This window comes from Streptomyces sp. S4.7, from assembly GCF_010384365.1.
Taxonomy (GTDB): domain Bacteria; phylum Actinomycetota; class Actinomycetes; order Streptomycetales; family Streptomycetaceae; genus Streptomyces.
Map to the genome: position 1 here is coordinate 3,041,670 of NZ_CP048397.1, position 56,244 is coordinate 3,097,913.

Below are 56,244 nucleotides of genomic sequence, written 5' to 3' on the forward strand. Positions count from 1 at the left end.
TCGCTGGCCGATCCCTACTGCCCCGAAGGGCGCCAGGCGGCGCTCGCCGCGGCGCGCGGCCGCGAGTGGGAGCCGGTGGACGGCGGGACGCTGGTCGTTGTCGAGGGACCGCGCTTCTCGACCCGCGCCGAATCACGGTGGCACGCGTCGATGGGCTGGTCGGTGGTCGGTATGACGGGTCACCCCGAGGCCGTGCTCGCCCGTGAACTGGGGCTCTGCTACACGTCGTTGACGCTCGTGACCGATCTGGACGCCGGGGCCGAGACGGGTGAGGGCGTCTCGCACGAGGAAGTGCTGAAGGTCTTCGCCTCCAATGTCGACCGGCTGCGCACGGTGCTGTTCGACACCGTGGGCGGATTGCAGGCGGGCGAGACTCGGGACTGCCTCTGCTCGCACGCGCTGGACGGCATCGACACGGGGCTTGAACTGCCGTAAACGCCTGGGACGGACCTCGTTCGGGTGAGCGAGATATTCACATCCGGGTAGTTGTCCACAGGCCTCGGCGGGATTCCGGCGGGACGTGGATCGTGAGGGGCGGTCAGCGAGAACTCCTCACGCCAGGTGGTGGTTGCCATGTCCCGTTCCCCTTCGCCCTCCCACGCCCCCTCCCGCTCCCTCTCCACCCGTCCCTCGGACCCGCCGCACTTCCCGCCCGTGCCGGTGCCCGCGTCCGTGGCCGCCGCGCCCGCGCCGTGCGGGGTGCCGGCGTTCGATCCGCTGCGGGTGCGCGGGGGCGGGCACCGGCTGCGCAGGGCCCTGCTCCGGCGGCGCCGGGCGATGGCGGCGGGGCTGGCGGTGACGGCCGCCGCGTTGGCGGCGTCGGGCGCGGGCGGCCCGGGTGTCGCGGCCGGGGCCGAGGAGCGCGCCGCGTCCCGCGCGGCGGCGCGTGGGGGTGGTGGTGCGCCGGGCGCGGGCGCTGCCGCCCAACCGGGCGCGGCCAAGCCCCGGTTGGTGACGGCTCCGGTGCGGATCGCGGATGTGGCGACGGTCCGGCTACTGCGACCGGGCGACCGGGTCGATGTGATCGCCGCCGCCCACTCCCCCGTGGGCGAGGAGTCGGACGCCCGGGTGATCGCGACGGGCGCGCTGGTGGACTCCGTCCCACGGGCTCTGGAGAGCGCGACCGACGGTGGGGCGCTGGTCCTGCTGAGCGTCGCGCGTGATGTCGCGGCGGAGTTGGCGGGCGCGAGCACGAACTCCCGGCTGGCGGTGACGCTGTGCTGAGCCGCCCGGCGCCGGCCTCCGCTTTTCGTCGTCGTACTGATGAGCACACTGGTCACACGAAAGCATGGGCGGATTGGACAGCTGGGGCACGAGTTGCCCAAGGTGTCAGGGCGATCGGCTGTCCCCGTCGCTGTCCCCACGGCAGATACGAAGAAGGGCTCACTGGTGAGCAAGGAGAAGGAGAGCGTGCTGGAGGGCTTCAAGGCCTTCCTGACGCGTGGCAACGTGATCGACCTCGCGGTCGCGGTGGTCATCGGCGCCGCGTTCACCAACGTGGTGAACTCCCTGGTGCAAGGCGTCATCAATCCGGTCGTCGGCGCGTTCGGCACCAAGAACCTGGACCGCTACACCTCGTGTCTGCGGTCCCCCTGCGAGACGAACGCGGCGGGCGAGGTGGTGTCGGGAATCCCGATCATGTGGGGGACGGTGCTGAGCTCGACCCTCAGCTTCCTGATCACCGCCGCCGTCGTGTACTTCCTGATGGTCCTGCCGATGGCCAAGTACCTGGCCAGGCGCGCCCGGCAGCAGGCCGCCAAGGAGCGGGTGGAGGAAGTGCTGGAGTTGACCGAGCTGGAGGTCCTGAAGGAGATCAGGGACGCCCTGGTGGCTCATCAGCGGGGGCCGGGGCCGAGCGCGCCCTAGCGTCGGCCGGGGCTCGGGGCACTCAGATGTGGTGGGGCGGCTTCTCGTCCAGGAAGCGGGCCAGGTCCGCGGCGCTGTCGCCGCTCGTGCCCTGCCGGTCGCCCCAGCCGGTGTCCGTGTCGTCCGCGGACTGGCGGTCCAGCGGGTCGTCGAAGACGAGTGGCGGCTTGGGCGGGCCCGGCTTCGGAGGTGACGGCTTCGGCGGGGCCGGCCGGGGCGGCTCCGTGGCGGCGTCACCGGGTCCGGGAGTGCGTGCGGTGCTCATGTGTCCAGGGTACGGCGGTGGGCGCGGCGGACGGGGGGATCCGCCGTCGACGGGTCTGACCTCGTGGTACGCATGGGGCTCATGGCAATCAATGACGCACTGACGGATGTGGCGGGGATCCGGGTCGGCCACGCGCGGGTGGCCGGGGACCGGGCGCTCAGCGGTACGACGGTCGTCCTCGCGCCCGAGGGCGGGGCGGTCGCCGCCGTGGACGTACGGGGCGGTGGGCCCGGCACCCGGGAGACCGATGCGCTGGATCCGCGCAATCTGGTCCAGCGGGTGGAGGCCCTCGTGCTGACCGGGGGCAGCGCGTTCGGGCTCGACTCCGCGGCCGGGGTGATGGCGTGGCTGGAGGAGCACGGGCGGGGTGTGCGGGTCGGGCCGGATCCGTCCCAGGTGGTGCCGGTCGTCCCGGCCGCCTGCGTCTTCGACCTGGGGCGCGGTGGCGACTGGCGGGCCCGCCCGGACGCCGCCACCGGCCGCGCGGCGGTGGAGGCGGCGGCCCGTACGGAATCGGGGGCGCCGGTCGCCGAGGGGGCGTTCGGGGCCGGGACCGGGGCCGTGGTGGGGCAGCTGAAGGGCGGGGTCGGTACGGCGAGCGCGCGGCTGCCGTCCGGGACCACCGTCGCGGCGCTGGTCGTCGCCAACGCGGCGGGCTCCGCGGTCGATCCGCTGACGGGCGTACTGTACGGGCGGTACTTCCTGGGCCGTCCCGGCTTTCCGCCGGCCGCTGTGCACGAGGCGGCCCTCGCGCGTCTTGCCGGGATCCGCGAGCGCGACGGGCGGCCTCCGCTGAACACCACGCTCGCCGTCGTGGCGACCGACGCCGACCTCTCCAAGGCCCAGGCGCAGAAGCTCGCGGGGACGGCGCACGACGGCATCGCGCGCGCCGTCCGTCCTGTACATCTGCTCAACGACGGCGACACCGTCTTCACGCTCGCCACGGGGGAACGCCCGCTCGAAGCCGGGGATCCGCTGGCGCTCAACGAGCTGCTCGCGGCTGGCGCCGACGCCGTGACCAGGGCGATCGTGCGGGCGATGGTGGCGGCGGAGGGGGTCGACGGACCGGGCGGCACGTTCCCCGCGTACCGCGACCTGTACGGCACGGACTGACCCGCGGCGCAAGGGAGTTGAGGGGGGCGCGAGGGAACTTCTCGCGCGCCCCCAATCGTTTTACCGAACTTGGGACGCAATGTCAGTCCCAGGGGCTACGTTATGCAATCACCAAGTGACATGTGGCGACGGCCTGGAGACCCACCTTGAACGATCCGTATGAGACAAGCGAGACGCATCTTGAGCGTCTTCTGGGTCGGGCACTCAACTCCTTCGATCTGCCCGACGCCGTGATCGAGCGGCTCGACTCCGCTCTGGCACACGCCAGTTCAATGCGGTCCTCGCACCACAGTGCGGGACTGCATCGCGAGACCTACCGGCATACCTACCTGCTTGCCGACAGCACCGCCCTCACCCTCTGGGAGCTGGTCCACAACACCGGGCGCGACGGCGCCGAACAGCACGAGCTCTACACCGACGAGCACGAGGTGCGCCTCGCCGCCTCCCGGTTACGCCGCCCCGGCGGCGCGGTCGGTACGGGCAAGGCCGCCGTTCCCTCCACCGACCCCCTCGATTCCACCGCCGATTCCGATTCGCTCTTCGAGTCCCGTTTCGAGCCCGGTCTCGGCGGAAGTCTCGATCCCAGCTTCGAGTCCGACCTCGCGGCCGATCTCGAACTGCTCAGCGGACTGCTGACAGCGCCGCTGACACCACTGCCCCGGGTGTACCACCCGGACAACTCCGCCGACCACGCACGCCGGGTGCTGCGCCGCGCGGAGAACACGGACCGGCCGGGCGAGGAGATCGCGGGACCGCTGCGGGCCGCCTTCGCCCACCAGATCACCCAGGTCTTCGGCCGGCACGGTCATGTCGAGGGCAAGGACGCCGGATTCACGCTGTACGAGCACGCGTTCCTGCTGCTCGACGGCACGGAGACCAGCCTGTGGGAGGTCGAGCACACGGCGACGCCGGACGGCCGTCACATGTGTGAGGTGTACGCCGCGCAGAGCGCCGCGCGCGAAGCCATGGAGCTCCGCGCGCGGGTCAGATGAGCGGTTGAGGCGGCTCAGACGGACACCGGCACCTTGGGCGCGGTCCCGGACTCCGCGCCCCGGACGCCGTCCCGGCCGAGGTCCTTGCCGCCGCGCCCGCCCATGCCCTTCAACAGGATGACGAGAGCGGCACTGACCGCCGTACCGGCCAGGATCGCGATCAGGTAGAACACCGGATTGCCGATCAGCGGCAGCACGAAGATCCCGCCGTGCGGGGCGCGCAGGGTGCACTCGAACAGCATCGACAGCGCGCCCGTGACCGCGCCGCCCGCCATGGCCGACGGGATGACCCGAAGCGGGTCGCCCGCGGCGAACGGAATCGCGCCCTCGGTGATGAACGAGCCGCCGAGCACCCACGCGGCCTTGCCGTTCTCGCGCTCGGTGCGGGTGAAGAGGGCTCCGCGCACCACGGTGGCCAGCGCCATCGCGAGCGGCGGGACCATACCCGCCGCCATCACGGCCGCCATCACCTTCAGGCTGCCCTCGTTGGGGTTGGCGAGGCCGCCGACCGCGAAGGCGTAGGCGACCTTGTTGAGCGGCCCGCCCAGGTCGAAGCACATCATCAGGCCGAGGACGACGCCGAGGATGATCGCGTTGGCGCCGGAGAGCCCCGAAAGCCAGTCCGTCAGGGCCTTCTGGAGCTCGGCGATCGGCTTGCCGACCACCAGGAACATCAGGGAACCGACGACGGCGGAGGAGATCAGCGGGATGACGACGACCGGCATGATGCCGCGCAGCGCGGCCGGCACCTTGATCCGCTGGATGGCCATGACCGTGCCGCCGGCGATCAGACCGGCGGCCAGACCGCCGAGGAATCCCGCGTTGATGGTGAGCGCGATGGAGCCGCCGACGAAGCCGGGGACCAGACCGGGGCGGTCGGCCATCCCGTACGCGATGTAGCCCGCGAGGACCGGCACCAGGAAGCTGAACGCCAGGCCACCGATCTGGAAGAGCAGCGCCGCCCAGCTGGTGGAGTCCGTCCACACGAAGTGTTCGGCGACGGAGGGCGCCTTGTCGACGGTGTAGCCGCCGATGGCGAAGCCGAGGGCGATGAGGAGTCCACCGGCCGCGACGAACGGGACCATGTAACTGACGCCGGACATCAGCCACTTGCGGAGTTTGGTGCCGTAGCCCTCGCCGGGGTCGCCGGCCTCGTCGACGGGTGAGCCGGTGGCGGCGGCCGTGGTCTCGCCACGGGCGGCCTTGTCGCGGACCTCGGCGATCAGTTCGGCGGGGCGGTTGATGCCCGCCTTGACGCCGGCGTCGACGGTCGGCTTGCCGGCGAAGCGTTCCTTCTCCCGTACCGGCACGTCGTGCGCGAAGATCACGCCGTCCGCGGCGGCGATGACGGCGGGGTCGATCCGGGTGAACCCGGCGGAGCCCTGCGGTTCGACGACGATCTCGACGCCTTCGCTCTGGCCGGCCTGTTCCAGGGCCTCGGCGGCCACATAGGTGTGCGCGATGCCGGTGGGGCAGGAGGTGACGGCGACGACGCGGAAGACGTCGGGCGCGGGGACCGGTTCCGGTTCGGCCGCCGCCTCCGCCGGGGCGGCGGGTGATGTCTCGCCGCTGATCAGGCTCGCGGTCGCCGCCGGGTCCGTCGCCGCGCGCAGCGCCGCCGTGAAGTCCGGGTCCATCAGGCGACGGGCCAGGGCGGACAGGATCGTCAGATGTGCGTCGTCGGCGCCCGCCGGGGCCGCGATCAGGAAGATCAGGTCGGCCGGGCCGTCCGGCGCCCCGAAGTCGATGCCCCCGGCCGGGCGGCCGAAGGCCAGCGTCGGCTCCGTGACGTGCTCGCTGCGGCAGTGCGGTATGCCGATCCCGCCGTCGAGCCCGGTCGGCATCTGCGCCTCGCGGGCGGCCACATCGGCCAGGAAGCCCTCAAGGTCGGTGACACGGCCCAGAGCCACCATGCGTTCGGCCAGCGAGCGGGCCGCGGCTTCCTTCGTCTCTGCGGCCAGGTCGAGGTCGACCAGGTCCGCGGTGATCATGTCGCTCATCGCGGGCTCCTACGTGGGGAACGGTTCGGGGACGTACGGGGAGAGGTCATGAGGCGGGCTCCGAGAGGGGACGGTCCAGGGGGATGTCCGCGGACACGGTGACCGCCCGCGGGTCGAGGTCCGCGGGCGACGGCATGACGCTGCCCGGCAGTTGGACGGCCGCGGCGCCGTGGGCGACGGCCGAGGCCAGCGCGGCCGGTCCGGTGCCGCCCGCCGCGAGGAAGCCGGCGAGCGAGGCGTCACCGGCGCCGACGTTGCTGCGGACGGCCGCGACGGCGGCCGAGCCGAAGTACGCGCCCGCGTCGGACACCAGGAGCTGCCCGTCGGCGCCGAGGCTGGCGAGTACGGACCTGGCACCGTACGTACGCAGTTCCTCCGCCGCCTTCAGCGCGTCGCCGACGGTGGCCAGTGGGCGGCCGACGGCGGTGGCGAGTTCGTCGGCGTTGGGCTTCACGACGTCCGGGCGTTCCTTGAGCGCGGCCAGCAGCGAGGCGCCGGAGGTGTCGAGCGCGATCCGGGCACCGGCGGCGTGCGCGCGGGCGACCAGTTCGGCGTACCACCGGGGGCCGAGCCCGCGCGGCAGGCTGCCGCAGCAGGCGATCCAGTCGCCTTGGGCTCCCACGGCGTGGTCGCCGAGGGCGGACAGCAGGGACTCCGACTCGGCGGGGGTCAGTTCGGGGCCGGGCGCGTTGATCTTCGTCAGTGTGCCGTCGGGTTCCGCGAGGGCGATGTTGGAGCGGGTCGCGCCGGCGATCGGTACGGGGGCGACGTCGATGCCCTGCTCGGCGAGGAGTTGGGCGACGAGCGCGCCGGGCGCGCCGCCGAGGGGCAGCACGGCGACGGTACGGTGCCCGGCCGCGGCGACCGCCCGTGACACGTTGACGCCCTTGCCGCCGGGGTCCATCCGCTCGACGGTCGCGCGCAGGACCGCGCCGCGGTCGAGGGCGGGAATCTCGTACGTACGGTCGAGGCTCGGGTTCGGGGTGACGCTGAGTATCACGCGGGGCCCCTTCGGGTGGTGGCGGGCCGGGCGGGACTTCCGAGACACGGCCTAGACACCGAGCACCTCGGTGCCGGCCGTCTCGATCGCCGCGCGGGCGGCGGGGGCGAGTGCGGTGTCGGTGATCAGCAGGTCGACATCGGCGAGGGCGCCGAAGCGGGCGAAGTGCTCCTGTGCGTGTTTGGCGGAGTCCGCGAGCAGCACGACGCGGCGGGCCGCGGCGACCAGTGCGCGTTTGACGGCTGCCTCGGCGAGGTCGGGGGTGGTGAGGCCGCCGTCCGGGCAGAAGCCGTTGGTGCCGAGGAACACGACGTCGGCCCGGATCTCGCCGTACGCGCGCAGCGCCCACGCGTCGACGGCGGCGCGCGTACGGTGCCGGACCCGGCCGCCGACGAGGTGCAGGTCGATGCCGGGGTGGTCGGCGAGGCGCGCGGCGACGGGCAGCGCGTGGGTGACGACGGTGAGTCCGCTCTCCAGCGGGAGCGCGGCGGCGAGCCGTGCGACGGTCGAGCCCGCGTCGAGGATCACGCTGCCGGTCCGGGGCAGTTCGGCGAGCGCGGCGTGCGCGATGCGGTCCTTCTCGTCCGCGGCGGTGGACTCGCGCTCGGCGAGGTCGGGCTCGAAGTCGAGGCGGCCGGCGGGGATGGCGCCGCCGTGCACCCTGCGGACGAGGCCGGCGCGGTCGAGGGCCTTGAGGTCGCGCCGTACGGTCTCGGCGGTGACCTGGAACTCCTCGGCGAGCGACAGCACGTCGACGCGGCCTCCCTCACGGGCGAGGCGCAGGATCTCTTGCTGCCGCTCCGGTGCGTACATGTGGGTTTATGTCCGTTCGATGTCCGAGTCTGTGGTTTCGGGGTCACGTTACGGTGGGGTTCCCTGGAAGTAAACACATGTGGGCGTGTGGTCGCGTGACGGGACGCGGTGTCCAAGTTTCGGTTGTCGGGTGCCGGTCGGGGTGCGGGGCCTTTGGAGGGGCATGTCCGGACGGCGTGATTTACGGCGCGTGCCCCGTTCGTTGGACCCGCTGACCCATCGTGTCCACGCGCCACAAATCAGCCTGAGTGTCCGGACACACCCCTCCTGCGACCCCGCCCCCTCCTGCCGCCACGTGGCGCTGTTCACACCCCACCGGCCCGCGGGATGGAAGGGGGACGCTCAGGGGTCGGGTCCGGACACTCGGGCTGATTTGTGGCGCGTGAGAATGCCGGTCCCCCTGAGACCAATGAGCCTTGCACGCGCCGTAAATCACGCCGTCCGGGCATGACCCCGCAGCGGCACCCGGCCACCACCGCGACCACCCCGAGCCCGGCCGGCGATTGAGGCCAGAACGGCCCGCACGGCGCGGACCCGGTCAGGCCGCCGGCACCCGCGCCGCCGCCACCTTCCGCTTCGGCAGCGCGAACATCAGCAGGAAGATCCCCGCCAGCACCGCCACCACCCACCACAGCGCGTTCTGGAACCCGGCCTCGAACGCCGACGCCACCTCCGTGGGCGTCGTCGCCCGGTGGTCGTCGACCACCCCGAAGAAGACCACCGACACCAGCCCGAGACCCAGCGCGTTGCCCATCTGCTGCACCGTGTTGATCAGCCCGGACGCCGAGCCCGAGTGCTCGCGCGGTACGTCCGACAGCACCGCGTCCGTCAGCGGCGCCACGATCAGGCCCATCCCCAGGCCCATGACCACCAGCGGCGGCACCATGTGCCAGGAGCTGATGTCCGCCCCGTAACGCCCGGCCTCCCAGAGGTAGAGCAGGACGCCCGCCGCCATCGTCAGCGCACCGGTCTGCAGGACCTTGCGGCCGAACCGCGGCACCAGCTTCTGTACGGAGAGCGCCGCGGCCGTGGAGACCGCGAGCGAGAACGGCAGACCGGTCAGACCCGCGTGCAGCGGGCTCCAGCCGAGGCCGATCTGCATGTAGAGCGTCCAGACCAGGAAGAAGATGCCCAGGCCGACGCCGAAGGTGAGCTGTACGGCGATGCCCGCGGCGAAGCTCTTGACCTTGAACAGGGACAGCTCCACCAGCGGCGACCCGTCCTTGCGGGTCTTCACCTTCTCGTACGCCACGAACGCCGCGAACACCAGCACGCTGCCCGCCGTGCACAGGTGCCCCCAGAGCGGCCAGCCCAGCTCGCGGCCCCTGGTGAGCGGGTAGATCAGCATCAGCAGCGCCCCGGTCACCAGGACGACGCCGACCACGTCGAGCCGCAGGGCCCTCGGCGCCCTGGACTCGGTGATGAACTTGCGGCCGAGGATCACCCCGGCGACACCGACGGGCAGGTTGATCAGGAAGATCGGGCGCCATTCGAGCCCGAAGAGGTTCCACTGGGTGAGCAGCGCGCCGAGCAGCGGCCCCGATACGGCGCCGAGGCCGACGATCGCGCCGAACATGCCGAAGACCTTGCCGCGTTCGTGCGCCGGGAAGGTGACGTGGATGATCGCGAGCACCTGGGGCACCATCAGCGCGGCCATCGCGCCCTGGAGGAGCCGGGAGGCGACGAGCATCTCGGGGTTCACCGCGAAGCCGCAGAGCGCGGAGGCGAGGGTGAAGCCGGTGATTCCGAGGAGGAAGAGCCGCTTGCGGCCGTAGATGTCGCCGAGTCTGCCGCCAGTGATCAGTCCGGCGGCGAAGGCCAGGGCGTATCCGGCGGTGATCCACTGGATGGCGCCGAAGGTCGCCGACAGGTCCCGCTCGATGCTGGGAATGGCGATGTTGACGATGGTGACGTCGACCAGGTCCATGAAGGCAGCGGTCATGACCACGGCCAGCGCGAGCCAGCGCCGGCGGTCGCCGGGTGCTGAGGTCGTGACGGGGCCGGGGGTGGTGTCCGGTACGGCGACCGGTGCTGTGACTGGAGAACTCATGGGAGAAAGCTATGCAGCATGTAGGCCAGTTCATGTCCTAGACGGCTGGCACCCTGGAGCGCATGACGGACACTCCGGCACGACTCCTGAATCTGCTGTCGCTTCTCCAGACGCCGCGCGAGTGGCCGGGCAGCGAGCTGGCGACGCGTCTCGACGTCAGCCCGCGCACGATCCGCCGCGACATCGACCGGCTGCGCGATCTCGGCTATCCGGTCGAGGCCAGCAGGGGCGCGGTCGGTGGGTACCGGCTGGTGGCGGGTGCGGCCATGCCGCCGCTGCTGCTGGACGACGAGGAGGCCGTGGCCATCGCGGTGGGGCTGCGGGCCGGGGCGGGGCATGCCATCGAGGGCGTCGAGGAGGCGTCCGTACGTGCGTTGGCGAAGCTGGAGCAGGTGCTGCCCTCGCGGCTGCGGCGCCGGGTCTCCACCCTCCAGGCCGCGACGGTGCCGCTGCTGATTCATGGCGACGCGGCGAGTGTCGACCCGCGGACGCTGACGGTCATCGCCTCCGCGATCACCGGTACGGAGCGGCTGCGGTTCAACTACCGGGCGGGCGACGGCGCGCGGACCAAGCGGCAGGTCGAGCCGTACCGGCTGGTGTCGACGGCGCGGCGCTGGTATCTCGTCGCGTACGACCTGGCGCGGGAGGACTGGCGTACGTTCCGGGTCGACCGGGTCGGCGACCCGTTCCCCACCGGGGCACGCTTCACACCGCGTGAGCTGCCGACGGGTGACGCGGCGGAGTTCCTGACCAGCTCGATGCGGGGCGCGCAGCAGCCGTGGGAGGTGGATGTGAGCTTCGACGCGCCCGCGGAGCACGTGGCGTCACGGCTCCCGGCCTCGTTCGGCGTGCCGGAGCCGACCGGTCCCGGCAGTTGCCGGCTACGGACCGAGGCGGGCGATTCACTGGAGTGGCTGGCGCTTCGACTGGCGCTGGTGGACTGCGAGTTCACGGTCCACCGGCCCGCGCGGCTGGTCGAGCACATCGGTGAGCTGGGTGGCCGGCTGACGCGTGCGGCCGGCGGGGACGCGGTGGGCGAGGTGTGAGTACGCGAGGAGTCCCGGCACCGGGGGGTGGATACCGGGACTCCGCTCAAAGGGCACGCCCTGGATCACGCCGCGGCGTCGAAGCCCACGTCGTGCGCCATCTTCTTGAGTTCGAGAAGTGCGTGCTTCTCGATCTGCCTGATCCGCTCCCGGGTCAGGCCGTGCTGCTTGCCCACCTCGGTGAGCGTCCGCTCCCGGCCGTCCTCGATGCCGTAACGCATCTTGATGATGGAGGCCGTGCGGTGGTCGAGCCTGCCGATCAGGTCTTCCAGCTCCTCGCTGCGCAGCAGCGTGAGGACGGACTGCTCGGGCGAGATCGCCGAGGTGTCCTCCAGCAGATCGCCGAACTGGGTGTCCCCGTCGTCGTCCACCGACATGTTCAGACTGACCGGGTCACGGGCCCAGTCCAGGACGTCGGTGACACGCGCGGCGTTGGAGCCGAGCTCGGCGGCGACCTCGGAGGGCTCCGGGTCGCGCCCGTGCTCACGGTTGAACTCGCGCTGCACCCTGCGGATACGGCCGAGCTCCTCCACGAGGTGGACGGGCAGCCTGATCGTGCGTGACTGGTCCGCGATGGACCGGGTGATGGCCTGGCGGATCCACCAGGTCGCGTAGGTGGAGAACTTGAATCCCTTGGCGTAGTCGAACTTCTCGACCGCGCGCACCAGGCCGGCGTTGCCTTCCTGGATGAGGTCGAGCAGGGGCAGTCCACTGCGCGGGTAGCGCCGGGCCACGGCGACGACGAGACGGAGATTCGAGCGTATGAAGACGTCCTTCGCGCGCTCACCGGCGGCGACGAGGGCTTCCAGCTCCTCGTGCTGGGCACCGGCGCCCTCGCTCTCCACCGATCCGTCGAGGATCTGCTGTGCGTACACACCCGCTTCGATGGTCTGGGACAGCTCGACTTCCTTGGCGGCGTCGAGCAGCGGCGTACGCGCGATCTCGTCGAGGTACATGCCGACCAGGTCGCGGTCGGCGATCTCCCCGCCTACGGCGCGAACACTGCTTGCCGCTTTCGAACCGCCGGTGGCGGTGCGACGGGCGACGGCACGGGTTGCCATGCGAGCTCCCTTACTGAGTCGGTCGCGACACCCTCTCGGGTGCCCTGCATCCGTTGGAAACAACGACTGGAATCCGGACAGAATTCCCAAGGCGTGCACTCATTTTTGTGATCATGCAGTACCCTGTCCCGCCACCGAGGAGGGACGCATGGTGCCGAGCTGGACGGAAGTGCAGGTCAGAAGCGGAACCGAGGACGATCTGACGGCGCTCACGGAGATTTACAACCACTACGTCCGCGAGACGCCGATCACCTTCGACACCGCCACCTTCACTCCCGAGCAACGCCGCCCGTGGCTGCGCTCCTACCCCGAAGACGGCCCACACCGCCTCAGGGTTGCTCAGGACGTCCCTTCCGGGCGCGTGCTCGGTTACGCGACCAGCAGCCCCCTCCGGCCGAAGGCGGCGTACTCCACCTCTGTGGAGGTCACGGTGTACTGCGCGGCCGAGGCGGCGGGCCGGGGAGTCGGCACGCTTCTCTACGAGGCGCTGTTCAAGGCCCTGGAGGGCGAGGACGTGCACCGTGCGTACGCGGGCATCGTGCAGGGGGTGTCCGACGCCGAAGGCAGGAGGACGAGCGCGTCGGAGCGGCTGCACGAGCGTTTCGGCTTCCGGCGCATCGGTACGTACGGCGAGGTCGGCCGCAAGTTCGGCAGGTACTGGGATGTCGCCTGGTACGAGAAGAGGCTCTAGCCTCCGTGCGGTGTGCCGCCCAGGAGGCGCTCCACGGCCGCCCGCGCGTTGACGCGGGCCGAGCCGTACGTCACCACCGTGTTGGCCGCCAGCGCGTCCACGGCGTGCGGCCAGCCCGTGAGGACGACGACGGCGTCCGGGCGGCGGGCGACGATCTCGCGCAGCAGCGCGGTCTCCTCCGCGTCCCGGTGCGGCTCCCGCGCGAGGACGACCACGGGGCGCTCGCCCGCACCCTGGAGTGCGGTGTCCGCGCGGACCGCGGTCGGGCCTTCGGCGGGTACGCCGGTGATGATGAGGCCCGGCATGGCCTCGGCGAGCAGCCGGTTCAGATGCGGTGCGCGGCTGCCGGAGGCGTGGTTGACGCGCTGTCGCAGGTCGATCACGTAAGGTGCCGGTCCGAGCGCCACGTTGCCGCGTACCCGCAGAGCGGCGCGGGCCACCGCGAACGGCAGCTCGTCCTCTTTGGGAGGCGGGGGTGTGGCGCGGGCGCTGCCGATCCACTCCGCCAGCTCCCGGGCCCGCCGTCCGGCCTCCGCGAGCCGCCGCGTGGGCAGTTCGCCGGTGGCCACGGCGTCGAGGAGCGCGTCGCGCGCCGTCGTATAGGCGCTCTCGGCGGCCTCCGCGCTGTCCGGGTTGCCCAGGCAGAGCAGGTCGGCGCCGCCGAGGACCGCCTGGACGCAGGCGGGGCCGAAGCCCGGGTCGGCCAGGACGGCGCCCATGTCGAGCGCGTCCGTGACGATGGCGCCGGTGAAGCCCAGCTCCTCTCGGGCCAGCCGGGCGGCCTCGGCGTTCAGTGAGGCCGGGGCGTCGCCGAACGGGCGGGCCGTGATGTGCCCGGTCATCAGACAGCGGCTGCCCGCCTCGATCGCGGCGGCGAACGGCAGCAGGTCGCGCTGTCGGAGCAGGTCGAGGTCGGCGTCCAGCTGCGGCACCCGCAGGTGCGAGTCGACGGCCGTGTCGCCGTGGCCGGGGAAGTGCTTGGCGCAGGCCGCGACACCGGCGGACTGGAGGCCGGTGACGTACGCGGCGGAGTGCCTGGCCACGTGGGCGGCGTCGGCGCCGAAGGACCGGATGCCGATCACCGGGTTGTCCGGGTTCGCGTTGACGTCGACGTCCGGTGCGAGGTTCAGGTCGATGCCCGCCGCGCGCAGGTCGTGGCCGATGGCGCGGGCGATCCGTTCGGTGACGTCGGTGTCGTCGACCTCGCCGAGCGCCCCGTTGCCGGGGTACGAGGAGCCGGTCGCCGCCTCCAGGCGGGTGACGTCGCCGCCCTCCTCGTCGCTCGCGACGATCAGGTCGGCGCGACGGGTGTGCAGGGCGGCCGAGAGCGCGGCTGCGGTCGCGGGGTCGGGCACGTTGTGCGCGAAGTACACGACGCCCGCGAGTCCGTCGTCCACGGCGCCGAGCAGCCACGGGGGCGGCTCGGTGCCGTGGAAACCGGGCAGCAGGACGGAGTTGACCAGGCGCAGCTCTCCGTCCCGGGAGTCCCCGGGGCTCATCCCTTGACCGCCCCGGCCGCCAGCCCGGAGGCCAGCCGCCGCTGCACGATGATGAAGAAGATCAGCACCGGCAGTGTGATGAGGGTGGAGCCGGCCATGACCGGGCCCCAGGACGTGGAGTTCTCGCCGAAGAACTGGAACAGCCCGACGGCGGCGGTGTACTTGGAGCCGTCCTTCATGAAGGTGTACGCGAAGACGAACTCGTTCCAGGCGGTGATGAAGGCGAACACGCTGGTGGCGACGAGGCCCGGCGCGACCAGCGGCAGCAGGACGGACCAGAACATCCGGGGCCACGAGCAGCCGTCCAGATACGCGGCCTCCTCGACCTCCTTGGGCACGGTCGCGACGAAGCCGCGCAGCGTCCAGATCGCGAACGGCAGCGACAGCGCGATGTAGACGACGGTCAGCCCGATGAGGCTGTTCAGCAGCTCGTAGTCCCGCATCTGTAGGAAGAGGGGGATGACGAGCGCCTCCAGCGGGACCATCTGCACGATCAGCACCATGATCAGCACCGAGGTGCGGAACCGGAAGCGGAAGCGCGCGACGGCCACGGCGGCGAACAGCGCCAGCAGCCCGGACACCAGGATCGTGCCGAGTCCCACGATCAGCGAGTTGGTCAGGAACTGGCCGAAGTTGCCGCGGTCGAAGATGTAGCTGAAGTGCTCGCCGCTGATCCCGCTCGGCAGGACGTCGGCGCCGCGCGTGATGGCGTTCGGGTCGAGCGCGGTGCTCACCATCCAGTACACCGGGAAAAGTGTGAAGACCAGCAGCGCGAACACCGCGACAGCGAGCCCGATCCGCCCGGCGGTCGTCGTGCGGGTCACAGCTCGTCACTCTCCTTGAAGAGGGTTCGGATGTAGACGATGGTGATCAGCAGCAGGAGCAGCGTCAGGAGTACGGCGGTGGCCGCGCCCGCGCCGTAGTCGTTCAGGGCGAACGCCTGCTGGTAGGACCACACGCCCAGGTTGAGGACCTCTTCGTTGCTGCCCGCGCCGCCCGGCATCAGGTAGATCTGGGTGAAGACCTTGAAGTCCCAGATGGTCGACAGGATGGTGACGACGAGGAAGATCGGCTTGATGGTGGGCACGGTGATCTTCCAGAACCGCTGCCAGGCGTTCGCGCCGTCGATCATCCCCGCCTCGTACAGCTCCTTGGGGATGGTCAGCAGCCCCGCGAGCACGGTGATGGCGACGAACGGGAAGCCGTGGTGCACCACGTTGAGGGTGGCGATGGCGTAGAAGGACAGCCGCTCGGTGAACCAGTTCGTGGTCTCGGGGTCGATCAGTCCGAGCGAGCCGGCGAGCTGGCTCATCATTCCGTCGCCCGCCGAGAACAGCCAGACCCAGACGTAGGTGCCGGTGACGGCGGGCATCGCCCAGGCCGCCATGATCGCGGTGGAGCAGATGACCCGCCAGGTGGTGCCGAGCCGCTGGAGCAGCAGGGCGGCGAGGGTGCCGAGCGCGACGGTCAGCGCCACGCAGGCGACCGCGAAGAACACGGTGTTGGGCAGGACCGTGCGCCACAGGGCGCCGTCGGTGAGCAGGTCCTTGTAGTGGTCGAAGCCGGTGTAGGTGCCGACTCCGCCGCCGAACTTCACCTCGTAGTCCTGGACGGACAGGATGCCGACCTTGATCAGCGGCCACAGGAGCAGCCCGGCCAGCACCACGAGGGAGGGCAGGAGCAGCAGCCAGGGGCGGGTGGTGCGGCCGAGCTGCTTGCGGCGCAGCGTCGGGCTCGGGCGCGGCCCGCGTGGCCGCGACGACTTCACAGGGGAGGTCGCCGCGGCCACGTCGTCGTGCGCCGGGTCTTCGATGACCGACTCAGGAGGCAAAGATCTTGTCCATCTCCTCGGCGGCCTGGTCCGCGGCCTCCTGCACGGTCTGCTTGTCCGTCAGGATCGACTGGATCATCTTCGTGACGACCTGGGTGGCCTGGATCTGGCCGTACGCGGGCGTCTTGGGCACGGTGGCGCCGGCCTCGGTCATCTGCTTGGCGAACGGCGCGACGAGCGGGTCGTTCTTCGCCTGGACCTCCTTGAGGAGGGAGTTCTGTCCGGGGAAGTAGTTCGTCTGCTCGGCCCACTTGGTGGCGAACTCACCGGTGGTGACCAGCTTGACGTACTCCCAGGCCAGGTCCTGGTTCTCGCCCTTGAAGGTGGAGAGGTAGGAGCCTCCCAAGAAGGACTTGCTCATCCCGCCGGTCTCACCCGGGATGGGCGCCGCGGCGAGCTTGCCCTCGAGGTCGGGGGCGGCCTGGACGAACGCCTTGGGCGTCCAGTTGCCGGAGAGGGACATCGCGATCTTCCCCTTCTGGAAGTCGGTCGCCACCTCCTTCTCGGTCCAGGTGGTGACCTTCGCCGGGGACAGCTTGTCCTTCTTCGCGAGGTCGGTGTAGTACGTGATGCCCTTGACCGACTCCGGGGAGTTGATGCCGGACTTCCACTTGCCGCCCTCGTCGACGGCCAGTTCGCCGCCGGCGCCCCAGACGAACGGGGTCGCGAACATCTCCGCGCCGCCCGCGACCGGGAAGGAGATCATGCCCGGCTCCTTCTCCTTCAGGACCAGCGCGGTGTCGCGCAGTTCCTTCCAGGTGGTCGGGGCCTTGAGGTTGTGCTTCTCGAAGACGTCCTTGCGGTAGAGGAGACCGCGGACGCCGGCGTACCAGGGCATGCCGTACTGCTTGCCGTCCAGCGTGCCCGCGTCGGCCAGGCCCTCGACGAGGTCGTCGCCCAGCCCGGAGTCCTTCACCTTGTCGGTCACGTCAACGAGTCCGCCGGTCTCGGCGAACTGCGGGATCCAGGTGGTGCCGACCTCGGCGACGTCGGGGACCTGGCTCGGTCCGCCCTCGATCGCGGTGGTGAACTTCTTCTGCGCGGTGGCCCACTGCTGGTACTCGACCTTGACCGTGGCGCCCGTCTTCTTCTTGAAGGCCGCGGCGACCTCGTTGAAGAAGGGCTTGGGGTCCGGGTTGGTCCCCTCCATGATCCATACGGTCAGGGTCTTGCCCTTGCCCGACGTTTCGCCGCCGTCGCCGCCCGAGTCCCCACTGCCGCAGGCAGAGAGTCCGAGCGCCATGGTGACGACAAAGGCCCCGATGACATGTTTCCGCATGGCCGCTCCCTAACAGGATGTCTAGACCACAGGAACGTACGGAGCCCCGATTGCCCGGTCAAGTGCCATTGGCCAGGGGATGTCGAACCGTTGCCTATCTGAACCCGTCTGCCATTGGGCCGACCACTGGCGGAGTATCGGGGTGGGTCAGCCGAACTGCAGCGACCGTTTGGCCAGTCCCATCCAGAAGCCGTCGATGACGTTCCGTACGGTGTCCAGCTCCTCCTCGGCGGCGCCGAGCGTCACGAACAGGGGCGCGAAGTGCTCGGTGCGCGGGTGGGCGAGCTGCCCGGCGGGGGACTTGCGCGTGAAGTCGAGCAGGGCGTCGACGTCCCGCGCGAGCAGCGCCTCGCGGCCCCAGGCGTCGAACTCGGCCGACCAGCCCGGCACTCCGGGGCCCGCATGGCGCAGCGCGGCCAGGTTGTGCGTGAAGAAGCCGCTGCCGACGACGAGGACGCCCTCGTCGCGCAGCGGGGCGAGCTTGCGGCCGATCGCGAGGAGTTCGTTCGGGTCGAGCGTCGGCATGGAGATCTGGAGTACGGGGATGTCGGCGCCGGGGAACATCTCGACCAGCGGGACATAGGCGCCGTGGTCCAGCCCACGGTCGGGGACGCGCTGTACGGGGGTGCCGGGGCCGCGGAGCAGTTTCTCGACGGAGTCGGCGAGGTCCGGGGCACCGGGGGCGGCGTACCGGACCCGGTAGTAGTGCTCGGGGAAGCCCCAGAAGTCGTAGACCAGCGGCAGGGTCTCGGTGGCGCCGAGGGCGAGGGGGGCTTCCTCCCAGTGGGCTGAGACCATCAGGATCGCTCTGGGCCGCGGCAGTTCGGCGGACCATGCGGCGAGCTGTCCGGGCCACACCGGGTCGTCGGCGAGGGGAGGGGCCCCGTGGGAGAAATAGAGGGCGGGCATGCGCTCCGCTGTGCTGGCCATGGCGTCTCCCTGCCGGATTCCGGTGATCTGCTTGAACTTTAAAACACTTACCCGACTGACTTTACGTCCATCTAGTTCAACTTTCAAGGAGCGCGTAGGGTGGAGAGCATGGGCAGTGAAGACCGGCCACGCTGGCTCAGCGCCGAGGAGCAGGGCGTCTGGCAGGCGTATCTCCAGGCCACCACGCTGCTGGAGGACCATCTCGACCGCCAGTTGCAGCGCGACGCGGGGATGCCGCACATCTACTACGCCCTGCTCGTGCACCTTGCCCGCGCCCCGCACCACCGGCTGCGGATGACCCGGCTCGCCCAGAACGCCAAGATCACCCGGTCCCGGCTCTCGCACGCGATAGCGCGGCTGGAGCGACACGGCTGGGTACGCCGCGAGGACTGTCCCTCCGACAAGCGCGGGCAGAACGCGATTCTCACGGCCGAGGGCGAAGAGGTGCTGCGGCGGTCGGCGCCCGGCCATGTCGCCGCCGTACGGCAGGCGATCTTCGACCGGCTCGGCCCCGAGCAGGTGACCCAGCTCGGGGAGATCATGCGGGTGCTGGCGGAGGGGCTCCAGCCGGACGGTTCGGACGCGGATCTGCCCTGGCGCCGCTGAGGGACAGCGACGCCAGGGCAGTCCTTCGCCGGGCAGTCCTTCGCCGGGGCACCGGAGACCGGTGCCGACGGTCAGTGCATGGCCACCGGGATCTGGACGTCCTCGGCCGAGGCGTCGGCGCCCTCGCCCTCGGCCACCCGGGTGCTCCCCGGACGGCCGGTGTTGATGAAGGTGAAAGCGATACCGGCGGCGATCACCAGGATGCCGACCGCCCACCAGATGGCGCTCGCGTATCCGTGCACCATGGCCTGGAGCTCCAGGAACTTCGGGTTGTTCGCACCCGACGCGTTGGCCGCGACGTACGCGGTCGTGGCGGATGCGGCCACGGTGTTCAGCAGCGCCGTACCGATCGCGCCGCCGACCTGCTGCGAGGTGTTGACCATCGCCGAGGCGACGCCCGCGTCACGCGGCTCGATGCCGTGCGTCGCGAGGGACATGGCCGGCATGAACGCCGTACCCATACCGAGACCGAGCAGCAGCAGCGCCGGCAGGATCAGACCGGGGTACGAGGTGTCGAGCGACAGCCGCGTCAGCAGCAGCATGCCGGTCGCGCCGACCAGGAAGCCGGGGCCCATCAGCAGCCTCGGCGGCACCCGGGTCATCAGCCGGGCGCCGATCTGGGTGGAGCCCGTGATCATGCCGACGATCATCGGCAGGAACGCGAAGCCGGTCTGGACCGGCGAGTAGCCCTTCACGACCTGGAGGTAGTAGGTCAGGAAGAGGAACAGACCGAACATGCCGATGATGGCCAGACCCAGCGAGAGGTAGACACCGCCGCGGTTGCGCTCCATCAGGACGCGCGGGGGCAGCAGCGGGGACTTCACCCGCGCCTCCACCGCGACGAACGCGGCCAGCAGGACGGCCGACGCGACGAACATCCCGATGGTGGTCGGGTCGGACCAGCCCTCGGACTCGGCGCGCGTGAAGCCGTACACCAGCGCCACCAGGCCCAGCGTGGACAGGACGACGCCGGGGATGTCGAGCGGGTTGCGGTTACGGCCGCCCGCGGGCTCCCGGATCACGAAGTAGGCGCCCGCGGCGGCCACGAGCGCGAACGGGATGTTGACGAAGAAGGTCCAGCGCCAGTCCAGGTACTCGGTGAGGAATCCGCCGAGGATCAGACCGACGGCGCCACCGCCACCGGCGATCGCACCGAAGATGCCGAACGCCTTGGCGCGCTCCTTGGGATCGCCGAACGTCACGGCGAGCAGCGAGAGGGCGGCCGGTGCGAGCAGCGCGCCGAACGCGCCCTGGAGGGCGCGCGAGCCGAGCAGCATGGCCTCGCTGGTGGCGGCGCCGCCGATGGCGGACGCGGCGGCGAAGCCGAGCAGGCCGACGGTGAAGGTGCGCTTGCGTCCCCACAGGTCGGCGATGCGTCCGCCGAAGAGCAGCAGACCGCCGAAGGCGAGCGCGTACGCGGTGATGACCCACTGGCGGTTGCCGTCCGATATCCCCAGATCCTGCTGGGCGGAGGGCAGCGCGATGTTCACGATGGTCGCGTCGAGCACGACCATCAGCTGGGCCAGGGCGATGAACACCAGGGCTTTCCAGCGATTGGGATCAGGGACCGAATCGGGGACCCATGGGTCCGGGAGCCGGGTCTCGGCTGTTTTTGACATGGGTGAGTCCGCCTATGCGTACGAAGAGTTCATAACGGACGCGGGGACGCACTGGTCGGCCCTACGCGCTGGTTACGGGTTACTGGTTCGGGAGAATCCGGCCGACGTGGTCGTGATCGTGGTCGTGGTCGTGGTCGCCGGTGGATGTCAGACGCGTGGTCTGCGTGGTGTGAGTGGTGTACGTGGTCGACAGAAGTCCTTGGTCCGGAAGTTCTTGGCCCGGGGGCGCGTCACACGTCGTCATCGACCGTGGCGCAGATCCTCCAGAGTCGCCGCCGCACCCGGCAGCTCGGAGCGCGCGGGCGCCTCCAGGCCGTCGAGGAACAGCTGTAGATGCCGGTGGGTGAAGCGGTCGATGTTCAGGCAACCGGTACCGGGCAGCGGACGGGTGAGCTGGGAGAGCGCGACCATCAGGTCACCGACCGCGACGTCGGTGCGCAGCCTGCCCGCCGCGCGTGCCTTCTCCATGAGGTCTTCCACAGCCGCTTCGAGGCGTTCGCGTTCCGCGTGCAGATGAGGAAGGTCTCCGTTGAAGCTGCCGGAGAGGAGCGGGCACAGGGCGCCGATCCGCTCGTCGGCCGCCGCGTGGACGAAGCGGCTGAGCGCCACGAACGGGTCGCTCTCCTCGGCCGCCATCCGCTCGGCCTGGTCCGCGGTGCGCGCCATGACGGAGTGCACCACGTCCAGGATGAGCGCGGAACGGTCGGGGAAGTGGCGGTAGAGGGTCGCGTTGCCGACGCCGGCACGCCGCGCGATCTCGTCGAGCGGCACGTCGGGACCCGACTCCACGAGGATTTCACGGGCCGCCGCCACGATGCGCTCCCTGTTGCGCAGAGCGTCCGCTCGCGGACGCGGGACGCGGCGCGTTTCGGATTCGGCAGCGGTGGTCACGTCGGGCCCTTCCCTCGGTTCACGCAAGTGGGGAGCGCGTCCCCGTTTTCCTTGACACGGGTGCAAACGGGGAAGGCGTCCCCGGTTATTTCGGCCGGACGTGTGAGCTGGGTCACGGATGGGTGGGCCGTGCTCGGCCTCAACCGCCGGACCGGGCTGCGTGTCCTGTCCTCAATCGCCGGACCGGGCTGCGTGTCCTGTCCTCAATCGCCGGACCGGGCTTTTACACCCGTACGGCGATCGGAAAACCCACGATCGGCGCACCCAGCGAGCGCCGACACGCCGACCGTCGCAGGGTGAGCGGACCGAGAGCAGTCAGCACGACGACTGCCGCTGACCCGAAGGCGGCCGATGAAGGACACCCGTCGGATACGCGGAACCGCAGGTCACGGCCGACACGCCAGGCCCCGCCGGCTCGGCACGCTCGCCGCCGTCGGCACGCTGACCCTCGCCGCCCTCGCCACCGCCAGCGCCACCCTCCCCTTGCCCATCCGCGCCTCCGCCGGCCCCGCGTCCACCGCGCACGACTCGACGCTCACCCCGTGCCGTATCGCCCCCGCCGCAGGCGTACAGATGTCCGAGGGTGTGCCCACCCCCGCCGGCTACACCCGCTCGACCGGCACCGTGCGCGCGCTCAATCTGATGGTCGACTTCTCGGACGCGCCGGGACCCGGCAAGGCCTCCGACCGGCTCGGTGAGTTCTTCCCGCAGACCTCGCAGTGGTTCCGCACCAGCTCCTACGGACGGCTCGACTACCGGCCCGAGGCCCCGCTGAAGGACTGGCTGCGGATGCCGCTGCCGTTCGCCGACTACGGGATAGAGCGCGGCGCCCCCTACGAACCCGGCTACCGGCGGCTCGTCCAGGACATCGTGACGGCGGCCGACCCCGAGGTGGACTTCAGCGCGTACGACCTGGTCAACATCCTCGTCACACCCAACGCCGGCCCCTCGGCCCTCGACACCGTCCTGTCCGTGACGTTCTCCGGCAACGGCGAGGCCCCGAAGGCGGACGGCGTCCCGCTCTCCAACACGTCCTTCGTCTACAGCAGGCAGGACGACGGCTCGGGATCGTACTCACGCACCGGCTACCGCGTCCTGCCGCACGAGAACGGCCATGTCTTCGGCCTCCCCGACCTCTACACCATGGACGGCGGCGGCACGGTCGGGCACTGGGACATCATGTCCGAGGACTGGGGGGCCAACAACGATCTGCTCGGCTGGCACAAGTGGAAGCTCGGCTGGATCGACAACGCGCAGATCAGCTGCGCGTCCGCGCCCGGCGAGAGCGAGCACGACCTGACTCCACTGGCCACCGGGGGCGGTCGCAAACTGGCGTTCGTGCCGGTCTCCGAGGAGTCCGGCTTCGCCGTCGAGGTCCGCACCCGCGCGGGCAACGACGAGGCCGTCTGCAAGCCCGGCGTGCTGATCTACCGGGTCGAGGCCGATGTCGACACCGGGCGCGGTCCGGTGACCGTCGCCGACAGCGAGGAGCGCAGCGGCGGCTGTACGCGGCGGCCCAACGTGCACGCGGAGCTGTCCGACGCGCCGTACGGGCCCGGGGAGACGTTCCGGGACCGGGACAGCGGCGTCGGCATCGAGGTGCTCGGCACGGACGGCGACGGCGGCTACCGCGTCCGGATCACCCGCTCCTGAACCAGCCGTCGGGCGTGAACGCCTCGGCCGTGGCCGCCTCGTCACGCCAGTAGGCGTACGGGAGCGACTGGCCCCGCAGCCACAGCTCGCCGGTCTCCTCCGACACGCGCGACTCGACGGCGGGCGTCCCGGCTGCCGTGTCCGCAGGCCAAAGCCGGGACCGCTCCGGCCGCACCGCCGCGTCCAGGACGAGCGAGCCGCCCGCCGCCATGGCGCCGTACACGTCGAAGAGCGCGGCGGGGCCGGAGAAGGGGCTCGTCAGCCGGGTGACGGGGGCCCGTCCGAGACCCGGCAGCTCGCCGCGTCCCAGCGCGTCCGCCGCCGCGCGGAAACGGGCGTCCATCGCGGCCCCCGCCTGCGCGAGCTGAGTGGCGACGGCCCCCCGGAGGGGATCGGCCGGTGACGCGTAGACGATCGTGGCGTCGTCCTCGGCACGGATCTCGATGTCCGGCGGCGCCGCGTACGGATCGGGGGCCGGCAGGTCCTCGTACCGCTCGGCGGGCCCGGCCGGAGCCCCCGCCGACCCCGATCCCCCGGAGCCGAAGACGACCACCCGCTCCCCCGCCCGGCCCGCGACCGCAGGCAGCCGCTCGTCGTCGACGAGCAGCACGCGGGGCGCGCAGTGGTCCAGTGCGCGGGCCGTCTCCTCCCCGCTCCACGAGGCGTCGAGCGGTACGGCGACCAGCCCGGCGAGCTGCGTGGCCCAGAAGGCGGTCTGCCAGTCCGGGCGGTCGCCCATCAGGACGGCCGCGCGGTCGCCCGGCCGCAGGCCGTAGGTGTCCGCGAAGAGGTTGGCCAGCGCGGTCGCGGCGGCGAAGAAGTCGCCGTACGTACAAAGGACGGCCCCGTCGCCGCCGACGAGGAAGGGCCGCTCCCCGTACGCCCACGTCGTCTCCACGAACTCCCGCAGGGTGCGCGGCCCGTCCGCGTACATGAGCGAGCCGTTCTCGGCGCGTACGACCTCGAAAGGCGCACCCGGGGCGGTCAGGGCGGCGGTGTGCGGCACGTACGTCTCGCTTTCTTCGTACCCTCGAGTCGAGTCCATCGAGCGAGGAGCTCCTGTTGCACAACTTGTACGTCAAGGTCTGCGGTCTGCGGAAGCCCGCCGAGGTCGAGGCCGCCGTGGCCGGCGGGGCCTCCGCGGTCGGGTTCATCCTGACGACGAGCCCCCGCCGGCTGTCCCCCGCCGAGGCGCGCCCGCTCGCCGCGCTCGTACCGCCCGGTGTCGCCAAGGTCGCGGTCTTCCGCGGTGAGTCGCTGGACGAGGTGCGCCGGGCGGCGGCCGAGGCGGGCGCTGACACCGTCCAGCTGCACGGCGGCGAGCCGCCCGAGGCGTTCGCCGCGCTGCGCGCCGACGGATACCGTCTCATCCGCGCCACCTCGCCGGAGTCGGGCGATCCGCTGACGGCGGGCGCGTACGGCGAGGACATGCTCATCATCGACTCGGCGCGGCCGGGCTCCGGCGAACGCTGGTCCCCGGACTCGCTGCCGGAGCAGCCGACGGGTGCGTGGGTGCTGTCCGGCGGACTCTCGCCGGACAACGTGGTGGATGCCGTGACGGCGCTGCGGCCGTGGGGCGTCGACGTGTCGAGCGGGGTGGAGAGCAGCCGGGGTGTGAAGGACGTGGGCCTGATCGAGAAGTTCCTCGGGGCGGCCGACGCGTTCCGCGGCTGAGCACAGCGGCTGGGCTGTGTCACCGAACACGTGTCGCCGAACCCTGCGTGAGAGGGCGCGGCGGGGGAATCCGGGACAGGTACCGACCCGACCGAGAGGGGTGCCCCCTTGTCCCGCCCGCCGCACAGATCTGTCCTGCCCGCGCCGCGGAGCGGTGACCCGACGGCGCCGGAGTCCGTACCGACCGAGAAGGTCCAGCGCATACGACGGCGCCTGGAGCGGCTGATCGGTATCGCCATGACCGAGGGCAACGCGCTCGTCCCGCTGCGGAACGGCGACGAGATCTTCGCGTCGATGCTGGAGAGCATCCGTGGCGCCGAGCACACCGTCGACATGATGACCTTCGTCTACTGGCGCGGTGACATCGCCCACGAGTTCGCGCGGGCGCTGAGCGAGCGGGCCCGCGCCGGGGTGCGGGTGCGGCTGCTGCTCGACGGCTTCGGCAGCCGGCTGATCGAGAAGGACCAGCTGGCCGCGATGGAGGACGCCGGGGTCCAGGTGGCCTGGTTCCGCAAGCCGCTGTACCTCTCGCCGCTGAAGCAGAACCACCGCTGCCACCGCAAGGTGCTCGTCGTGGACGAGACGACCGCGTTCACGGGCGGTGTGGGCATCGCCGAGGAGTGGTGCGGCGACGCGCGGAACGAGAACGAGTGGCGCGACACGCATGTACGGGTCCGGGGGGCCGCGGTGGACGGGATCGCCGCCGCGTTCACCCAGAACTGGGCGGAGTGCCACGACGAGATGTTCGACGAGCGGGACCGGTTCGTCGAGCAGGACGCGTACGGTGACGCGATCGTGCAGGTGGTGCGCGGGTCGGCCAGCTTCGGCTGGCAGGACATGCAGACCCTGATCCGGGTCATGCTGGAGTCGGCGGAGGAGCGCGTACGGCTGGCCACGGCGTACTTCGCGCCGGACGAGTACTTCGTCGAGCTGCTGTGCGCGACGGCCCGGCGCGGGGTCTCGGTGGAGATCCTGCTGCCGGGGCCGCACACGGACAAGCGGGTCTGTCTGCTGGCCGGTCAGCGGTACTACGAGCGGCTGGCGGCGTGCGGCGTGAAGATCCACCAGTACCGGCCGACGATGATGCACGCGAAGATCATCACCGTTGACTCGATCGCCTCGCTGATCGGGTCCACGAACTTCAACCGGCGTTCGCTGGACCACGACGAGGAGGTCATGCTCGCCGTACTGGACGCGGCCTTCACGGCCACACTGGACGAGCACTTCGAAGAGGATCTGACGCTGAGCGAGCCGATCTGTCCGCGCCGCTGGAAGCGGCGCTCGCTGGTGCGGCGGGCACAGGAGGCGACGGTGGTCCCGATCCGCCGCTATCTGTGACCGGTCCCCACTGATCGGCCGGTCCCGGTCGATCAGCTCATCGGCTTCGGCTTCGGCCTCGGATCCGACTCCGTCTTCGGCGGGTGGTCACCGGGGCCGTGGGGCCGTGAGGCGAGCGGGGTCGGGGAGAGGTCCGTGCTCTCCTCGCCCTCTTCGAGCAGGGTGTCGGCCGGACCCACGATGAGCGGGTCGGGCTCGCCGACGGCCGACTCGTCCTTCAGCTCGTAGTCCACCCGCCACAGCAGGCTGCGCATGGCCTCCAGCCGTCCCCGCTTCTTGTCGTTGTTCTTGACCACGGTCCAGGGCGCGTGCGCCGTGTCGGTGGCCCGGAACATGTCGACCTTGGCCGCGGTGTAGGCGTCCCAGAGGTCGAGCGACGCGAGGTCGGTGGGCGAGAGCTTCCACTGCCGTACGGGATCGATCTGCCGGATCGCGAAGCGGGTGCGCTGCTCGTCGTGCGAGACCGAGAACCAGAACTTGACCAGCAGGATGCCGTCGTCGGTGAGCATCCGCTCGAACTGGGGCGCCTGGTGGAGGAAGTGCTCGTACTCGGCCGGGGTGCAGAAGCCCATCACCCGCTCGACACCGGACCGGTTGTACCAGGAGCGGTCGAAGAAGACGATCTCCCCGGCGGAGGGCAGATGCGCGACGTACCGCTGGAAGTACCACTGCCCGGCTTCTCGCTCAGTGGGCTTCTCCAGGGCCACCACGCGGGCGCCACGCGGGTTGAGCCGCTCGGTGAACCGCTGGATGGTGCCGCCCTTGCCCGCCGCGTCCCGGCCCTCGCAGACCACGACCACCCGCTGGCCGGTGTCCTTGACCCAGCGCTGCAACTTGAGCAGTTCGATCTGGAGCGTACGCTTCGTCCGCTCGTACTCGCGGCGGCGCATCTTCTTCTCGTACGGGTAGTTCTGCCGCCATGTCCTCACAGGGCGACCGGACTTGTCGAGCAGGACGGGCTGCTGGGGGTCCCGGTCGTCGACCGTCAGCCCGTCGAGGAGGACCTTCTCGACGTCCTCATCCGGCGACATGCGGGGGCCTTCCCCGGTAGGGGGTGGTGACGGTGCTGGGGTCGGCTTCCTCCTCCTCGTCGAGCGGGGGGAGGTCGATCGTGTACTGCGCCTCCAGGAAGAGGTCGCTGTGCTGCGGACGCGAAACGGACTCATCTGCGGCGGGAAGAGGCGCGGTTCGGACGATACGACGCTGAGAGCTCTGCATCCAAGACCATCCAGGGAAAGGGAGTCGCACGGGGCCGCGCGGCCATTGCCGGGCGACAGTCTCATCCTTACACAGGGCTCGATCTTGACGAGCGAGCCGAAATGCCCGGTGGGCACCGTGATCGGCGTCCCGGGCCACCGCCCGGTCCTTGATCACCGGACCCGCCGGGTCAGTCCGCGGGCCGGTCGGTGCGGTGGCGGCCGAGCACCCGGTCCACCAACTGGCCCGCCGCGCCCGTGTAGTGCGCCGGATCCGACAGCTTGCGGAGGTCGTCGGCCGATCGACGGCCGGCCAGGCCGGGGGTTTCGGCCAGGACGTCCGCGAGGTGCCTGCCGGAGCCGGCGGCCTCTGCCGACGCCCGCCCGAGCAGGGCCTTCGCCTCGGCCCTGCCGAGTTCGACGGAGAGCAGGGCCGCGAGCCGTTCGGAGACGACCAGACCGCCCGTCAGCTCCAGATTGGCCAGCATCCGGTCCTCGTGGACGGTCAGACCCTCCGTCAGCTCCGCGGCGGTGTGCGCCGCGCCGCCCGCCAGGCGCAGGCAGTCGCGCAGCGGCAGCCATTCGGCGTGCCAGGCCCCGGAGGGCCGCTCGTCGTCGTGGACCGACACCTGCATGAGGGTGCCGACGAGGGAGGGCACCTGGTAGGAGGCCGCGCGGATCAGTGCCGAGAGCGCGGGGTTGCGCTTGTGCGGCATGGCGGAGGACGTGCCCCGGCCCTCGGCGGCCGGTTCCGCCAGCTCGCCCGTCTCGGTGCGGGACAGCAGCTGGACGTCCGCCGCGATACCGCCGAGCGCGCCGGTCAGCAGGGCGAGCGCCGCGCCGAGGTCGGCGAGGGGCGTTCGGACGGTGTGCCAGGGCACGAGCGGTTCGGTGAGGTCCAGCTCCGCGGCGAGCGCGCCGGGCAGCTCCTCGATGCAGCGCCGCCCGCCGTCGTCGGCGGCGTCCGGTGCGTGCAGGAGCGCGTACTCCAGATATCCGGCCATCGTGCCCGCCGCGCCGCCGAGTTGGACCGGCAGCCCCTGGGCGCGCACCCGGCGCAGCCGGTCCCGTGCGTCGAGCACACCTTGGAGCCAGCCGGCGGCCTTGAGACCGAACGTGGTCGGGACGGCGTGCTGGCCGAGGGTGCGGGCGGCCATGGGGGTGTCGCGGTGCCGGGCGGCGAGCCGGGCCAGCGCGGCGGCGGTCCGGTCCAGGTCGGCGAGGACGAGGTCGAGGGTGCGGGCGGCGACCAGCATGAGGCCGGTGTCGAGGATGTCCTGGCTGGTGGAGCCCTGGTGGACGCTGTGGGCGGCGTCGGCGTCCGCGGCCGCGACCAGCGCGGTCAGCCGCCGTACGAGAGGGACGACCGGGTTGGCGGCGCCGCGCGCCTGGACCGCCAGCTCGTAGAGGTCGAAGTGTTCGGCGCGCGCGGCCTCGCCGATGGCGCGGGCGGCGGACTCGGGTACGGTGCCGAGCCGGGCCTGTACCCGCGCGAGGGCCGCTTCGGTGTCGAGCATGGCCTGGAGGCACGCGGTGTCACTCGTGGCGGCCTCGGCCGGGGTGCCCGACCGGACCGGCGAGAAAAGCCCTGTGTCGGCCGGGGGCTGACTGTTCGTCATGTCTGAATCCTCGTCAACTCGCGCTCTGCTGAGATGGTTTCACGTGGTCCTGGACTTCTGGTGGTCCGTCACCGGAGGCCGGGGCGGGCCGGCGGGCAGGGCCAGGACGGCCAGGGAGATCGCGTCGGAGTCACCCAGGGTCACCGAGTTGACACCGGGGCGGACCCCGGCGGCGGTCGCCCAGTGCACGGACTCGGTCGGTACACCGTAGGCGAAGCGCCGGGGGTGGGCGCGACCCTCGGTGTCCACCAGCCGGTAGGGCCGGGGCGTGACGGCCAGGCCGCCGGTCTCGTACGCGCCGAGTTCCGGGTCGGCTATCGCGTAGGGGCGGCACTGCCCCGTGGCCAGCAGGTCGGTCAGCAGCGGGTCGGTCGTCCGGCGCAGGTCGGGCTCGGGCAGCCGGGCCTCGACCAGGGTGGTGACGCGGGTCGCGGAGCCGGGCACGGCGGGCGCCTCGACGGTGAAGACGCCCTGGTCCGGGTCGGTGCCGACGCGCATGTCGGGGCCGAGGACGTCCAGCACCCCGGCCTCGATGAGCGCGATCATCTGCTCGATCCGGGCGGCCGGCGGTCCGATGGACAGGAAGGCGTTGAGCGGGGTGTACCAGCGCTCCAGGTCGTCGCGGTGCGAGCTGCCGGTGAGTCCGCCGTGGTCGACCACCAGGCGGATCTCGTTGCGCAGGTCCCGCAGTACGTCGAGGGCGGACTTGAGCGGGCCTTCGACGTTGCCCGCCTCGGACTCGGCGAGATCCCGGCGCAGGATGTCCAGCAGCCATTCGCGGTGGTCCCCGGCGCTCCTGAACCCCTGGTCGGCGTGGGGCAGGGAGAGGTGCTTCCAGTCCCAGTGGGCCTCGGGGCCGATGCCGTACGCGTCGAGCAGGTCGGACTCCTCGGCCGATCCCCAGGCCGGTTTCAGATACCGGTCGCCGAACCGGCCGGCCTCGCTCCCGCCGACGCGCCGGGCGAGCAGCGCCGTGTAGTAGACGGTCTCGACCTCCTTGGCGATCAGCGGCCACAGGTCGCGGCCGAAGTCGAGTCCGCCGCCGAGCCGGGCGGCGGTGCGCAGCCGCTCCAGCACCTCCGGGGTGAGGACCCGTGGGATGTGCCGGCCGTGCGCGCCCTTCTGGTTGCGGCCCCGTGAGTGGTACGGGATGCCGCGCCGGGAGGCGGCGTACAGGCGCGGTTCGCGTCCGGACGGGCCGTAGACGAGCCGGCCGTCCTCGCGGGTGTACGTGCCGCCCCGGCCGAGCGTGAACAGTGTCAGATGGTCGAAGAAGTTGAGTCCGAGTCCGCGCAGGGCGACGGCCTCGCCCGGCCGGACGGCGGACAGGTCGGTGTCGGCGGGGTTGGCCGGCGGGACGTAGGTCAGCGCGTGGGTCCGCGCGAAGTCGGCGAGTTCGCGCTCGCCGGGGCCGCCCCGGACGGGGAGGTGGCCCTGGGCCAGGACGACCGCGTCCAGGCCGTCGACGCGGGAGCCGTCGGCGAGGCACAGACCCTGCGGGCCGTCGGGGGCGCCGTCCAGCCGGACCGCCCGCGACGGGTGGACGACGACGCGGACGTGCGCGGGCGCGGTGCGGACGACGTGCCGGAAGACCCACTCCAGGTAGTGGCCGTAGAAGGCGCGGGTCGGGTAGGAGTCCGGGGTGAGGTCGCGGGCCTCGGCGCGCACCTGGTCGTCGTACGCCTCCCCGGTGCCCTCCCCCGGCGCCGCCGCCGTCCGGACCGCCCAGTCGTACAGGCTGGGGCCGGGGGCGAGTTCGCCGTCGATCTCCACGCTCTCGTCGGTGAACAGCGTGACCTGCGAGGCGACGGTGTTCATCAGCAGATGGTGGGACTGGTCGGTGCGCCACACCCCGCCCGCGCCGGGGCGGTGCGGGTCCACGATGTGCACCGTGAGGGTGGAGCCGTCCGGCAGCCCCCGGCGCGCGTTGACGCAGAGCCGTTCCAGCACCGAGAGCCCACGAGGCCCGGCGCCGACGATGCAGACCTCCAGATGTCCGTCACTCACGTCCGTGTCTCCGTCTCCCGTTGGACGGCCTGGTTAGCGGCCGGTCTCTCGCTCGCCTGATCACCGCTCGGAGGACTGCACAGGGGCTTCAGAGGACTTCGACGGTGGGGCCGGTCTCCAGCCGGTGCCGGCAGTCCAGGACGAACTCCGAGGCGCGGGCGACGAGTTCGTAGTCGAAGGCGTCGTGGTCGGTCAGCAGCACCACCGCGTCGGCCGCCGCCAGCTCCTCCTCGGTGAAGTCGCAGCGGGTCAGCCTGCTGTTCACGGTGACCGCCTCGACCACGTACGGGTCGGCCGCGCGCACTTCGGCGCCGAGACCGAGCAGCAGCTCCGCCACGCGCAGCGCGGGCGACTCGCGGGCGTCGCCGGTGTTCGGCTTGTACGCGAGGCCGAGCAGCAGGACCCGGGAGCCGGCCAGCGGCCTGCGGCGGGCGTTGAAGGCGAGCAGCAGCCGCTGGACCACGTGGTCGGGCATGTGTCCGTTGATCTCGTTGGCGAGTTCGACGAACTGGAAGCTGCGGCCGAGCGTGCGCCTGACCCGCCAGGACAGGTATTCGGGGTCGACCGGAAGACAGTGTCCGCCGACCCCGGGGCCGGGGGTGAAGCGCATGAAGCCGAAGGGCTTGGAGGCGGCGGCGTCCAGCGCCTCCCAGACGTCGACGCCGAGTTCGTGCGCGTACATCGCCATCTCGTTGACCAGGGCGATGTTGACGTGCCTGAAGGTGTTCTCGATCAGCTTGGACAGCTCGGCGACCTCGGTCGTGCGCACCGGCACGGTGTTGCTGGTGATCGTGTCGTAGAAGGCCTGTACGGCGGTGAGCGACGCCGAGTCGATGCCGGAGACCACCTTGGGCGTGTTCTCCAGGCGCCAGGTGGGGTTGCCGGGGTCGATGCGCTCGGGGCTGTAACCGAGGTGGAAGTCCTGGCCGGCGACGAGGCCCGAGCCCTCCTCGAGCAGCGGGACGAGGAGTTCGACGGTGGTGCCGGGGTACGTGGTCGACTCCAGGACCACGGTCGCGCCGGGGCGCAGCCGGCCCGCGAGGGTGTGGGCGGCCGACTCGATGTACGAGAGGTCGGGGGCGCCGTCCCGCAGCGGGGTGGGCACGGTGACGACGGCGATGTCGAAGCCGTCGAGGTCCGTGGGGTCGGTGGTGGGCAGGTAGGTGCCCCGGTCGAGCAGGACGGCGAGCTGTGCGTCGGGGACGTCCTCGACGTAGGACTCACCGCTGACGAGCCGTTTGACGCGTTCGGTGTCCACGTCGTAGCCGACCACCTGGTGGCCGGCCTGAGCGGCCCGGACGGCCAGCGGCAGGCCCACGTACCCCTGCCCGACAACGACGACCTTGCTTTTCACGGTTGCTCCCGTCGGAGAAGATTGGTCAGTTGGTCAGGGTCGGGCGACAGCGGTCGGCGGCGGCGGGCGGGCCGGAGCGGCCGAGCGCGCGCAGGGGGGGCCGCGCCGGTGGTCAGTCGAAGAAGGCGCAGACCACATCGGCCGTACGCTCGACCTGACTGTCCGTCAGACTGAGATTGAGCGGCAGCGCGAGATGGCGCGCGCTCGCCAGTTCGGTGCCGGGCCGCCGTCCGTCCGCGCCCTCCCCGGCGTACGCGGCGAAGGCGGGCAGCCTCGGCAGCGGGACCGGGTAGTACACGCGGCTGCCGATGCCGTGCGCGGCGAGGTGCGCCGCCAGCGAGTCCCGGCAGATGGTCTGTACGGCGTAGACATAGTGGCACTGGCCGTCGGCGCCGGTGGTGGGGGCGAGCAGGCCGCTCCCGCGCAGCGCCGCGAACCGTGAGTTGTAGTGCGCGGCGATCGCGGCGCGCCGGGCGACCATGTCGTCGGCGCGGTCCAGCCGGGCGAGCTGGTAGCCGGCCAGCACCTCGTCGAAGCGGCTGTTGAGACCGACCTCGTGGTGCACGAAGCGCTGCACACCGTCCTGCCCGTGGTTGCGCAACCGTCGTACCAGCGTGGCGAGTTCGATGTTGCCGGAGAGGACCACCGCGCCTTCGCCGGGCATTCCGAACGGCTTGACGGGGAAGAACGAGTAGAGCCCGATGTCACCCCAGGTGCCCGCCGCCCGGCCGCCCAGGGTGGCGCCCTGGGCCACCGCCGCGTCCTCGACGACCGCGATGCCGCGCCGCCGCGCCCAGGCCATGATCGCGGGCATGTCGGCCATCGTCGTGAAGGTGTGGGCGGGGACGACCGCGCGGGTGCGGTCCGTCACCCGGCTCTCCGCGTCGACGGGGTCCATGACCATCGTCACCGGGTCGACGTCGGCGAAGACCGGCACCGCGCCGACGCCGAGCACCGTCGCGGCCAGCGGCTCCGCGCCGAAGGCCGGCACGATCACCTCGTCGCCGGGGACGACGCCGACGGCCCGCAGGGCGAGGACGAGGGCGCCGGTGCCGCTGGCGCAGGCGACGACGTCGCGCACACCCGCGCGGTCGGCCAGCCGCCGCTCCAGTTCGGCGGTGCGGCGGCCGAGTATGAACTTCTGCTCGGGGTCGGTACCGACCTCGTACAGCACCTCGCGCAGCAGTTCACGGTCCGCGTCGGGGAGCCGGGTGTACGCGTAGGGGACGGTCTCGGTGGTCGCCGTGGCCGCGGCGACGCGGATCGGGGCGGCCTGTGCGGCCGAGGTCTCGGTGGTCATGACGTACTCCCGGTGAAGAAGGAGCGGACGGCGTCGCACACCCGGCCGAGCTGCGCGAGGGTCAGCTCGGGGTAGAGCGGCAGCGCCACGGTGCGGTGGCTGGCGGCCTCGGCGTGCGGGAAGTCACCCTCCTGGTGGCCGAGATGGGCGAAGCACGGCTGGAGGTGCAGCGGCAGCGGGTAGTACGTCTCGGTACCGATGCCCGCGGCGGCGAGGTGCGAGACGAGGGCGTCGCGCCGGTCGGTCTCGATGAGATAGACGTAGAAGACCGGATCCACCGGCTCGCCGCGCTCCACGACCGCGGGCAGCCCGCGCACACCGGGGATGCCGCGCAGCCTGCGGGTGTACGCGTCGGCCAGCACGGCGCGGCGGCGGATGTCGTCGTCCAGCGTGGTCAGCTTGGTGAGCAGGGCCGCGGCCTGGAGTTCGTCCATCTTGCTGTTGGTGCCCGCCAGTTCGCCCTGCCGCGCGTATTCGGCGCGTGCGGCCGGGGCGGCGGCGGGCCTGGCGGCGGGGGCCGGGGGCGGCAGCGCGGGCCGACCGTGGTCGCGCAGCCGCTGGACGGCGCCGGCGAGAGCGTCGTCGTCGGTCAGCACCATGCCGGCGTCGCCGAGCGCGCCGAGCGTCTTGGTGGGGAAGAACGACAGCACGCCGCCCACCCCGATCAGACCGGTGTGGCGTCCGTCCAGCCGCATCCCGATGCCCTCGGCGCTGTCCTCCAGGACGAGCAGGCCGTGGCGTTCGGCGACGGCGAGGACCGCCGTCATGTCGGCGGGCTGGCAGAACAGATGGACCGGCATGACGGCCTTGGTGCGCGGTGTGACCAGCGCTTCGAGGGCGGCCGGGTCCAGGTTGTAGGTGAGCGGATCGACGTCGGCGAAGACGGGCACCGCCCCGACGAGCGCCACGGAGCTGGCCGACGCGAAGAAGCTGAAGGCCGGCACGATCACCTCGTCACCGGGGCCGATCCCCGCCGCGCGCAGCAGCAGGACCAGCGCGTCGGTGCCGTTGCCGACGGCTATCGCGTGCCGGGCACCGGTGTAGGCGCGCAGCGCGGCCTCCAGCTCGGCGGTCTTCGGCCCGTTGGAGTACGTCCCCGACTCGCAGACCTCGTCGAGATACGCGCTCAGCCGGGGCCACAAACGCTCGAAGGATTCCGCCTGCGTGAAGAACGGGACGGTGCTCGCCGGAGCCGGCATCGCCTTGCTGTCCATTTCACTCCACTCGTCTCGGCGGTGCTGGGCGGAATCCACGGTTCTACTTGTCGGAACTGCTCGTCCGGAACTCCGCGGTTCTGCTCGCTTACGTCCGATCGAACGTAGACCGCGCGCCGACACCCCTTCGATAGCAATCACCCGGCAATCCATTGGCAGTTGCGGGGGACAGTGCAGGCAAGAGCGTGCAGAACACTGCCTATTACCTGGCTCCTTGCTTATTGCCGGTCCGAAAAACCTTGACTTGCCTCTTCGGTGTGGTCGACGGTGAAGCCCAATTCCACGGACCGACAGGAGTTTTCAGTCGTGACCGACATCGTGTCCGACAAGAAAGTGATCCTCGCCGAGCCACGCGGATTCTGTGCGGGGGTACGCCGGGCGATAGAAATCGTCGAGAAGGCATTGGAGGTCCACGGCGCTCCCGTCTATGTGCGAAAAGAAATCGTCCACAACCACTACGTGGTGGGGGTGCTGAAGCGGCGCGGGGCGATCTTCGTGGACTCCGAGGCGGAGGTGCCGCCCGGCGCGGTCTGTGTGTTCTCCGCGCACGGGGTGGCCCCGGAGGTCCGCGAGAACGCGAAGGCCCGCCGGCTCGACACCATCGACGCGACCTGCCCGCTGGTGTCGAAGGTCCACCAGGAGGCCCGGCGCTACGCCCGCGACGGCCGCACCCTGCTGCTGGTCGGCCACGCCGACCACGAGGAGGTCGAGGGCACGTACGGCGAGGCCCCCGACCGCACGGTGATCGTGGAGAGCGAGGAGAGCGCGCGGCAGCTCGACCTGCCCAGTGACACCCCGGTCGCGGTGCTCACCCAGACGACGCTGTCGATGGACGAGACCGCGGGCATCGTCGCGGTGCTGGGCGAGCGCTTCGACGATCTGCGGAGCCCGGCCGACGGCGACATCTGCTACGCGAGCACCAACCGGCAGGTCGCGGTGAAGGAGATCGCCGCGCGCAGCGATCTCGTGCTGGTCGTCGGATCGCGCAACTCCAGCAACTCGGTACGGATGGTGGAGGTCGCCCTTCTCGAAGGGACCGCCGCCCATCTGGTGCCGGACGTCACCGAACTCGACGTGAGCTGGCTGGACGGGGTGACGACGATCGGTGTGAGCGCCGGCGCCAGCGCGCCCGAGCTGCTGGTCGACCAACTGCTGGAGCGGCTGGACGAGTTGGGCTACCAGGACGTGGAGCTGTCCGTGACGACCAAGGAGGACATCGTCTTCCAGCTGCCGTCGGGACTCAGCCAGGCACGTCCCTCCGCCTGATACGTCCGCCCGATCCGTCCGCCCCTCCGACAGGAGCCGTACGGCTCGCGCCGCTCATGTGCCGGAGCCGGCGCCGCGAGCCCGGAGCCCCACGCCTCGGAGCCGTACGCCTGAGAACACGGGCCCGGCGCCACGAGGACCAGATCGCCGGCACGACAGCCGACACGACAGGAGAACGCTCATGACCGTCTCACCGCCCGCACCGGCCGTCGGGCACCTCGGAGGGCTCGCCGCGCAGTCCCGCGCGGCCGTCCTGGACCGTACCGAGGAGCGCCTCGACGCCATGCTCGCCGCGGAGCACTCCCGCTGGGCGGCGGTCGACGCGCGCGCCGCGGTCCCCGTCGACGCCATCGGCGAGCTGATCCGGGCCGGCGGAAAACGCCTGCGCCCCGCGTTCTGCGCGGCCGGCTTCCTGGCGGCGGGCGGTGAGCTGTCCGACTCGCGCGTGGTGGACGCGGCGGCGGCGATCGAGATGCTGCACGCGTTCGCGCTCATCCACGACGACGTCATCGACGACTCCGACCTGCGCCGCGGCGAGCCCACGGTCCATGTCCAGCACATCGAGCGGCACCGGGCACAGGGCTGGCAGGGCGAGGCCCGCCGTTACGGCGAGGGCATCGCCGTACTCGCGGGTGACCTGGCCTTCTCGTACGCCGGACAGCTCATCCAGGACCTGCCCGCCGAGGCCCGGCTGGTCTGGGGCCGGCTCGTCAGCGAGATGATCATCGGCCAGCACCTGGACGTGACGGTCGCCGCGGAATCCCTCCCGGACCCGAAGCTGGCCCGGTACATCGCCAACGCCAAGTCCGGTCACTACAGCATCCATCGCCCGCTGGAGCTCGGCGCGGCCATCGCGGGCGACACCTCGTCGGCCGCCGCCTTCGAGGCGTACGGGACCGCGCTCGGCGAGGCGTTCCAGCTGCGCGACGACCTCATCGACACCTACGGCGACGCGGACGCGGTCGGCAAGCCGGTCGGTCTGGACGCCGAACAGCACAAGATGACGCTCCTGGTGAGCCTCGCCGCGCTGCGCGACCCGCGCGTCGGCGAGCTGGTGCAGGCCGCCGAGTGGGACGGCGCCGCGCTGGCCGAGGCGCTGACCAGCAGCGGCGTACGCGCCGAAGTGGAGCACCGGATCGACGAGTTGGTGGTCCAGGCGCACGAGGCACTGTCGGCGGCGCCCATCAGCGACGAGTGGAAGCGCGAACTCGCCGACATGGCCACGTCGGTGGCCTACCGCGACCACTGATCCGACAGCCCGTTCCCTTTCTCCCCAGACGGCAGATCTCCTCGAGAGCGAAGGTCACGTCATGCTGAACACGTTCATCGTCGGCGGCGGGCGGGCCGGCCTCGGGCTGCACTGGCCGGTGCTGCGCAAGCTGCGCGCCCTGCCGGACGGAAGCGGTCCGTGGTCACCGGACCCGCCCGTGATCTGGGACGTCCAGGACATCCGCGAACAGGCCCTGGCCGAGGGCCTGGTGCCGGCGGACTCACTGGCCCACGCCGCCGAGCTGGCGGACCCCGCCACCACGGTCGTGCATCTGTGCACGCCGCCGGCCGACCGGTTCGCCACGCTCCAGCAGCTGGCCGACCTCGGCTACACGCGCATCGTGGTCGAGAAGCCGATGGCCGACGACATCGCCGGTCTGGAGGCCATCGACATGCTGGCGCGGGTGCGCGGTCTGCGGCTGCGGGTCGTCTCGCCGTGGCTGGCCAGCTCGCTCACCCGGGAGCTGGCCGAGCTGACGCGGTACGGCGCTCTGGGCGAGCTGCGTTCGATGTCCTTCACGCAGTTCAAGCCGCGCTGGACGCGCACCCTGCGCTCCAACAACCACACCACCGCCTTCGACGTGGAGCTGCCGCACTCGCTCGGTGTCGCCCTGCGGCTCGCGGGGGACGCACGGATCACCGACGCGGCGCTGACGGACATGCGGATCGGCGACACCGTCATCCCCGACATGGGCGGCGCCCGGCTGACGCTCCAGCACGACAACGGCGCCACCACGGAGATAGCCTCCGACCTCACCTCGCCGATCCGCGAACGCCGTGTCGGGCTGCGGTTCGACACCGGCCACGTCGTCGGCCACTACCCGATCAGCGATGTCGACCACCACGCCAGCCTGACCGTCCACGACGACGCGGGCGGCGGTGCGGCGGCCCGCAGGCTCCTCTTCGACGACGCGCTGACCAGCTACATCGACCACGCCTACCAGGAGTACCAGGCGGTCGACGCGGGCACCGACGGCGCTTCGGGCAGTGGCGGCCCCGGTAACGGCGCTCCCGGCGGGGTGAACGACATGGACGACTACGCGATCGCCCGGCGGGTCGTCCAACTGCTGCAAGAGGCACGGCTGTTGGCCGCCGCGCAGAGTAGCCGCGCAGACTCGGCCGCGCCCGTGCGGCCACCGCTGACCGGCGTCTCCCCCGCGCTCCAGGGGGGTGCCGACCATGAGGGCTGACATCCGTCTGAGCGGCATCGGCGACGAGGCGGCCCCGGGGCTCGACCGGCAGATCGAGGCGGTACGGCGGCTCGGCTGGGACAGCGTGGAGCTGCGCTCGGTCGACGGCGTTCCCCTCGCCGAACTCGACGGCCCGGCCTTCGACCGGGTGGCCGGGTCGGTCGCCGAGGCCGGGCTCGGAGTCTCCTGCGTCGACTCCCGGATCGGCAACTGGGCCCGTACGGTCGTCTCCCCGTTCGCCGACGACCTCGACGAGCTGGCCCGCCTGGCCGATCGCTGCGAGCGCCTCGGCACCCGCTACGTACGGATCATGTCCTACCCCAACGCCGGTCTGCCGGACGCCGATTGGGAGCGGGAGGTGCTCGACCGGGTACGGCGGCTCACCGCGCGCGCCGAGGACGCAGGGCTGGTGCTGGTGCACGAGAACTGCGCCGGCTGGGCAGCCACCGACCCGGCGCGGATGCTCCGTCTCCTGGAGGCGGCCGACAGCCCCGCGCTGCGGCTGCTCTTCGACGTCGGCAACGGCATCGCGTACGGCTACGAGGCGTACGACCATCTCGCGCACATCGCGCCGTACGTCGCGCACGTGCATGTGAAGGACGGTACGGGCGACACGAGCGCGCAGTTCTACTCGCTGCCCGGCGACGGGGACTGCCGGGTCGCGGACTCGCTGCGGCTGCTGTTCGACCAGGGCTACTCCGGCGCCGTCTCGATCGAGCCGCACATCAACATCCGCCCCCACGAGGGATGGTCGGACCCGTCCGGGGACTACGTGGACGAGTTCGTGACGTACGGGCAGCGGCTCGAGAAGCTCCTGCGCGAGCTGGAGCCGGCCACGGACAGCGGCATCTGACAGACCGTCTGCAAAAGAGAGGGGGACCCCGCATGACCTACGACCAGCGTCCGGCCTACGACCTGCCGACCCGGCGCATCAATCCGGGCGCCGCCGGGCTGACCGAGTCCGACCGGGAACTGCTCCTGCACCTCCTCGCCCTGCGCACCGCCGGACCGCTGGAGACCGGCGGCGGGGAACCGGTGGAGCTGTGGGAGGCGCAGAGCGCGTACGCGGAGGCGGCCGGCCGGCTCGGCTTCCGGGTCGTCCACCACGCCCCCGCCGGACCCGACACCGTCACCGGCCCGGACGTGCCCCGGGCGGTGGGCCAGGCGGCCGACACCATGCCCGGATTCCTCGACTGCCAGCCGAACATGGTCCTGCGTCTGGGCCCCGAACTGCCGCGCGCCGCCACGGTGATGTTCAACGTGCACATGGACACCGTCGCGGGCGGCGGCCCGGTCTCCTTCACCGGTTCGCGGTTCCACGGCCGCGGTTCCATCGACGCCAAGGGCCCCGCCGTCGGACTCCTCGCCGGGCTGCGGGCCGCACTCGCCGCCTCCCCCGCGCTCGGCACCGAGGTGGGCGTGCTGATCCAGCTCGTCGCGGGCGAAGAGGGCGGCGCCATGGGGGTGTTCGGCACGAAGCCGCTGGTCGAGCAGGGGTACGTGGGGCGGCTCAACGTGTTCTGCGAACCGACCGGCTTCCGCGTACTGAGCAGGGCCACCGCCTCCATGACCGCACGCCTGCGCGTCGACGGCCGCGACGGCATCGACGACGAGCCGGGCGCCGGCCACAACGCGACGGTGTTACTGGGCTATCTCGCCCAGCACCTCGCGTCGGAGCTGCCGCCGTACGCGGTCGACGGACAGGTCTGCGTCGCCGGCATGAACACCGGCTCCATGCACAACAAGGTCTACGGCACCGGCCAGTTGCTGATCAATCTGTCGTACGGCTCCCAGGACACCGGGCGCAAACTGGAAGCCGCGCTGGACGACGTACTGCGGACCGGCGTGGAGCGCTTCCGCGAACGCTTCGCCGACAGCCCGACCTTCGCCACCACCGCCCGCGACGCCGCGAGCGTGACGCATCTGGACTGGCTCAAGCGCGGACTGCCCGCCCTGTACGCCGATGACGCGTGGGTCGGCGAACTGCTGCTGGACCGGGCGGGACTAGCGCCGTGGCCCGCCGAACTGCCGGCGTTCACCTGTGACGCGATCTGGCTCGCCGGCGTGCCCGACACCTCGACCGTGGTCTTCGGCCCCGGCGATCTCGGCGCCAACCAGGCCCACGCGGAAGGTGAGTTCGCCGATCTGGCCGACCTCGACCGGTACGCGCGGCACATCGAGCGCCTGCTCATCTCCTTCGCACGCAATCGGCTGGACCAGGGGAACTGACCTCATGACGACGACCTCGACGACCACGACCGCCGGCTCCGGGGCTGCTTCCGCCGCCACGACACCGCGCGTCGACCTCACCGAGCTGGTGGAGTTCACCGCCGCCGTGTTCCGGCACCACGGCCTGCCCGCCGAGCGGGCCCTGACCGCCGCGCAGGCCCTGGTCCACGGCGACCTGACCGGCATCACCTCGCACGGCCTGACCAACCTCACCCGGCTCTATCTGAAGCTCTTCGAGGACGGCCGCTGCGACCCGGCCGCCGAGCCCGAGGTGCTGGCCGACCGGGGCGCGGCCGTCCTGCTCGACGCGCACCGCGCCCTCGGCCTCTGGTCGGCGAGCGAGGCCGTGGACCTGGCCGCCGAGCGCGCCCTCCAGTACGGCGTCGGGCTCGTCTCCGTACGCGACGCCACCCACCTCGGCTGCGCGGGCGCGCACGCCAAGCGCGCGGCGGACCGCGGGATGATCTGCCTGCTCGTCTCCAACTGCGGTCAGCAGCGCATCATCCGGCCGCCCGGCGGACAGGCCGCCCTGCTCGGCACCAACCCGCTCGCGTTCGCCGCACCCGCCGGGGCGCGACCGCCGCTCGTCCTCGACATGAGCACCACCGTCGTCCCGACCGGGCGCGTCCGCGGCGCGGCGCGGGCCGGACAGCCGATCCCGGAGGGCTGGCTGGAGGACAAGGACGGCCGGCCGGTCACCGACCCGCACGCGCTGGACCGGGGCGACGGCTATCTGAAGTGGCTGGGCGGCGATCCGGCCACCGGGGCGTTCAAGGGGTACGGGCTCGGTCTGCTCGTCGAGGTCCTCGGCGCGCTCCTGCCGGGCGCCGGCCTCGGCCCGGCGACCGAAGCCTGGTCCGGCAGCGGCAGCCCCAGCGGCCAGGACGACAACATCGGCTTCACGGTGCTGGTCGTCGCCCCGGCGGAGCTGCGCCCGCAGGAGGACTTCGAGGCGCAGACGGCCGGCATGTTCGACGCGCTGGTCGGCTCCCCGGCGGTGGACGAGGCCCGTCCGGTCCGCTACCCCGGCTGGTTCGAGGCGGAGCGCGCGACGGAGCACGGCAAGAGCGGGGTCCCGCTGTCGGCGGCCCTGTTCGAGGAGCTCGTCACGGTGGCGGCGGAACGAGGCCTGACGGCGCCGAAGGCGCTCGAAGCAAGCCCGTCACAGGACACGTAGCCCGCCGAGCGCCCGGTCTGTCCGGCGAGTGAGGACACAGCACGCAGCCCGTCCGGCGAGTGAGGACATCCACCCCCCGGACACCGGCAATCGCGTCCAAGGAGGACACAGAAAATGAAACCCCTGCGGATAGGCGTGGTGGGGCTCGGGGTCATCTCCCGGTTCTACCTCGACGCCTTCCCCGGCCTGCCCACACTCGAACTGGTCGCGGTCTGCGACCTGCGCGAGGACGCGCTGGCCCCGCACCGCGCGGCGGGGCTGCCCTGCTACCCGGACCACCGGCGAATGCTGGCCGAGACGGAGCTCGACGCGATCGTCGTCAACGTCCCCAACGACGCGCACGCGGCGGTCTGCCGCGACGCGCTCGAAGCGGGCGTCGCGGTCTGCGTGGAGAAGCCGCTCGCACTGCACCTGGCCGACGGCCGCGCGCTCACCGAACTGGCCGTGAGCGGCGGCTCGGTGCTGTTCACCGCGTTCCACCGGCGCTACAACGACAACGTGCTCGGCCTGCTGCGTTCGCTGCCCGAGGCAGCGGCGGTGGAGTCGGTGACGGTGCGCTATCTGGAGAAGATCGAGGAGCACGTCGGCCAGGACCGCTGGTATCTCGACCCCGAGCGCTGCGGCGGCGGCTGCGTCGCCGACAACGGCCCCAACGCCTTCGACGTCGTACGGCTGTTCCTCGGCGAGCTGACGGTCGAGTCCGCCGAGGTCGTACGCGACGGGGAGGGCGTCGACCGGCAGGCGCGGGTGGAGCTGCGCTCGGCCGGCGGGGTGCCCGCCACCGTCGAGCTGGACTGGTCGTACCCGCACGGCGAGGCGAAGGACGTCACCGTCCGCCTGAAGGACGGCACCGAGCACCACGCGGACATGCTCGCCGGGCACGACGCGTTCAAGAGTTCCCTGAAGCACGAATACGTGGGTGTGCTCCAGGAGTTCGAGCAGGCGGTGCGCGCCGGTACGGACGCCTCGCGCGCCGGGCTCGCGATGCTGGAGCTGGTCGACGCGACGTACCGCACGGAGCGGACCGGGCAGAACGAGCTGACGGGGGCGGCGACGTGATGAACAGGACGGCCAACGGGACTGCCAACGGGACACAGGTCCCCGCGCTGCTGGCACCGAGCCCGGAGAACGGCGACAAGCGCACGGTCAGGTCCGAGGTGGTCAAGGTGCTGCGGCACCGCCGTACGGACCGCGGTATGCGCCTGGAGGAGTTCGCCTCCCGCTGCGTGCGCGAGGGCGAGCTGCACGAACTGGTCACCACCGACCATCTGGAGACCGAGGCCGGCTCCCGTATCGACCGGGTCGGCTTCCTCGGATTCGTGGAGATCTCGGTGTCCGGGGTGCTGGACCGGGGCGACATCGTCCTGGTCGACGGTGAGCCCATCGGCACCCTGCTGGGCTTCGACGCCTGCCACTTCCCCAACCACTACAACGTACTGATCCACACCGCCTGGACGCTCACCGGTCCCGAGGCCGGCCTGCGGCCCGGCTCGCAGATCAGCTTCCGGCCGCCGCCGCCCACGGACGGCGACCCGGGAACTGGCCGGCCCTGACAGATCCGCACCACCGCCGCACGGACACGTCGGCCATCTCGGACATGGAGGGTTCAGTCATGGCACTACTCGACGAGATCGCGGCTCCCCGCGATCTCCGCGGTCTCTCGCCCGCGCAGCTCGGCCAGCTCGCCTCGGAGATCCGGGAGGTGATGATCGACGCGGTGTGCCGCTCCGGCGGACACCTCGGGCCCAACCTGGGCGTGGTCGAGCTGACCATCGCGCTGCACCGGGTCTTCGACTCGCCGCAGGACACACTGCTCTGGGACATCGGCCACCAGACCTACGTACAGAAGCTGCTGACCGGCCGGCGCGCCGGGTTCGACGGTCTGCGTACGCGCGACGGGCTGTCCGGCTACGCCTCGCGCGCCGAGTCCGAGCACGACGTGATCGAGAACTCGCACGCGTCGACGGCGCTCAGTTACGCGGACGGGCTGGCGCGCGCCCGCGAGTTGAGCGGCGACACGGACCGCGCGGTGGTCGCCGTCATCGGGGACGGAGCGCTGACCGGCGGTCTCGCGTGGGAGGCGCTGAACAACCTGGGCGGCGCGCCCCAGCGGCCGGTGATCGTGGTCCTGAACGACAACGAGCGCTCGTACGCGCCGACGGTGGGCGGCCTGGCGGCGCACCTCGGCAAGCTGCGGTCGGCCGGGTCGGCCGAGGTCGAGTCCGACTCGGCGAACGTCTTCGAGGAGTTCGGCTTCGGCTATCTCGGCCCGGTCGACGGGCACGACATCGCCGCCGTCGAGGACGCGCTGGAGCGTGCGCGGGCCCTGGGCGGTCCGGTCGTCGTCCATGTGGTGACGGAGAAGGGCCGCGGCTGGGAGACGGCCGAGACGAACGAGCTGGACCGCTGCCATGTCGTACGGGCGACGCCGTCGGCCAACGCCGCTCCCGCGTCGAGTCTCGCGTGGACGGCGGTGTTCTCCGACGAGATGGTACGGATCGGGGCGGAGCGCTCCGATGTCGTGGCGATCACGGCGGCGATGGCGGAGCCGGTAGGACTGCTGGAGTTCCAGCGGGAGTTCCCGGCGCGCACGATCGACGTCGGCATCGCCGAGCAGCACGCGGCGGCGGCCGCCGCCGGTCTGGCGCTCGGTGGTCTGCACCCGGTGCTGGCCATCTACGCGACGTTCGGCAACCGCATGATCGACCAGATGGTGACCGACATCGCCCTGCACTCGGCCCCGGTCACGCTGGTGATGGACCGCGCGGGCGTCACCGGCGACGACGGCGCGAGCCACAACGGCATGTGGGACCTGACGCTGTTCCAGGCCGTACCGGGCATCCGTATCGCGGCCCCGCGCGACGGCGCGACGCTGCGCGAGCTGCTCCGCGAGGCGGTCGCCTGGGACCAGGGGCCGACGGTGCTGCGCTTCCCCAAGGGGACCACCGGCGCGGACATCCCCGCGATCGACACGACCGACGGCTTCGACGTGCTCCACAACGCGCCAGGCCGCGACGTGCTGATCGTCTCGGTGGGCCCGATGGCCCGGCTCGCGCTGGACGTCGCGGGCCGGCTGGGGGAGGAAGGCGTCGGGGCGACGGTGGTCGACCCGCGCTGGGTCGCCCCGGTCAACCCCACGCTGGTGGAGGCCGCCGCGTACTTCAAGCACGTGATCACCATCGAGGACAGCGGACGCACCGGCGGCGTGGGCGCGGCGTTCGGGCAGGCCCTGGCGGACGCCGGGATCGACACGCCCGTACGGAACTTCGGGCTGCCGCGCGAGTTCCTCGACCACGGCTCGCGGGCCCAGGTCCTCGCCCACTGCGGGCTGACCGCCGACGCCGTCACCGGCGCGGTGCTGACTCGGATGACCTCGGAAAGGACACTCACCTCATGACCGCCATCGCACTCGGAATGCCGGATGTTCCGGTGAAGCTCGCCGACCGGAGGGTCAGTCGGCAGATCCAGGTCGGTTCGGTGGCTGTCGGTGGGGATGCGCCGGTGTCGGTGCAGTCGATGACGACGACGCGGACCTCGGACATCGGGGCGACGTTGCAGCAGATCGCGGAGCTGACGGCGTCGGGGTGTCAGATTGTGCGGGTGGCGTGCCCGACGCAGGATGACGCGGACGCGTTGTCGACGATCGCGCGGAAGTCGCAGATCCCGGTGATCGCGGATATTCATTTCCAGCCCAAGTACGTGTTCGCGGCGATTGACGCGGGGTGTGCGGCGGTGCGGGTGAATCCGGGGAACATCAAGCAGTTCGACGACAAGGTGAAGGAGATCGCGGGGGCGGCGTCGGCGGCGGGGACGCCGATCCGTATCGGGGTGAACGCGGGTTCGCTGGACGCGCGGCTGCTGAGGAAGTACGGGAAGGCGACTCCGGAGGCGCTGGTGGAGTCGGCGTTGTGGGAGGCGTCGCTGTTCGAGGAGCACGGGTTCCGGGACATCAAGATCTCGGTGAAGCACAACGATCCGGTGGTGATGGTCAATGCGTACCGGCTGCTGGCGGCCCGGTGTGATTATCCGCTGCATCTGGGGGTGACGGAGGCGGGTCCGGCGTTCCAGGGGACGATCAAGTCGGCGGTGGCGTTCGGTGCTCTGCTGAGTGAGGGGATCGGGGACACGATCCGGGTGTCGCTGTCGGCGCCGCCGGCGGAGGAGGTGAAGGTCGGTCTGCAGATTCTGGAGTCGCTGAATCTGAAGCAGCGGCGTCTGGAGATCGTGTCGTGTCCGTCGTGCGGGCGGGCGCAGGTGGATGTGTACAAGCTGGCGGACGAGGTGACGGCGGGGCTGGACGGGATGGAGGTTCCGTTGCGGGTCGCGGTGATGGGCTGTGTGGTGAACGGTCCGGGTGAGGCGCGTGAGGCGGATCTGGGTGTGGCGTCGGGCAACGGCAAGGGGCAGATCTTCGTCAAGGGTGAGGTGATCAAGACGGTGCCCGAGTCCAAGATCGTCGAGACCCTCATCGAAGAGGCGCTGAAGATCGCCGCGGAGATGGAGGCCAACGGCGTTCCCTCCGGCGAGCCGCTGGTCGTGGCGGGGGTGTGAGACGGGGACGCCCCGGGGGGATCGAAAGTGGCGAAGGCCACTTTCGATCTACCGATCACTTCGGCGGCCACCACCGGTCATAGAGGCGGAGAACACCACCTGTGAGGGGACACCGCCGACATGACCGAAACCGTGAAGGGCCCTGCCGCCTACTTCCCGTCGATCGAGAGGAAGTACGGCCGGCCGGTCGCGGAGTGGAAGGAGCTGATCCGTTCCTCACCGCTGACGAAGCACATGGAACTGGTCTCCTGGCTCAAGACGGACCACGCGCTGGGCCACGGCCACGCGAACGCGCTCGTGGCCCACACGCTCGCGGAGGACGCCGGGAAGTAGCCGGGCCGGGCTCACCGACCGGCTTCCGGCGCCCCGCGGGAACGGCGCGGGCTCCTCACCACCCGTGCTCCGCCAGGGCCCCCGAGCCCTCCAGATACCCGAGGAGTCCTTCCTTCGGGTATTCGATGATGTCCTCGGGAAGTTCGTGGACGCTGAACCACTGAAGGGCGAGGCATTTCGCGGGCTCTCTGTTGACGGGGTCACCGGCCCAGTCGGTGGCCTCGAAGAAGAACCCGATCCGTTCCACGCTCTCACTCTGCTTGTGGTGCACGACATGCACCAGTCACAGCCGCGCGGGGTCGACCCGCACACCGGTCTCCTCCATCAACTCCCGCGCGGCACCGGCGCTGATGGTCTCGCCCCGGTCGAGCTTGCCGGAAGGCATGTGCCAGCGGCCGTGGCCGTAGGGGCCGCCGCGCTGGGAGAAGAGGAGCTTGTCCCCGTCGCGTAGGAGGACATGCGTGTCGATGACGGGCTGCGCGGGGTGCGGATTCATGGTTCCTGAGGGATGGTTGATGGTGTTGGGGCGGCTGACGATACCGACGGATGAGGGATCGCGTCGGCGATTGAGGCCGCAACCTCCGTTGTGGTGGAGCCGTCGGTGCGCACGATCAGCACCTTCACGTTTGCCGTCATGAGGGTCTGGGCGGCCTCGTGGTACAGGTCGACTTCACGACCAGGGGCGGTCGGGTCGAGGTGGAAGCGGTTGCGTGGGCCCCGTGCGGCTATCCGTTCGGTGATGAGGCCTGGGGACGCGGTGAGGATGACGGCCAGGTCCGGCAGCAGAACGTGCGCGTTCAGGTCGAGCAGGAACTTCATGGGTACGCCGTCGAGTTGCTGCATGACGAGCGTCGAGGCCAGGTACCGGTCGCAGACAACCGTGTCGCCGCCGCTCAGGCGGGGTTCGATCTCGTGCTCGATGTGTTCGTACCTGTCGGCGGCGACCAGGCAAGGCCAGGGCGCGCCCGTGGATGTGGCTGAAGTGCTCGCGGGTGAAGACACCGACAGCGCTGGTACTGGGTTCCACGGTCTGATGAACCTCCCAGCCTCGTCCGGCCAGTTCCCTGGTGAGGGCGTGGACGGTGGTGGTCTTCCCGACGCCGCTGGGGCCGTCGACGGTGACGAACCGGCCACGTGCCGACGTCATGCCGCGGTCTCCCGTGTCGGCTGGTTGCGTTCGTGCTGTTCCCGGGTGAGCGCGGCCAGGGTTGCGCGGACCTCGGGCAGGGGGACGTCACCGAACTGGATGCCGACGGAGAAGTTGAACTCGTCTCGCTGACGCATCGACTCATCAGCCCCGTCAGCTGTGAGGTCGACATCTCCGTACGCGAGGAGTTTGTCGGGGTCGTGGCCGGCGTCGGTGAGTGTCTTCCACACCGGCGTTCCGGGGTAGGGGCGGAACTCGAACACGCTGGCCCGCACGTCGCCGGGATTCGCGTCGGCGATGCTCCAGAGGTTGCGGATATGGCGCACGGTCTCCCGGATGTCCTCGTGGGTCTCGCGGGGAAGCCGAGGATGAAGTACCCCTTCACGCCGATGCCGTGTTCGACAAGGCGGCGGGTAACGCGTTCGGTCATCTCGGCGTCGATGCGCTTGTCCATGGCGCGCAGGATGCGGTCGCTTCCCGATTCGATTCCGAGGGCCACTTCACGGAGCCCGTTGTTGACGAGCAGTTCGAGTTCGGTGTTGCCGAGCCGGTCCAGAACGTTGATGCGTCCGGTGGCGTCCCACACGTACCGTTCGCCGATGCGGTGCCGCGTGAAGGCCGCCATTTGCGTGGCGATGACGCGGGAGACTCCGAGGAAGAGGTCGTCCACGCGCGAGAGGCGAACGATCATGTGACGTACTGCCGCACTCTGCGCGGAATGAGCCTTCAGGCGTCCAACCTGCGCTACGGACGAAAGGCGCTGGAACTCGCGGACTCGGCCGCAGAGGCGGCCCCTCAGGCCGGCCCCCGCCTTGTCGCCTTCCCGCGGGGCCAACAGGCGCACGCGTCCGCCATGGTGGGTGCCGAGCGCCGGGCGTTCGCCCGGCTACGCGAGGCCGAGGTGGCACTCTCGAAGGCCGGTGCCCGCAGGGAGTCCATCGGCGGATACGACCAGGCCGCCTACCAGTTCCACGTCGCCCACGTGCTCTACGAGACCGGCGACCTGCCCGGCTCGATCGCCTCCTTGAAGACGGCGCTTCGGGCGCAGCCGAAACAGGAGCGTCAGGGACGGGTGCACTTCAACGCGGTCATGGCTCAACGCCAATTCCAGCTCGGGCGCATCGAGGAAGCGTGCGCCACGTGGGGCTCGTTCCTGGACGGATACGCGGGCTTGTCGAGCGCGCGAGGCGATGAGCACTTCGTGACCATGCGCAAGCACATCGCCCCGTACGGCAAGGTGCGCGCGGTTCGGGAGCTCAGCGCGCGAGCTCAGCAGGTCGCCGCGCTGAAGGGCTGAAGCGTTGAGGAGCTGACAACGAGAACTGCTCAAGCCCGGAGGGCGCCCGACCCGCCAGTCGGGTCGGGCACCCTCCGGGTGACGTTCAGTCCCGCCAACCACGCGCCGCCGCGGTGGACTTGGCGAACTCCGCGAAGGAACGCGGCGCGCGGCCCAGGGCTTGGGGGATGCCGTCGGAGACGTAGGCGTCCGTGCCCTTTCCGAGCGGCTCGATCACGTCCGCGAAGGCTTCGGCGTCCGCCGGTGGCAGTCCCTGGTGGACGAGGTCCGCCACGTACTCGGCCACCGAGAGCGGGTACGTAGCGGATTTCGCGGCCCACGGCCGTGGAGATCGTGGCGACTGCCTCGGCCAGCGTCACCGCCCGGGGACCGGAGAGCTCGTAGGTCCGGCCCGCGTGTCCGTCCTCCGTCAGCGCGGCGACCACCACCGCGGCGATGTCCTCGGCGTCGACGAAGCTGGCGGCCCCGTCGCCCTGCGGGCAGCCGCAACTCGCCGGCGCGCACGGCGTCGGCGAAGAAGCCCTCGCTGGAATTCTGCGCGAACCAGCCCGGTCTGCTGATCGTCCACTCCAGACCGCTCTCCCGCACCGCCGCCTCGCTGTCGAGGACGCCGTCGAGGACGCCGCCGCTGTCCTTCGCGTAGTCGGGGTCGTCGATCCCGCGCCCCGAGGCCGGGACGATCCGCCGGGCTCCGTGCCGTACCGCCCGTTCGACGAACGGGCGGACGAGCTTCGTGCCGTCCAGTTGGACGATGTAGAGGGACCGCACGCCCTCCAGGGCGGAGTTCCAGGTGCGGCTGTCGGTCCAGTCGAAGACGTGCTCGCCGTTACGGGCCGCCGCACGGACCGGCAGCCCCCTGGCCCGCAGTTGGCTGACGACACGGCGGCCGGACTTGCCGGTCGCCCCGGTGACAAGAATCGGATGTTCAGACATGGCTCCAGTCAACCGACCGGCGCCGAGACGCTCCATGGCCGAGACGCTCCACCCGATGTCCGGGCGTCTACGTCACGGCCATGGACACCGTAGGCCCGAGAGCTAGCGGCGCACCAGGCCCCCCGCCGCCGCGCCCTGGACACCCGCGTGGGGGTCCATGGGGCGCAGCATGCGGCCCGCCACCTGGACGCGGGACGTGCAGCCGAGCTTCTGCATCACCTTGCGCATGTGGTTCACCGCCGTCCACTCCGCGATGCCCAGCCTGCGCGCGACCTCGCGGTTGGTCAGGCCCTCCGTGACCAGCATCGCCACCTCGTGTTCGCGCCTGGTCAGCGAGCCGACCAGATCGGTGGAACGCGGCTGGTGGTCGGGCCGTTCGATCAGGGCGAGGGCCTGCGCCACCGCCTCGTCCGGGGTGCACAGCCCGCCCTGCTGCCAGGCCGTGTCGAAGGCGCTGCGTCCCATCCGTTCGCTGACCTGGCCGAGCAGTGTGCCGCTGACGGCGTTCGGCTGGCCCGCCAGGGTGTCGCCGACCCGCCGGCGCAGTGTGTCCGAAGCGCCGAGCAGCAGGGCCGCGCGCTCCCACACCGCCGCCGTGCGGCCGTACTTGTAGGTGAGGAGCTCCGCGAGGACCGCCAACCCACGGGCCACTTCCGGAAGATCTCCCCGGTCGTGCAGCAACAGCAGTGCCCGGCAGGCCAGTTGCTCGGCCCGGTCGTAGTCGCCCTGGCCTCCGGTCAGGCCCGCGAGCGTGAGCTTCGCGCGGGCCGCCGAGCGGGCGTCCTCCACACGCTCGAAGAGCCGTACGGCCTCCGTGGCGTGCCGCGCCGCCGACGTGGTGTCTCCCCGGTCCCGGCGGACCTCGGCGAGTCGGGCCAGCACTGCCCCCCGGCACCACTGACCACCTCCCCGCGGATCGAGGTCCGCCAGGACCAGTGTCAGTAGGTTCTCGGCGGCGGGGAGGTTCCCCTCGATCTGGGCGAGCCTGGCCAGGTGCTGGCGTACGGTCGCGACCCCCGGCCCGTCGGCCAGTTCGGTGTACGCGGCCAGCGCCTCGTCCAGCCAGGGCTTGGCGGCCGAGGGGTCGTCGTTGAGGAGCAGCGCCTCGCCGAGCGCTTCGAGGGCGGCCAGGCGTACCCGGTGCCGGTCGATGCCGAGCCGCAGTGCGGCGGACAGCCAGTGCTCGGCGCTCTCCACCTCGCCGCGGAGCAGCCAGTACGGCTGCGCCGCGGTGGCCAGTGTCGCCACCGCCTCACCGTTGCCCGCCTCGACGAGGAACTCCAGCGCGGCGAGGACGTCCTGGTGCCAGTGGTCGAACTGCTCCAGCGCCGCCGTCTGCCCGGGTCCTTCCAACTCGCTCCGGATTCCGTGCATTTGACGGATGAAGAACACGGCGTGGTCGGCCCGTACCGGACCCAGCGCGTCCTGTCGCGCGAGGTGTTCCAGGGCCCGCGCCCGGGACCTGCGCAGCATCCAGAACCGGATGCTGCCGTCCCGCTGCTCCTCGGTCAGCAGCGCGCTGTGGTCGACCATCTCCTCCAGCGCCTGCCGGGTGACATCGAGCGGGAGTTCGAAGACGCCGGCGGCCTCGGCGACACCGAAGCTCTCGGTGAACACCCCGAGCCGTACGAGGAGTTCGACGGCCTGCGGAGCGAGGCCCAGCGTGTCCGGGCCGGCCGCCGCGTCCGTGGCCGTGCCCGGGTCCGTCAGCGTGCCCGGCGACCGGCTCAGCTCGTCCAGCAGGGCGCGCGGCGAGCTCACCTTCAGCCGGGACGCGGCCAGTTCGATGGAGAGCGGCAGTCCGTCGAGTATCTGGCAGAGCTTGGCGACGGTCTCGCGGTTCTCCTGCGTCAGCCGGAATCCCGGCCGCACGGCCTTGGTGCGGTCCACCAGCAGGCGTACGGAGTCGACCTGTCCCAGCCGGGCCAGGTCGGCGGTGTCACGCGCCGTGGGCACGGCGAGGGGGAAGAGCGGGACGCGGTGCTCGCCGTACATACCGAGCACCTGGGTGCCGACGGTCACCAGACACAGCCGCCGGGCGGCCGATCCGACCGCCGCCCACAGCTCGGCGATGCCGCGCGGTGGGCGGCTTCCGCAGTCGAGTACGAGCAGGAAGTCCCGTCCGCCGAGATGGTCGCGCAGCAGATCGAGCGGGGCACGTCCGCCCCTCGCGCCGCCGTCGTCCGACGCGGCGTCAACATCGTCGCCGGGCACGGGTGGTGGCGTCAGCTCCAGCGCCTCCGCGACCGCGCGGGCGAGCCCGCCGTCGGGATCGCTCGATTCCAGCCGGAGCGTGTCCAGCTCCAAGTACCTTCCGCCGTCGGCGAATTCACCCGCTATCTGTTCGAAGAGCGCGTCCGCCAGACGGCTCTTGCCCACACCGACCGGGCCGGTGAGCGTCAGTACCTGTCCGTTCGGGGCGGCGGCGCGTGCCTTGAGATCGGCCAGTTCCGTGTCCCTGCCGACCCGGGAGGTGAGCGCGTAACGCGCCCGCTGGTGGGTGGAAGGACCGAGGTCACCGCCTGTTCGCACCGGCTCGACGATCCGTATGGTCCCGTTTGATCCTTCGTCGTTCTGCGCGCGCATTCCAGCCCCCGTGGCTCATCTTGTTCGCACGTCCAACTCGTTTTTCTCTCCCCCGGAACCTCACAGGCCGCGTCCAACGATCGGTCAAGGCTTGGTCAATAGGTGGTCACTGACGTCACTCCAGTCACACCCGCCACATAACCGGAACCCCGCGCCGACCACGGAAAAGCCGCCCGCTCGCCGGGAGTTCGGCAAGTGGACGGCTTCTTGAAAGATGTAGACCGTCACGCCGTCGGGCGCGGCCGTCGGGCGCGGCCGTCAGGCCCACACCGTCGGGCGCGCGACGTCAGGCGGAGGCCGTCAGGCGCGGGCCGTGGGCACCGGCCCCTGCGCGCCGGCCGGGCTCCGCCGCCGCGACAGGATCCGCTCGGCGGCCAACTCCCCCGCCTGCACGGCGGCTTCGCTCGTCGGCCGCTGGAAGACCCAGTCCCCGGCGAACTCCACCGCCCGCACGGGCCGGTCCAGGAAGGCGCCCTGGAGCCGCAGGGCGTCCGGGGTCGCCTCGGGGGCCGCGTACGGGAACCGGTGGACCTGCGACGCGATCAGCGCCTCGCGCAGCTCGGGCACGTATCTCGTGGCGCGCCCCAGCAGCTTCTCGACGACCTCCTCGTCGGGCCGGTCCATCAGCTCGTCGGTGGCGCGCTCCGCGCTCAGCATGCTGACCAGTCCCTGACCGCCCGGCGCCCGGTTGGCCGCCTTGAAGTGCTCGAAGGTCAGACCGGCCAGATAGCCGTCCTCCTTCTCCGGGATGAGCAGCGCGTAGACCTTCTTCGTGATGCGCGACTGACGGACCGCCAGGGGACGGTTCACCTGAAGGGTCACGCGGATCATGCGGGAGTACGACGTGGCGTCCAGGAAGGGCAGTTCCTCGGCGGGCGCCGACGGATACAGCTTCCTGGCCACGGGCGCCGGCACCGCGAGTACGACCTCACGGGCCGTCACCACACGCCCGTCGGCGAAGACCAGCCGTACGCCGCCGTCGGGGTTCTCGGTGACCTCCTGGACGGCCCTCCCCGTGTGCACGGTCAGCCGCTCCGCGACCTTCCGTGCGAGCGAGTCCATGCCGTCGCGGTAGGTGCGCCAGCCGTGCAGGCCACGCGTGGCGACCATCGTGGCCACGAGCGGCGCGACGCACGAGCGCCGGGTGTCCCAGGCCCAGCCGGTGCTCGCGGCCGGCTGGAGCAGGTAGTCGTGCAGGTCCGGGTGCTTGCCGTCGACGAACTCCGCGACCGTGCGCAGGCCGAGCGGGCTCTCCCCCGGCCGCCGGGTGCTGACCTTGCCCAGTGACGGAAGCAGGCCGCCCAGCATCCCGGTCATGGCCATCCGGCCGCCGAGCGACAGCCCCGCGCCGGTGAGGGTGCCCACCCAGTGCCCGCTGCCCGCGTGCGCCTTGCCGTCCCGCCAGACACCGGCGAGGCTGCCGACCTTGAGCACCCCGCCGTCCCGGTCGAGACCGACGTCCTTGATCAGCCGCCAGGTGGACGGGTAGCCGTGCGAGGCCAAGGTCTCGGTGCCCTGTTCCACGATCCAGCCGTCCTCCTGCCGCGCCCGCATCCGGCCGCCGACGTCGCCGTCCGCCTCGAAGACCTCCGGCGCGCGGCCGGCCTCCTTCAGCCGGTACGCGGCGGTGAGACCGGAGATCCCGGCGCCGACGACGGCGACGTCGACGTGCGTGCCTGATTCCTCGGCTGCCTGTGCCTCTGCCTCTGCCATGGCTGCGCTCCCTACTCAACGCTCTGGGCCGGTTCGTGCTCGATCGCCGGACGGACTGTGTGGTGTCCACGGCCGCCGGACGGGCTCTGTCTGTTGTCCGCTGACCGCCGGACGGGCGTGGAGTGCCCGCCGCCCGTCCGGCGTCCCGCTGCTACGTCCAGCGCCCCGTGCCGTACGTCTCCTCGCCCAGCAGCCGCTCGCGCAGTTCGACGCGGCGGACCTTGCCCGTGCTCGTACGCGGGATCTCGTCCAGCGGCAGCACCCGCGGTGCCCCCAGTGCCGGCAGGTCCGCGGTCGCGCGCTTCCACTCCGCCTCGTCCAGCGTGCCGTCCTGCGTGGAGACGACGGGCAGCGGGAGCTGGCCCGGAATGCCGATCACCGCGGCCTCCAGCAGCTGCGGCAGCCGGTCGGCCAGTACGTCCTCCAGCTCGATGCAGCTCATGCCGGGGATCACGTCCACCTCGCGGTCCAGCAGCCGGAAGGCTCCCGCGGCGGTGCGCAGGCCGTAGTCACCGGTGTTCCACCACTTGCCGCGCGCCTTGTCCTGCCAGCGCCGCTGCTCGCCGAGGTAGCCGATGCAGCGCCCGTCGGTGCGGGTGAGCAGCACGCCGGGCTTGCCGTTGGGGACCGGCTTCATCGTCGCCGGGTCCACCACCTTCATCCCGGTGAAGCCGGGGATGGGGCGGCCGACGTCGCGCGTCGTGGGGTGCCGGTCGCCCTTGGCCGCCAGCGCCCTGCGGGTCAGCAGGCGGAAAGTCATGGGACCGGTCTCCGACTGGCCCCAGCCCTGGAGCCAGGCCGGGAAGCGCCGCTTGCTGGCGTGCAGGAACCGGCGGACCGTGGGCGGGTGGATCGCGTCGAAGGTACTCACGAAGAGCCGTACGTCCCCGTACAACTCCGGCCGCTTGCGCGCCAGTTCCTGCCAGCCGATGTACGTGGCGGGCAGCGCCTCCAGATACGTCGGCTTCCGCTGCGCGAACATCCGCTCGGCGGTGGCCGGACGGGCGTCGGCCAGGAGCAGCGCGTCCTTCGGCTCCAGCTTCAGCGTGCCGGTGCTCCAGGTGATCATCCGCATGTGGTTGAAGGGGGTGGCGGTGGCCACCGTGTCGGAGCGCTTCATCGCCACGATCGGGAAGCGCAGCGACTCCGTACGGCCGAGGTGGCCGAGGACGGTGTCGACGGAGTGCACGACGAGCTTCGGCACCCCGGTGGTGCCCGAGGTGTGGGTGGCAACCATCGGCTCGTAACTGGCCGTCGTGAACACCTTCGGGGTACGCGCCCCGCGCAGGTCGTCCAGCGACACCGTGCCCGGCAGCGCGGCACCGACGGTCACCGTGCGCGGGACGAGGGACTTCAGGTCCACGCCCTGCTCGTCGGCGGAGCGCAGGATGTCGGCGGTGGTGACGAACAACTGCGCGTCGGCGCGCTTCAGTACGGTGCCGAGCGTCTGCGCCGGGAGGCCGCCCGCGATCAGGACCGGGAGGGCGCCGAAGCGCGCGGTGGCGCAGGCGAGCAGCAGATAGTCCCAGTGGTTGTCCTTGGCGATGGCGACCCGGTCGCCGGGCCGCGACCCCGCCTCGTACAGCAGGCCGGCCGTCTCCTGCACGAGCTCGGCGATCCCGGCCACGCTGAACTCGGAGCCCGCG

At 71.3% G+C, this 56,244-nt stretch carries 52 protein-coding genes and 1 pseudogene (2 of these 53 running past the window's edge); 23 read left to right on the plus strand and 30 right to left on the minus strand.

Features of this window, described 5'->3' with window-relative positions; all coding sequences use genetic code 11:
- The 3 genes from SSPS47_RS13260 to SSPS47_RS13270 all read left to right on the plus strand — a co-directional run.
- Positions 1–435, plus strand: the 3' portion of a protein-coding gene (locus SSPS47_RS13260; protein ID WP_147877005.1) for an S-methyl-5'-thioadenosine phosphorylase. It extends 426 nt beyond the left edge of the window; the window shows 435 of its 861 coding nt (coding positions 427–861); its start codon lies off the left edge, out of view; its stop codon occupies positions 433–435.
- Positions 436–573: 138 nt separating this feature from the next.
- Positions 574–1,224 carry a hypothetical protein gene (locus tag SSPS47_RS13265; RefSeq protein ID WP_164251268.1) on the plus strand — a complete coding sequence of 217 codons (651 nt, stop codon included), beginning with the start codon at positions 574–576 and terminating at the stop codon, positions 1,222–1,224.
- Between the two features lie 165 nt (positions 1,225–1,389).
- Positions 1,390–1,866, plus strand: coding sequence for an MscL family protein (locus SSPS47_RS13270; protein WP_203557835.1), 477 nt, complete (start codon positions 1,390–1,392; stop codon positions 1,864–1,866).
- Between the two features lie 22 nt (positions 1,867–1,888).
- Here SSPS47_RS13270 and SSPS47_RS13275 read toward each other — a convergent pair whose 3' ends face one another.
- Complete coding sequence (locus SSPS47_RS13275; RefSeq protein WP_164251270.1) at positions 1,889–2,131, minus strand: hypothetical protein; 243 nt, start codon at positions 2,129–2,131, stop codon at positions 1,889–1,891.
- An 81-nt stretch (positions 2,132–2,212) separates the two neighbouring features.
- Between SSPS47_RS13275 and SSPS47_RS13280 the strand changes: the two genes are divergently transcribed.
- Positions 2,213–3,244, plus strand: coding sequence for a P1 family peptidase (locus SSPS47_RS13280; RefSeq protein ID WP_164251272.1), 1,032 nt, complete (start codon positions 2,213–2,215; stop codon positions 3,242–3,244).
- Between the two features lie 146 nt (positions 3,245–3,390).
- Positions 3,391–4,236 (plus strand): DUF6227 family protein, encoded by an 846-nt coding sequence (locus SSPS47_RS13285; protein ID WP_164251274.1) that lies wholly within the window; start codon positions 3,391–3,393, stop codon positions 4,234–4,236.
- Between the two features lie 14 nt (positions 4,237–4,250).
- Here the strand turns inward: SSPS47_RS13285 and SSPS47_RS13290 are convergent, their stop codons facing one another.
- From SSPS47_RS13290 to SSPS47_RS13305, 4 genes are all read right to left on the minus strand, one after another.
- The gene (locus SSPS47_RS13290) at positions 4,251–6,236 is read right to left on the minus strand and encodes a fructose-specific PTS transporter subunit EIIC (protein ID WP_164251276.1); all 1,986 of its coding nucleotides are present in this window, start codon (positions 6,234–6,236) and stop codon (positions 4,251–4,253) included.
- A gap of 46 nt (positions 6,237–6,282) precedes the next feature.
- Positions 6,283–7,236, minus strand: coding sequence for a 1-phosphofructokinase (pfkB, locus tag SSPS47_RS13295; protein ID WP_164251278.1), 954 nt, complete (start codon positions 7,234–7,236; stop codon positions 6,283–6,285).
- Positions 7,237–7,287: 51 nt separating this feature from the next.
- The gene (locus SSPS47_RS13300) at positions 7,288–8,049 is read right to left on the minus strand and encodes a DeoR/GlpR family DNA-binding transcription regulator (protein WP_164251280.1); all 762 of its coding nucleotides are present in this window, start codon (positions 8,047–8,049) and stop codon (positions 7,288–7,290) included.
- A gap of 538 nt (positions 8,050–8,587) precedes the next feature.
- Entirely contained in the window at positions 8,588–10,099 is a 1,512-nt protein-coding gene (locus SSPS47_RS13305) for an MFS transporter (protein ID WP_164251282.1), read from the minus strand.
- A 62-nt stretch (positions 10,100–10,161) separates the two neighbouring features.
- Between SSPS47_RS13305 and SSPS47_RS13310 the strand changes: the two genes are divergently transcribed.
- On the plus strand, positions 10,162–11,145 hold the full coding sequence (locus tag SSPS47_RS13310; protein ID WP_164251284.1) for a YafY family protein: 984 nt from the start codon (positions 10,162–10,164) through the stop codon (positions 11,143–11,145).
- A 65-nt stretch (positions 11,146–11,210) separates the two neighbouring features.
- On the opposite strand, the gene SSPS47_RS13315 is transcribed toward SSPS47_RS13310, so the two are convergent.
- The gene (locus SSPS47_RS13315; RefSeq protein WP_147877014.1) at positions 11,211–12,206 is read right to left on the minus strand and encodes a sigma-70 family RNA polymerase sigma factor; all 996 of its coding nucleotides are present in this window, start codon (positions 12,204–12,206) and stop codon (positions 11,211–11,213) included.
- Positions 12,207–12,354: 148 nt separating this feature from the next.
- Between SSPS47_RS13315 and SSPS47_RS13320 the strand changes: the two genes are divergently transcribed.
- Complete coding sequence (locus tag SSPS47_RS13320; RefSeq protein WP_164251286.1) at positions 12,355–12,897, plus strand: GNAT family N-acetyltransferase; 543 nt, start codon at positions 12,355–12,357, stop codon at positions 12,895–12,897.
- On the opposite strand, the gene SSPS47_RS13325 is transcribed toward SSPS47_RS13320, so the two are convergent.
- The 5 genes from SSPS47_RS13325 to SSPS47_RS13345 all read right to left on the minus strand — a co-directional run bounded on the left by SSPS47_RS13325 (position 12,894) and on the right by SSPS47_RS13345 (position 18,436).
- Entirely contained in the window at positions 12,894–14,396 is a 1,503-nt protein-coding gene (locus SSPS47_RS13325; protein ID WP_164251288.1) for a glycoside hydrolase family 3 N-terminal domain-containing protein, read from the minus strand. The genes SSPS47_RS13320 and SSPS47_RS13325 overlap by 4 nt on opposite strands.
- Complete coding sequence (locus SSPS47_RS13330; protein WP_147877017.1) at positions 14,393–15,220, minus strand: carbohydrate ABC transporter permease; 828 nt, start codon at positions 15,218–15,220, stop codon at positions 14,393–14,395. Before SSPS47_RS13330 ends, SSPS47_RS13325 begins: the two co-directional genes overlap by 4 nt.
- On the minus strand, positions 15,217–16,164 hold the full coding sequence (locus tag SSPS47_RS13335) for a sugar ABC transporter permease (RefSeq protein ID WP_343234923.1): 948 nt from the start codon (positions 16,162–16,164) through the stop codon (positions 15,217–15,219). Before SSPS47_RS13335 ends, SSPS47_RS13330 begins: the two co-directional genes overlap by 4 nt.
- A 52-nt stretch (positions 16,165–16,216) precedes the next feature.
- Positions 16,217–17,506, minus strand: a complete 1,290-nt coding sequence (locus tag SSPS47_RS13340) for a sugar ABC transporter substrate-binding protein (RefSeq protein ID WP_164251290.1) — start codon at positions 17,504–17,506, stop codon at positions 16,217–16,219.
- A 147-nt stretch (positions 17,507–17,653) separates the two neighbouring features.
- The gene (locus SSPS47_RS13345) at positions 17,654–18,436 is read right to left on the minus strand and encodes a class III extradiol ring-cleavage dioxygenase (protein ID WP_164251292.1); all 783 of its coding nucleotides are present in this window, start codon (positions 18,434–18,436) and stop codon (positions 17,654–17,656) included.
- Positions 18,437–18,544: 108 nt separating this feature from the next.
- On the opposite strand from SSPS47_RS13345, the gene SSPS47_RS13350 reads away from it, so the two are divergent.
- Complete coding sequence (locus tag SSPS47_RS13350) at positions 18,545–19,042, plus strand: MarR family transcriptional regulator (RefSeq protein ID WP_164251294.1); 498 nt, start codon at positions 18,545–18,547, stop codon at positions 19,040–19,042.
- A gap of 71 nt (positions 19,043–19,113) precedes the next feature.
- Here the strand turns inward: SSPS47_RS13350 and SSPS47_RS13355 are convergent, their stop codons facing one another.
- Together SSPS47_RS13355 and SSPS47_RS13360 are read right to left on the minus strand one after the other, a co-directional pair.
- Positions 19,114–20,661, minus strand: coding sequence for an MFS transporter (locus SSPS47_RS13355; RefSeq protein WP_164251295.1), 1,548 nt, complete (start codon positions 20,659–20,661; stop codon positions 19,114–19,116).
- Between the two features lie 240 nt (positions 20,662–20,901).
- Positions 20,902–21,552, minus strand: a complete 651-nt coding sequence (locus tag SSPS47_RS13360; RefSeq protein WP_147877022.1) for a TetR/AcrR family transcriptional regulator — start codon at positions 21,550–21,552, stop codon at positions 20,902–20,904.
- Between the two features lie 351 nt (positions 21,553–21,903).
- Here SSPS47_RS13360 and SSPS47_RS13365 point away from each other — a divergent pair, with 351 nt between their 5' ends.
- On the plus strand, positions 21,904–23,205 hold the full coding sequence (locus SSPS47_RS13365) for a M6 family metalloprotease domain-containing protein (protein ID WP_164251297.1): 1,302 nt from the start codon (positions 21,904–21,906) through the stop codon (positions 23,203–23,205).
- Here the strand turns inward: SSPS47_RS13365 and SSPS47_RS13370 are convergent.
- Positions 23,192–24,250 (minus strand): class I adenylate-forming enzyme family protein, encoded by a 1,059-nt coding sequence (locus SSPS47_RS13370; RefSeq protein ID WP_164251299.1) that lies wholly within the window; start codon positions 24,248–24,250, stop codon positions 23,192–23,194. The genes SSPS47_RS13365 and SSPS47_RS13370 overlap by 14 nt on opposite strands.
- 17 nt (positions 24,251–24,267) lie before the next feature.
- Between SSPS47_RS13370 and SSPS47_RS13375 the strand changes: the two genes are divergently transcribed.
- Positions 24,268–24,879: a phosphoribosylanthranilate isomerase gene (locus SSPS47_RS13375; RefSeq protein ID WP_329033519.1), complete on the plus strand. Its 612-nt coding sequence runs from the start codon at positions 24,268–24,270 to the stop codon at positions 24,877–24,879.
- Between the two features lie 201 nt (positions 24,880–25,080).
- Positions 25,081–26,217, plus strand: a complete 1,137-nt coding sequence (locus SSPS47_RS13380) for a phospholipase D-like domain-containing protein (protein WP_239065258.1) — start codon at positions 25,081–25,083, stop codon at positions 26,215–26,217.
- Positions 26,218–26,249: 32 nt separating this feature from the next.
- Here the strand turns inward: SSPS47_RS13380 and ppk2 are convergent, their stop codons facing one another.
- The 7 genes from ppk2 to SSPS47_RS13415 form a co-directional block, all read right to left on the minus strand.
- On the minus strand, positions 26,250–27,248 hold the full coding sequence (gene ppk2, locus SSPS47_RS13385; RefSeq protein WP_164251301.1) for a polyphosphate kinase 2: 999 nt from the start codon (positions 27,246–27,248) through the stop codon (positions 26,250–26,252).
- Positions 27,235–27,435 carry a hypothetical protein gene (locus SSPS47_RS13390; protein ID WP_164251303.1) on the minus strand — a complete coding sequence of 67 codons (201 nt, stop codon included), beginning with the start codon at positions 27,433–27,435 and terminating at the stop codon, positions 27,235–27,237. Before SSPS47_RS13390 ends, ppk2 begins: the two co-directional genes overlap by 14 nt.
- A 169-nt stretch (positions 27,436–27,604) precedes the next feature.
- Positions 27,605–29,032, minus strand: coding sequence for a 3-carboxy-cis,cis-muconate cycloisomerase (pcaB, locus tag SSPS47_RS13395; RefSeq protein WP_164251305.1), 1,428 nt, complete (start codon positions 29,030–29,032; stop codon positions 27,605–27,607).
- 39 nt (positions 29,033–29,071) lie between these two features.
- The gene (locus tag SSPS47_RS13400) at positions 29,072–31,039 is read right to left on the minus strand and encodes an FAD/NAD(P)-binding protein (protein ID WP_164251307.1); all 1,968 of its coding nucleotides are present in this window, start codon (positions 31,037–31,039) and stop codon (positions 29,072–29,074) included.
- An 88-nt stretch (positions 31,040–31,127) separates the two neighbouring features.
- Complete coding sequence (locus SSPS47_RS13405) at positions 31,128–32,393, minus strand: nucleotide sugar dehydrogenase (RefSeq protein ID WP_164251309.1); 1,266 nt, start codon at positions 32,391–32,393, stop codon at positions 31,128–31,130.
- 112 nt (positions 32,394–32,505) lie between these two features.
- Positions 32,506–33,693 (minus strand): DegT/DnrJ/EryC1/StrS family aminotransferase, encoded by a 1,188-nt coding sequence (locus SSPS47_RS13410; protein WP_164251311.1) that lies wholly within the window; start codon positions 33,691–33,693, stop codon positions 32,506–32,508.
- Complete coding sequence (locus SSPS47_RS13415; protein ID WP_164251313.1) at positions 33,690–34,907, minus strand: DegT/DnrJ/EryC1/StrS family aminotransferase; 1,218 nt, start codon at positions 34,905–34,907, stop codon at positions 33,690–33,692. Before SSPS47_RS13415 ends, SSPS47_RS13410 begins: the two co-directional genes overlap by 4 nt.
- A 306-nt stretch (positions 34,908–35,213) precedes the next feature.
- On the opposite strand from SSPS47_RS13415, the gene SSPS47_RS13420 reads away from it, so the two are divergent.
- From SSPS47_RS13420 to SSPS47_RS13470, 11 genes are all read left to right on the plus strand, one after another.
- Complete coding sequence (locus tag SSPS47_RS13420; RefSeq protein WP_239064886.1) at positions 35,214–36,173, plus strand: 4-hydroxy-3-methylbut-2-enyl diphosphate reductase; 960 nt, start codon at positions 35,214–35,216, stop codon at positions 36,171–36,173.
- Between the two features lie 181 nt (positions 36,174–36,354).
- Complete coding sequence (locus SSPS47_RS13425) at positions 36,355–37,422, plus strand: polyprenyl synthetase family protein (RefSeq protein ID WP_164251315.1); 1,068 nt, start codon at positions 36,355–36,357, stop codon at positions 37,420–37,422.
- A 61-nt stretch (positions 37,423–37,483) separates the two neighbouring features.
- A complete protein-coding gene (locus SSPS47_RS13430) occupies positions 37,484–38,632 on the plus strand; it encodes a Gfo/Idh/MocA family oxidoreductase (RefSeq protein WP_203557836.1) in 1,149 nt (382 codons plus the stop codon).
- A complete protein-coding gene (locus SSPS47_RS13435) occupies positions 38,622–39,485 on the plus strand; it encodes a sugar phosphate isomerase/epimerase family protein (protein ID WP_164251317.1) in 864 nt (287 codons plus the stop codon). The genes SSPS47_RS13430 and SSPS47_RS13435 overlap by 11 nt, the downstream gene beginning before the upstream one ends.
- Before the next feature lie 32 nt (positions 39,486–39,517).
- Positions 39,518–40,861: a M20/M25/M40 family metallo-hydrolase gene (locus tag SSPS47_RS13440; RefSeq protein WP_164251319.1), complete on the plus strand. Its 1,344-nt coding sequence runs from the start codon at positions 39,518–39,520 to the stop codon at positions 40,859–40,861.
- A gap of 4 nt (positions 40,862–40,865) precedes the next feature.
- Positions 40,866–42,038, plus strand: coding sequence for an Ldh family oxidoreductase (locus SSPS47_RS13445; RefSeq protein ID WP_164251321.1), 1,173 nt, complete (start codon positions 40,866–40,868; stop codon positions 42,036–42,038).
- 114 nt (positions 42,039–42,152) lie between these two features.
- Positions 42,153–43,097 (plus strand): Gfo/Idh/MocA family oxidoreductase, encoded by a 945-nt coding sequence (locus SSPS47_RS13450; RefSeq protein ID WP_147877035.1) that lies wholly within the window; start codon positions 42,153–42,155, stop codon positions 43,095–43,097.
- Positions 43,097–43,591: a hypothetical protein gene (locus SSPS47_RS13455; protein ID WP_147877036.1), complete on the plus strand. Its 495-nt coding sequence runs from the start codon at positions 43,097–43,099 to the stop codon at positions 43,589–43,591. Before SSPS47_RS13450 ends, SSPS47_RS13455 begins: the two co-directional genes overlap by 1 nt.
- A gap of 59 nt (positions 43,592–43,650) precedes the next feature.
- The gene (locus SSPS47_RS13460) at positions 43,651–45,435 is read left to right on the plus strand and encodes a 1-deoxy-D-xylulose-5-phosphate synthase (RefSeq protein ID WP_164251323.1); all 1,785 of its coding nucleotides are present in this window, start codon (positions 43,651–43,653) and stop codon (positions 45,433–45,435) included.
- Positions 45,432–46,589 carry a flavodoxin-dependent (E)-4-hydroxy-3-methylbut-2-enyl-diphosphate synthase gene (gene ispG, locus SSPS47_RS13465; RefSeq protein ID WP_164251324.1) on the plus strand — a complete coding sequence of 386 codons (1,158 nt, stop codon included), beginning with the start codon at positions 45,432–45,434 and terminating at the stop codon, positions 46,587–46,589. The genes SSPS47_RS13460 and ispG overlap by 4 nt, the downstream gene beginning before the upstream one ends.
- Before the next feature lie 120 nt (positions 46,590–46,709).
- Positions 46,710–46,922 carry a DUF4287 domain-containing protein gene (locus tag SSPS47_RS13470; RefSeq protein ID WP_147878490.1) on the plus strand — a complete coding sequence of 71 codons (213 nt, stop codon included), beginning with the start codon at positions 46,710–46,712 and terminating at the stop codon, positions 46,920–46,922.
- 55 nt (positions 46,923–46,977) lie between these two features.
- Here the strand turns inward: SSPS47_RS13470 and SSPS47_RS35330 are convergent, their stop codons facing one another.
- The 4 genes from SSPS47_RS35330 to SSPS47_RS35340 all read right to left on the minus strand — a co-directional run bounded on the left by SSPS47_RS35330 (position 46,978) and on the right by SSPS47_RS35340 (position 48,395).
- Positions 46,978–47,169 carry a hypothetical protein gene (locus SSPS47_RS35330; RefSeq protein ID WP_239064887.1) on the minus strand — a complete coding sequence of 64 codons (192 nt, stop codon included), beginning with the start codon at positions 47,167–47,169 and terminating at the stop codon, positions 46,978–46,980.
- A 36-nt stretch (positions 47,170–47,205) separates the two neighbouring features.
- Entirely contained in the window at positions 47,206–47,418 is a 213-nt protein-coding gene (locus tag SSPS47_RS35335) for an NUDIX domain-containing protein (protein WP_239064888.1), read from the minus strand.
- A complete protein-coding gene (locus SSPS47_RS13480) occupies positions 47,415–47,924 on the minus strand; it encodes a dTMP kinase (RefSeq protein ID WP_239064889.1) in 510 nt (169 codons plus the stop codon). The genes SSPS47_RS35335 and SSPS47_RS13480 overlap by 4 nt, the downstream gene beginning before the upstream one ends.
- A gap of 141 nt (positions 47,925–48,065) precedes the next feature.
- The gene (locus SSPS47_RS35340) at positions 48,066–48,395 is read right to left on the minus strand and encodes a hypothetical protein (protein WP_239064890.1); all 330 of its coding nucleotides are present in this window, start codon (positions 48,393–48,395) and stop codon (positions 48,066–48,068) included.
- A 344-nt stretch (positions 48,396–48,739) separates the two neighbouring features.
- Between SSPS47_RS35340 and SSPS47_RS13490 the strand changes: the two are divergent.
- Positions 48,740–49,366: pseudogene (locus SSPS47_RS13490) on the plus strand (hypothetical protein); the annotation flags it as partial.
- Between the two features lie 85 nt (positions 49,367–49,451).
- Here the strand turns inward: SSPS47_RS13490 and SSPS47_RS36190 are convergent.
- The 5 genes from SSPS47_RS36190 to SSPS47_RS13510 form a co-directional block, all read right to left on the minus strand.
- Positions 49,452–49,583 (minus strand): hypothetical protein, encoded by a 132-nt coding sequence (locus SSPS47_RS36190; RefSeq protein WP_343234879.1) that lies wholly within the window; start codon positions 49,581–49,583, stop codon positions 49,452–49,454.
- Positions 49,580–50,299, minus strand: coding sequence for an NAD(P)H-binding protein (locus SSPS47_RS13495; protein WP_343234880.1), 720 nt, complete (start codon positions 50,297–50,299; stop codon positions 49,580–49,582). Before SSPS47_RS13495 ends, SSPS47_RS36190 begins: the two co-directional genes overlap by 4 nt.
- A 102-nt stretch (positions 50,300–50,401) precedes the next feature.
- Positions 50,402–52,831 carry a LuxR C-terminal-related transcriptional regulator gene (locus tag SSPS47_RS13500; RefSeq protein WP_164251326.1) on the minus strand — a complete coding sequence of 810 codons (2,430 nt, stop codon included), beginning with the start codon at positions 52,829–52,831 and terminating at the stop codon, positions 50,402–50,404.
- Positions 52,832–53,185: 354 nt separating this feature from the next.
- Entirely contained in the window at positions 53,186–54,598 is a 1,413-nt protein-coding gene (locus SSPS47_RS13505) for an NAD(P)/FAD-dependent oxidoreductase (RefSeq protein WP_164251328.1), read from the minus strand.
- A 151-nt stretch (positions 54,599–54,749) separates the two neighbouring features.
- Positions 54,750–56,244, minus strand: the 3' portion of a protein-coding gene (locus tag SSPS47_RS13510) for a class I adenylate-forming enzyme family protein (RefSeq protein ID WP_164251329.1). 110 nt of this gene lie beyond the right edge of the window; the window shows 1,495 of its 1,605 coding nt (coding positions 111–1,605); the start codon falls outside the window, past its right edge — the gene reads right to left on this strand; its stop codon occupies positions 54,750–54,752.

Excerpts from the sequence above, each read along its gene's own strand:
- SSPS47_RS13265 (WP_164251268.1), top strand. The coding sequence starts at position 574 with ATGTCCCGTTCCCCTTCGCCCTCCCACGCCCCCTCCCGCTCCCTCTCC.
- SSPS47_RS13275 (WP_164251270.1), bottom strand. The coding sequence starts at position 2,131 with ATGAGCACCGCACGCACTCCCGGACCCGGTGACGCCGCCACGGAGCCG.
- SSPS47_RS13280 (WP_164251272.1), top strand. The coding sequence starts at position 2,213 with ATGGCAATCAATGACGCACTGACGGATGTGGCGGGGATCCGGGTCGGC.
- SSPS47_RS13290 (WP_164251276.1), bottom strand. The coding sequence starts at position 6,236 with ATGAGCGACATGATCACCGCGGACCTGGTCGACCTCGACCTGGCCGCA.
- SSPS47_RS13300 (WP_164251280.1), bottom strand. The coding sequence starts at position 8,049 with ATGTACGCACCGGAGCGGCAGCAAGAGATCCTGCGCCTCGCCCGTGAG.
- SSPS47_RS13305 (WP_164251282.1), bottom strand. The coding sequence starts at position 10,099 with ATGAGTTCTCCAGTCACAGCACCGGTCGCCGTACCGGACACCACCCCC.
- SSPS47_RS13310 (WP_164251284.1), top strand. The coding sequence starts at position 10,162 with ATGACGGACACTCCGGCACGACTCCTGAATCTGCTGTCGCTTCTCCAG.
- SSPS47_RS13315 (WP_147877014.1), bottom strand. The coding sequence starts at position 12,206 with ATGGCAACCCGTGCCGTCGCCCGTCGCACCGCCACCGGCGGTTCGAAA.
- SSPS47_RS13320 (WP_164251286.1), top strand. The coding sequence starts at position 12,355 with ATGGTGCCGAGCTGGACGGAAGTGCAGGTCAGAAGCGGAACCGAGGAC.
- SSPS47_RS13325 (WP_164251288.1), bottom strand. The coding sequence starts at position 14,396 with ATGAGCCCCGGGGACTCCCGGGACGGAGAGCTGCGCCTGGTCAACTCC.
- SSPS47_RS13340 (WP_164251290.1), bottom strand. The coding sequence starts at position 17,506 with ATGCGGAAACATGTCATCGGGGCCTTTGTCGTCACCATGGCGCTCGGA.
- SSPS47_RS13345 (WP_164251292.1), bottom strand. The coding sequence starts at position 18,436 with ATGGCCAGCACAGCGGAGCGCATGCCCGCCCTCTATTTCTCCCACGGG.
- SSPS47_RS13350 (WP_164251294.1), top strand. The coding sequence starts at position 18,545 with ATGGGCAGTGAAGACCGGCCACGCTGGCTCAGCGCCGAGGAGCAGGGC.
- SSPS47_RS13355 (WP_164251295.1), bottom strand. The coding sequence starts at position 20,661 with ATGTCAAAAACAGCCGAGACCCGGCTCCCGGACCCATGGGTCCCCGAT.
- SSPS47_RS13365 (WP_164251297.1), top strand. The coding sequence starts at position 21,904 with ATGAAGGACACCCGTCGGATACGCGGAACCGCAGGTCACGGCCGACAC.
- SSPS47_RS13370 (WP_164251299.1), bottom strand. The coding sequence starts at position 24,250 with ATGGACTCGACTCGAGGGTACGAAGAAAGCGAGACGTACGTGCCGCAC.
- ppk2 (WP_164251301.1), bottom strand. The coding sequence starts at position 27,248 with ATGTCGCCGGATGAGGACGTCGAGAAGGTCCTCCTCGACGGGCTGACG.
- SSPS47_RS13390 (WP_164251303.1), bottom strand. The coding sequence starts at position 27,435 with ATGCAGAGCTCTCAGCGTCGTATCGTCCGAACCGCGCCTCTTCCCGCC.
- pcaB (WP_164251305.1), bottom strand. The coding sequence starts at position 29,032 with ATGACGAACAGTCAGCCCCCGGCCGACACAGGGCTTTTCTCGCCGGTC.
- SSPS47_RS13410 (WP_164251311.1), bottom strand. The coding sequence starts at position 33,693 with ATGACCACCGAGACCTCGGCCGCACAGGCCGCCCCGATCCGCGTCGCC.
- SSPS47_RS13415 (WP_164251313.1), bottom strand. The coding sequence starts at position 34,907 with ATGGACAGCAAGGCGATGCCGGCTCCGGCGAGCACCGTCCCGTTCTTC.
- SSPS47_RS13425 (WP_164251315.1), top strand. The coding sequence starts at position 36,355 with ATGACCGTCTCACCGCCCGCACCGGCCGTCGGGCACCTCGGAGGGCTC.
- SSPS47_RS13430 (WP_203557836.1), top strand. The coding sequence starts at position 37,484 with ATGCTGAACACGTTCATCGTCGGCGGCGGGCGGGCCGGCCTCGGGCTG.
- SSPS47_RS13435 (WP_164251317.1), top strand. The coding sequence starts at position 38,622 with ATGAGGGCTGACATCCGTCTGAGCGGCATCGGCGACGAGGCGGCCCCG.
- SSPS47_RS13440 (WP_164251319.1), top strand. The coding sequence starts at position 39,518 with ATGACCTACGACCAGCGTCCGGCCTACGACCTGCCGACCCGGCGCATC.
- SSPS47_RS13445 (WP_164251321.1), top strand. The coding sequence starts at position 40,866 with ATGACGACGACCTCGACGACCACGACCGCCGGCTCCGGGGCTGCTTCC.
- SSPS47_RS13450 (WP_147877035.1), top strand. The coding sequence starts at position 42,153 with ATGAAACCCCTGCGGATAGGCGTGGTGGGGCTCGGGGTCATCTCCCGG.
- SSPS47_RS13455 (WP_147877036.1), top strand. The coding sequence starts at position 43,097 with ATGAACAGGACGGCCAACGGGACTGCCAACGGGACACAGGTCCCCGCG.
- SSPS47_RS13460 (WP_164251323.1), top strand. The coding sequence starts at position 43,651 with ATGGCACTACTCGACGAGATCGCGGCTCCCCGCGATCTCCGCGGTCTC.
- ispG (WP_164251324.1), top strand. The coding sequence starts at position 45,432 with ATGACCGCCATCGCACTCGGAATGCCGGATGTTCCGGTGAAGCTCGCC.
- SSPS47_RS13470 (WP_147878490.1), top strand. The coding sequence starts at position 46,710 with ATGACCGAAACCGTGAAGGGCCCTGCCGCCTACTTCCCGTCGATCGAG.
- SSPS47_RS35335 (WP_239064888.1), bottom strand. The coding sequence starts at position 47,418 with ATGAATCCGCACCCCGCGCAGCCCGTCATCGACACGCATGTCCTCCTA.
- SSPS47_RS13495 (WP_343234880.1), bottom strand. The coding sequence starts at position 50,299 with ATGTCTGAACATCCGATTCTTGTCACCGGGGCGACCGGCAAGTCCGGC.
- SSPS47_RS13505 (WP_164251328.1), bottom strand. The coding sequence starts at position 54,598 with ATGGCAGAGGCAGAGGCACAGGCAGCCGAGGAATCAGGCACGCACGTC.